The organism is Micromonospora sp. NBC_01412 (assembly GCF_045040215.1).
GTDB classification, from domain to species: domain Bacteria; phylum Actinomycetota; class Actinomycetes; order Mycobacteriales; family Micromonosporaceae; genus Micromonospora; species Micromonospora rubida.
In genome coordinates this window covers 1,608,831-1,666,164 of sequence record NZ_CP109528.1, presented here as the reverse complement: position 1 = coordinate 1,666,164, position 57,334 = coordinate 1,608,831, and the positions used below count along the sequence as shown (strand labels likewise).

The 57,334-nt window shown below is 70.6% G+C and carries 50 protein-coding genes, 2 tRNA genes and 3 rRNA genes (2 of these 55 only partly in view); 39 read left to right on the top strand and 16 right to left on the bottom strand.

The window, feature by feature from the left end; genetic code table 11:
• Positions 1-2,496: the 3' portion of a hypothetical protein gene (locus tag OG617_RS07325; RefSeq protein WP_405099843.1), read on the top strand. Its footprint begins 2,067 nt before the window's first position; only the last 2,496 of its 4,563 coding nucleotides appear in the window; its start codon lies beyond the left edge, outside the window; it ends in the stop codon at positions 2,494-2,496.
• A 12-nt stretch (positions 2,497-2,508) separates the two neighbouring features.
• The gene (locus OG617_RS07320; protein ID WP_405099841.1) at positions 2,509-3,975 is read left to right on the top strand and encodes an ATP-binding protein; all 1,467 of its coding nucleotides are present in this window, start codon (positions 2,509-2,511) and stop codon (positions 3,973-3,975) included.
• Between the two features lie 51 nt (positions 3,976-4,026).
• Here the strand turns inward: OG617_RS07320 and OG617_RS07315 are convergent, their stop codons facing one another.
• The 3 genes from OG617_RS07315 to OG617_RS07305 form a co-directional block, all read right to left on the bottom strand.
• Positions 4,027-5,043: a caspase domain-containing protein gene (locus OG617_RS07315; protein ID WP_405099839.1), complete on the bottom strand. Its 1,017-nt coding sequence runs from the start codon at positions 5,041-5,043 to the stop codon at positions 4,027-4,029.
• On the bottom strand, positions 5,027-5,428 hold the full coding sequence (locus OG617_RS07310; RefSeq protein WP_405099837.1) for an effector-associated constant component EACC1: 402 nt from the start codon (positions 5,426-5,428) through the stop codon (positions 5,027-5,029). Before OG617_RS07310 ends, OG617_RS07315 begins: the two co-directional genes overlap by 17 nt.
• A gap of 279 nt (positions 5,429-5,707) precedes the next feature.
• The gene (locus OG617_RS07305) at positions 5,708-6,031 is read right to left on the bottom strand and encodes a hypothetical protein (protein WP_405099835.1); all 324 of its coding nucleotides are present in this window, start codon (positions 6,029-6,031) and stop codon (positions 5,708-5,710) included.
• 471 nt (positions 6,032-6,502) lie between these two features.
• Between OG617_RS07305 and OG617_RS07300 the strand changes: the two genes are divergently transcribed.
• From OG617_RS07300 to OG617_RS07285, 4 genes are all read left to right on the top strand, one after another.
• Positions 6,503-6,640, top strand: coding sequence for a hypothetical protein (locus OG617_RS07300; protein ID WP_405104137.1), 138 nt, complete (start codon positions 6,503-6,505; stop codon positions 6,638-6,640).
• The gene (locus tag OG617_RS07295; RefSeq protein WP_405103525.1) at positions 6,637-6,714 is read left to right on the top strand and encodes a hypothetical protein; all 78 of its coding nucleotides are present in this window, start codon (positions 6,637-6,639) and stop codon (positions 6,712-6,714) included. Before OG617_RS07300 ends, OG617_RS07295 begins: the two co-directional genes overlap by 4 nt.
• 199 nt (positions 6,715-6,913) lie before the next feature.
• Positions 6,914-7,399, top strand: coding sequence for a contact-dependent growth inhibition system immunity protein (locus tag OG617_RS07290; RefSeq protein ID WP_405099833.1), 486 nt, complete (start codon positions 6,914-6,916; stop codon positions 7,397-7,399).
• Between the two features lie 2 nt (positions 7,400-7,401).
• Entirely contained in the window at positions 7,402-7,617 is a 216-nt protein-coding gene (locus tag OG617_RS07285) for a transposase (protein ID WP_405099831.1), read from the top strand.
• Positions 7,618-8,879: 1,262 nt separating this feature from the next.
• Here the strand turns inward: OG617_RS07285 and OG617_RS07280 are convergent.
• Positions 8,880-9,413 carry an SUKH-4 family immunity protein gene (locus OG617_RS07280; RefSeq protein WP_405099829.1) on the bottom strand — a complete coding sequence of 178 codons (534 nt, stop codon included), beginning with the start codon at positions 9,411-9,413 and terminating at the stop codon, positions 8,880-8,882.
• A gap of 874 nt (positions 9,414-10,287) precedes the next feature.
• Here OG617_RS07280 and OG617_RS07275 point away from each other — a divergent pair.
• Complete coding sequence (locus OG617_RS07275; protein WP_405099827.1) at positions 10,288-11,013, top strand: GntR family transcriptional regulator; 726 nt, start codon at positions 10,288-10,290, stop codon at positions 11,011-11,013.
• A 26-nt stretch (positions 11,014-11,039) separates the two neighbouring features.
• On the opposite strand, the gene OG617_RS07270 is transcribed toward OG617_RS07275, so the two are convergent.
• Entirely contained in the window at positions 11,040-11,225 is a 186-nt protein-coding gene (locus OG617_RS07270; RefSeq protein ID WP_405099825.1) for a hypothetical protein, read from the bottom strand.
• 322 nt (positions 11,226-11,547) lie between these two features.
• Here OG617_RS07270 and OG617_RS07265 point away from each other — a divergent pair, with 322 nt between their 5' ends.
• Complete coding sequence (locus tag OG617_RS07265) at positions 11,548-11,769, top strand: hypothetical protein (RefSeq protein ID WP_405099823.1); 222 nt, start codon at positions 11,548-11,550, stop codon at positions 11,767-11,769.
• Between the two features lie 53 nt (positions 11,770-11,822).
• On the opposite strand, the gene OG617_RS07260 is transcribed toward OG617_RS07265, so the two are convergent.
• Positions 11,823-11,896, bottom strand: a tRNA-Gly gene (locus OG617_RS07260).
• A 414-nt stretch (positions 11,897-12,310) separates the two neighbouring features.
• Here OG617_RS07260 and OG617_RS07255 point away from each other — a divergent pair.
• The 6 genes from OG617_RS07255 (at position 12,311) to OG617_RS07230 (ending at position 17,776) form a co-directional block, all read left to right on the top strand.
• Positions 12,311-12,384, top strand: a tRNA-Pro gene (locus OG617_RS07255).
• 142 nt (positions 12,385-12,526) lie between these two features.
• On the top strand, positions 12,527-13,879 hold the full coding sequence (gene tig, locus OG617_RS07250; RefSeq protein ID WP_405099821.1) for a trigger factor: 1,353 nt from the start codon (positions 12,527-12,529) through the stop codon (positions 13,877-13,879).
• Between the two features lie 170 nt (positions 13,880-14,049).
• Positions 14,050-14,691 (top strand): ATP-dependent Clp protease proteolytic subunit, encoded by a 642-nt coding sequence (locus tag OG617_RS07245; protein WP_161684732.1) that lies wholly within the window; start codon positions 14,050-14,052, stop codon positions 14,689-14,691.
• Between the two features lie 14 nt (positions 14,692-14,705).
• A complete protein-coding gene (locus OG617_RS07240) occupies positions 14,706-15,368 on the top strand; it encodes an ATP-dependent Clp protease proteolytic subunit (RefSeq protein WP_396685481.1) in 663 nt (220 codons plus the stop codon).
• 208 nt (positions 15,369-15,576) lie between these two features.
• Positions 15,577-16,881, top strand: coding sequence for an ATP-dependent Clp protease ATP-binding subunit ClpX (gene clpX, locus OG617_RS07235; RefSeq protein WP_161684728.1), 1,305 nt, complete (start codon positions 15,577-15,579; stop codon positions 16,879-16,881).
• Between the two features lie 97 nt (positions 16,882-16,978).
• Complete coding sequence (locus OG617_RS07230) at positions 16,979-17,776, top strand: carbon-nitrogen hydrolase family protein (RefSeq protein ID WP_405099817.1); 798 nt, start codon at positions 16,979-16,981, stop codon at positions 17,774-17,776.
• Positions 17,777-17,811: 35 nt separating this feature from the next.
• Here the strand turns inward: OG617_RS07230 and OG617_RS07225 are convergent, their stop codons facing one another.
• Positions 17,812-18,039 (bottom strand): hypothetical protein, encoded by a 228-nt coding sequence (locus OG617_RS07225; protein ID WP_396685486.1) that lies wholly within the window; start codon positions 18,037-18,039, stop codon positions 17,812-17,814.
• Between the two features lie 643 nt (positions 18,040-18,682).
• Here OG617_RS07225 and OG617_RS07220 point away from each other — a divergent pair.
• From OG617_RS07220 to rrf, 3 genes are all read left to right on the top strand, one after another.
• Positions 18,683-20,199 (top strand): 16S ribosomal RNA (locus OG617_RS07220).
• Between the two features lie 377 nt (positions 20,200-20,576).
• Positions 20,577-23,684: ribosomal RNA gene (locus OG617_RS07215) — 23S ribosomal RNA — on the top strand.
• Positions 23,685-23,767: 83 nt separating this feature from the next.
• Positions 23,768-23,884 (top strand): 5S ribosomal RNA (rrf, locus tag OG617_RS07210).
• The 16S, 23S and 5S rRNA genes sit together here, the layout of an rRNA operon.
• 135 nt (positions 23,885-24,019) lie before the next feature.
• Here the strand turns inward: rrf and OG617_RS07205 are convergent.
• A complete protein-coding gene (locus tag OG617_RS07205) occupies positions 24,020-24,703 on the bottom strand; it encodes a hypothetical protein (RefSeq protein WP_405099814.1) in 684 nt (227 codons plus the stop codon).
• Between the two features lie 69 nt (positions 24,704-24,772).
• On the opposite strand from OG617_RS07205, the gene OG617_RS07200 reads away from it, so the two are divergent.
• The 3 genes from OG617_RS07200 to OG617_RS07190 all read left to right on the top strand — a co-directional run bounded on the left by OG617_RS07200 (position 24,773) and on the right by OG617_RS07190 (position 29,153).
• Positions 24,773-27,391, top strand: a complete 2,619-nt coding sequence (locus OG617_RS07200) for a valine--tRNA ligase (protein WP_405099812.1) — start codon at positions 24,773-24,775, stop codon at positions 27,389-27,391.
• Between the two features lie 95 nt (positions 27,392-27,486).
• Entirely contained in the window at positions 27,487-28,758 is a 1,272-nt protein-coding gene (locus OG617_RS07195) for a bifunctional folylpolyglutamate synthase/dihydrofolate synthase (protein WP_405103523.1), read from the top strand.
• Positions 28,755-29,153: a DUF4233 domain-containing protein gene (locus tag OG617_RS07190; RefSeq protein WP_405099810.1), complete on the top strand. Its 399-nt coding sequence runs from the start codon at positions 28,755-28,757 to the stop codon at positions 29,151-29,153. The genes OG617_RS07195 and OG617_RS07190 overlap by 4 nt, the downstream gene beginning before the upstream one ends.
• An 86-nt stretch (positions 29,154-29,239) precedes the next feature.
• On the opposite strand, the gene OG617_RS07185 is transcribed toward OG617_RS07190, so the two are convergent.
• Positions 29,240-30,622 (bottom strand): VOC family protein, encoded by a 1,383-nt coding sequence (locus OG617_RS07185; protein ID WP_405099808.1) that lies wholly within the window; start codon positions 30,620-30,622, stop codon positions 29,240-29,242.
• A 144-nt stretch (positions 30,623-30,766) separates the two neighbouring features.
• On the opposite strand from OG617_RS07185, the gene ndk reads away from it, so the two are divergent.
• Positions 30,767-31,192: a nucleoside-diphosphate kinase gene (gene ndk, locus OG617_RS07180; RefSeq protein ID WP_161691806.1), complete on the top strand. Its 426-nt coding sequence runs from the start codon at positions 30,767-30,769 to the stop codon at positions 31,190-31,192.
• Between the two features lie 44 nt (positions 31,193-31,236).
• On the opposite strand, the gene sigJ is transcribed toward ndk, so the two are convergent.
• Positions 31,237-32,169: an RNA polymerase sigma factor SigJ gene (gene sigJ / locus OG617_RS07175; protein WP_405099806.1), complete on the bottom strand. Its 933-nt coding sequence runs from the start codon at positions 32,167-32,169 to the stop codon at positions 31,237-31,239.
• Positions 32,118-32,558 carry a carboxymuconolactone decarboxylase family protein gene (locus OG617_RS07170; protein ID WP_405099804.1) on the bottom strand — a complete coding sequence of 147 codons (441 nt, stop codon included), beginning with the start codon at positions 32,556-32,558 and terminating at the stop codon, positions 32,118-32,120. Before OG617_RS07170 ends, sigJ begins: the two co-directional genes overlap by 52 nt.
• A 338-nt stretch (positions 32,559-32,896) precedes the next feature.
• Here OG617_RS07170 and OG617_RS07165 point away from each other — a divergent pair, with 338 nt between their 5' ends.
• Positions 32,897-33,598, top strand: coding sequence for a lysophospholipid acyltransferase family protein (locus OG617_RS07165; protein WP_396684511.1), 702 nt, complete (start codon positions 32,897-32,899; stop codon positions 33,596-33,598).
• Between the two features lie 60 nt (positions 33,599-33,658).
• On the opposite strand, the gene OG617_RS07160 is transcribed toward OG617_RS07165, so the two are convergent.
• Positions 33,659-35,533, bottom strand: a complete 1,875-nt coding sequence (locus tag OG617_RS07160) for a hypothetical protein (protein WP_405099802.1) — start codon at positions 35,531-35,533, stop codon at positions 33,659-33,661.
• A 540-nt stretch (positions 35,534-36,073) separates the two neighbouring features.
• Between OG617_RS07160 and OG617_RS07155 the strand changes: the two genes are divergently transcribed.
• From OG617_RS07155 to OG617_RS07120, 8 genes are all read left to right on the top strand, one after another.
• Complete coding sequence (locus tag OG617_RS07155) at positions 36,074-38,065, top strand: TIGR03960 family B12-binding radical SAM protein (protein WP_405099800.1); 1,992 nt, start codon at positions 36,074-36,076, stop codon at positions 38,063-38,065.
• Between the two features lie 171 nt (positions 38,066-38,236).
• On the top strand, positions 38,237-38,950 hold the full coding sequence (locus tag OG617_RS07150) for a TIGR03936 family radical SAM-associated protein (protein WP_405103521.1): 714 nt from the start codon (positions 38,237-38,239) through the stop codon (positions 38,948-38,950).
• Positions 38,951-39,088: 138 nt separating this feature from the next.
• Positions 39,089-42,211 carry an Rne/Rng family ribonuclease gene (locus OG617_RS07145; RefSeq protein ID WP_405099798.1) on the top strand — a complete coding sequence of 1,041 codons (3,123 nt, stop codon included), beginning with the start codon at positions 39,089-39,091 and terminating at the stop codon, positions 42,209-42,211.
• A gap of 118 nt (positions 42,212-42,329) precedes the next feature.
• On the top strand, positions 42,330-42,821 hold the full coding sequence (locus OG617_RS07140; protein ID WP_405099796.1) for a hypothetical protein: 492 nt from the start codon (positions 42,330-42,332) through the stop codon (positions 42,819-42,821).
• A gap of 247 nt (positions 42,822-43,068) precedes the next feature.
• Positions 43,069-43,383 (top strand): 50S ribosomal protein L21, encoded by a 315-nt coding sequence (gene rplU / locus OG617_RS07135; protein ID WP_161691814.1) that lies wholly within the window; start codon positions 43,069-43,071, stop codon positions 43,381-43,383.
• Between the two features lie 11 nt (positions 43,384-43,394).
• Positions 43,395-43,652: a 50S ribosomal protein L27 gene (rpmA, locus tag OG617_RS07130; RefSeq protein WP_387025096.1), complete on the top strand. Its 258-nt coding sequence runs from the start codon at positions 43,395-43,397 to the stop codon at positions 43,650-43,652.
• 94 nt (positions 43,653-43,746) lie between these two features.
• Positions 43,747-45,222, top strand: a complete 1,476-nt coding sequence (gene obgE, locus OG617_RS07125; RefSeq protein WP_405099794.1) for a GTPase ObgE — start codon at positions 43,747-43,749, stop codon at positions 45,220-45,222.
• 102 nt (positions 45,223-45,324) lie between these two features.
• Positions 45,325-45,774 (top strand): GNAT family N-acetyltransferase, encoded by a 450-nt coding sequence (locus tag OG617_RS07120; RefSeq protein ID WP_405099792.1) that lies wholly within the window; start codon positions 45,325-45,327, stop codon positions 45,772-45,774.
• A gap of 131 nt (positions 45,775-45,905) precedes the next feature.
• On the opposite strand, the gene OG617_RS07115 is transcribed toward OG617_RS07120, so the two are convergent.
• The gene (locus OG617_RS07115) at positions 45,906-46,385 is read right to left on the bottom strand and encodes a DUF4383 domain-containing protein (RefSeq protein ID WP_405099790.1); all 480 of its coding nucleotides are present in this window, start codon (positions 46,383-46,385) and stop codon (positions 45,906-45,908) included.
• A 193-nt stretch (positions 46,386-46,578) separates the two neighbouring features.
• Between OG617_RS07115 and OG617_RS07110 the strand changes: the two genes are divergently transcribed.
• From OG617_RS07110 to OG617_RS07100, 3 genes are read left to right on the top strand one after another with little or no spacing between them, the layout of a single operon-like run.
• On the top strand, positions 46,579-47,397 hold the full coding sequence (locus OG617_RS07110; protein WP_405099788.1) for a hypothetical protein: 819 nt from the start codon (positions 46,579-46,581) through the stop codon (positions 47,395-47,397).
• Between the two features lie 31 nt (positions 47,398-47,428).
• Positions 47,429-47,893, top strand: coding sequence for a phage holin family protein (locus tag OG617_RS07105; protein WP_405099786.1), 465 nt, complete (start codon positions 47,429-47,431; stop codon positions 47,891-47,893).
• The gene (locus tag OG617_RS07100) at positions 47,890-48,540 is read left to right on the top strand and encodes a DUF3618 domain-containing protein (protein WP_405099784.1); all 651 of its coding nucleotides are present in this window, start codon (positions 47,890-47,892) and stop codon (positions 48,538-48,540) included. The genes OG617_RS07105 and OG617_RS07100 overlap by 4 nt, the downstream gene beginning before the upstream one ends.
• Before the next feature lie 87 nt (positions 48,541-48,627).
• Here the strand turns inward: OG617_RS07100 and OG617_RS07095 are convergent, their stop codons facing one another.
• Positions 48,628-49,746, bottom strand: coding sequence for a glycosyltransferase (locus OG617_RS07095; protein WP_405099782.1), 1,119 nt, complete (start codon positions 49,744-49,746; stop codon positions 48,628-48,630).
• Between the two features lie 267 nt (positions 49,747-50,013).
• On the opposite strand from OG617_RS07095, the gene OG617_RS07090 reads away from it, so the two are divergent.
• Positions 50,014-50,418: a hypothetical protein gene (locus tag OG617_RS07090; RefSeq protein WP_405099780.1), complete on the top strand. Its 405-nt coding sequence runs from the start codon at positions 50,014-50,016 to the stop codon at positions 50,416-50,418.
• Positions 50,419-50,608: 190 nt separating this feature from the next.
• Here OG617_RS07090 and OG617_RS07085 read toward each other — a convergent pair whose 3' ends face one another.
• Complete coding sequence (locus OG617_RS07085) at positions 50,609-50,827, bottom strand: DUF397 domain-containing protein (protein WP_161691819.1); 219 nt, start codon at positions 50,825-50,827, stop codon at positions 50,609-50,611.
• Positions 50,828-50,894: 67 nt separating this feature from the next.
• Between OG617_RS07085 and pepN the strand changes: the two genes are divergently transcribed.
• The 5 genes from pepN (at position 50,895) to OG617_RS07060 (ending at position 56,200) form a co-directional block, all read left to right on the top strand.
• Positions 50,895-53,411 carry an aminopeptidase N gene (pepN, locus tag OG617_RS07080; protein WP_405099778.1) on the top strand — a complete coding sequence of 839 codons (2,517 nt, stop codon included), beginning with the start codon at positions 50,895-50,897 and terminating at the stop codon, positions 53,409-53,411.
• A gap of 140 nt (positions 53,412-53,551) precedes the next feature.
• Complete coding sequence (nadD, locus tag OG617_RS07075; RefSeq protein ID WP_405099776.1) at positions 53,552-54,148, top strand: nicotinate-nucleotide adenylyltransferase; 597 nt, start codon at positions 53,552-53,554, stop codon at positions 54,146-54,148.
• A 110-nt stretch (positions 54,149-54,258) separates the two neighbouring features.
• Complete coding sequence (rsfS, locus tag OG617_RS07070; protein ID WP_387025074.1) at positions 54,259-54,669, top strand: ribosome silencing factor; 411 nt, start codon at positions 54,259-54,261, stop codon at positions 54,667-54,669.
• Entirely contained in the window at positions 54,666-55,295 is a 630-nt protein-coding gene (locus tag OG617_RS07065; protein WP_396684544.1) for a histidine phosphatase family protein, read from the top strand. Before rsfS ends, OG617_RS07065 begins: the two co-directional genes overlap by 4 nt.
• A gap of 47 nt (positions 55,296-55,342) precedes the next feature.
• Positions 55,343-56,200, top strand: a complete 858-nt coding sequence (locus OG617_RS07060; RefSeq protein ID WP_405099773.1) for a DegV family protein — start codon at positions 55,343-55,345, stop codon at positions 56,198-56,200.
• A 42-nt stretch (positions 56,201-56,242) separates the two neighbouring features.
• Here OG617_RS07060 and OG617_RS07055 read toward each other — a convergent pair whose 3' ends face one another.
• Positions 56,243-57,334 carry the 3' end of a BTAD domain-containing putative transcriptional regulator gene (locus tag OG617_RS07055; RefSeq protein WP_405099771.1) on the bottom strand. It continues 1,788 nt past the right edge of the window, so the window shows 1,092 of its 2,880 coding nt (coding positions 1,789-2,880); its start codon lies off the right edge, out of view; its stop codon occupies positions 56,243-56,245.

Sequence of the window (57,334 nt, the reverse complement as noted above, 5' to 3'; positions counted from 1 at the left end):
GGCGCCAACGGGCGCGACGACGACGAGGACAAGCTGCACGGCTGGCTGTGCAGCGGCCTCACGGCGCTGGCCGACCTGGTGCTGGACCGGCAGGCCAGCGAGGCCGCCCGGGACCTGTACTGCGAGGCGCTGGCCGCCTCCGAGCGGCTGCGAAACCCCGCCCGGGGCGGCGACGCCCGGTTGGCCATCGTCCGGTTCTTCCTCTCCCTCGACGGGCGGCCGGCGCTGAGCTGGCGCGACTCCACCCCCGACGGCGCACCCATCGACGAGGTCGTCGCGCCGATCCTGCGCGAGAAGCTCGACCAGTACGGCAACGCCATCTTCCCGCTGGTGGCGCAGCTCGTCGCCCAGACGGACGTGGCGGCCGAGCGGGTCACCGCGGTCATCCACGACGACCCGGAGCTGCGCGCCGCTGCGGCCAGGTACCTCGCCGACCGCGGCTACCTCGACGGCGACCTGCTCGACGACTGGCCCGACGAGCACCCGTCGGGCCGGCCGACCTTCGAGGTGATGCGCGAGGCGTGGCAGCGGTACGGCGCGGCCTGGGGGCGGGAGCAGCGACGGAAGGTCGCCGCCCTGGCGCCCCTGCACGAGCTGACGATCGCCGAGGACGTCATCAAGACCGCGCTGGTCAGGCTCTCCGAGGTGCGTCCAGAGGTCGACTCGGACAGCGAGAGCCTCAGCCGGATCGAAGACGCCCTGCGCGAGCTGCTCCAGTTCATCTACGCCGAGTCCTTCGAGGAGCGCGACGCCTCGCTGCGCCGGGTGACGGACACCATGAAGGGGGTACGCAGCGAGGTGGCGAAGGCGCCCACCAGCTTCGCGGTCGAGGGCGTCGACCCCGTCGCCGTCCGCATCGCCTCGCTGGTGGAGCAGGCGCAGGAGCACCTGCTGGCCGAGCGCCGCCCCAAGCCGGACCTGGCGCTCGCGCTGGCCGAGAGCAACCGCGACCAGCACGGGCTGGTCACGGTGCAGATCGAGATCCGCAACAAGGAGGGCATGGCCCCGCTGGAGTCCGGGGAGCTGCGGATCCGCAGCGAGCCGGACCTGTTCATCCCCCAGGACGAGGTGCTGCGGCTGACCAGCGCGGTGAGCGGCGGGCAGCACCGGGTGCTGGTGGTGAAGCTGCGGGTCAGCGACAGCGGGGTCCGGGCCGGCGCCTTCTCGCTGCCGGTGACCCTGCTGTACCGGTCCCGCTCCGACGACGAGTACGACCAGGTGGAGGCGAGCCTGGCCGTCCAGCTCGCCGACCCGTCGAAGTTCGAGGAGATCCACAACCCGTTCTTCCAGGGCTCGACGGGCGCCCCGGTGCAGGACCCGGAGATGTTCTTCGGCCGGGAGGAGCTGCTCGACAACATCGAACGCCGGCTCCGGCTCGCCCCGGTGCCGGGCACCGGCGTGGCGATCTTCGGCCAGAAGCGGGCCGGCAAGTCCTCCATCCGGTTCCGGCTGATCGACCGGCTCAGCGAGCGGCGGGCGTCCAACAACCTGATCGTGGTCGACCTCGGCAACATCGGCAGCTTCAACCCCGAGAGCGGCCCCGCCGGCCGGGGCCCGCACGCCCTGCTCGGCCAGCTGCTCTGGGAGATCCTCAACCGGACGGGCCGCAAACTGCTCGAGGACCCGGCCGGCGCCGGCCGGCCCCGCCTGGCAGCAGACGTCACCCGGGAACAGTTCGCCGCCAGCCCGCAGCCGGTGGTGGACTTCATCTCCATCATCGAGGACTACTTCGCCACGCTCGACCGGCCACCACACGTCGTCGTCCTGATCGACGAGTTCCAGTACTTCGACGAGTGGATCCGCAACCGCCTGCTGCCGCAGTCGTTCATGCAGGCGCTGAAGGCGATCATCGAACGGCGCGTCTTCCACCTCGTCGTGGTGGGCCAGGACGCGCTGGAACGGGTGATCCGCGAGCACGCCAACGTCTTCGTGGTGTTCGCCCGGGAACGGGTCACCTACCTCGACGACATCAACGCCCGGAAGCTGATCGAGCTACCCATCCTCATCGGGGGCCGGGACGGGCACAGCCGGTACCGGCAGCACGCCGTGGACCGGATCGTCGAGCTGACCGGGGGCAGCGCCTTCTACATCCAGAAGTTCTGCTTCTCCCTGGTCGAGCAGATGAACCTCAACCGGGCCCCGCTGGTCACCGAGGCCGACGTGGAACTCGTCCGGGAACAACTGCTGGACTCGCTCGGCGAGGAGGACTTCGACAACCTGGAGACCGCCGGCTACACCGAACCGGACGCCCCCACCGCCGAGCACTTCCGCCCCGTCCTGCTGGCCGTGGCGGTCGCCTCCCGTCAGGGCCTGGCCACCATCGAACGGGTGCAGGCCGTCTACCGGGGCACCGCCAACCTCACCGAGCTGCTGAACGACCTGGTGATCCGGGACGTCGTCCGGAAGGAAGGGGGCGCGTACCGGATCGTCGTCCGCCTCTACCAGGACTGGCTGCTGATGCACCACGTCGGGGCGTCCATCGAGCTCGGGCGCTAGGGCCCGGTTGCCATGACGGTCAATCCGTACCTCGGCGTCGGGCAGGCGGCCACCGCCGGGCGGTTCGTCGGCCGGCAGGACCTGCTGCGCCTGTTGGAGAACTGCTGGCGGGGCCCGCGCCCGGCCAACCTGAGCCTCCAGGGCAACCACCGGATGGGCAAGACCAGCGTGGTACGCCGCGCCCAGGAACTGTTCGCGGCCGACCGCCCCGACCTGCTCGTGGTCTACCTCAGCGTCGCGTCGTACGAGAGCGGCGCCGACGTGTTCCGGGCCGTCGTCGGCCGGGTGCGCCAGGAGGCCGAGCGACTCAACCAGCCGGGGGACGGCGCGCCCCCCGACTGGCTCGCCGGCCTCACCGACATCGAGCTGTCGGTGCACAGCAGCATCGAGTGGCTGGACCTGAAGGAGTGCTTCGAGGCGTTCTTCACCGCCCTGTACCGCGTCGGCGTCGGCGTCGGCGTCATCCTCGACGAGTTCGACCAGGCGGAGGCATTCCGGCGCGTCGAGTTCCAGCTCCTGCGGGACCTGGTCAGCGAGAAGAACTACTCCGTCGGGCTGGTGACCCTGTCCCGCCGGTCGATCAAGTCGATCGAGCTGGCCGCCGTGGCCCACTCGACGCTGGACGGAGTGATGGGGATGAGACGGCCGGTCGGCCCATTCCGGGACGCCGAGGTCGCCGCCATGCTGGCCCGGGCCGACGACGCCGGCGTCGACCTCACCGCCCTGCGGCCGGAGATCGTCCGGCGGGCCGGGAACCACCCGTACCTGATCGAGTTGTTCTGCCACGAACTCGTGGAGACGCACCTGACCGACCGGCTGGACGCGGAACTGGCCTGGGAGCAGGTGGAAGCGCAGTTCCGCGACCAGTTCACCCGTTCGATCACGAACCTCAACGCGGACACCGGCGGGCGCGGGGGAGACCTGCTGTACCAGGTGCTCACCCGGACCTACCTGACGATCGACTCACAGGACATCGCGCTGCTGCGCCGGCTGGGCCTCGTCCGCCCCGACGGGGTCACGGTGGCGCTGCTGTCCCCGGAATTCGCCCAGCAGGTACGCCGCATGGTGCTGACCGGTTCGCTGCACGGCTGGTGGATCGACCGGGACCTGGCGCTGCGCGTCCACGTCCGGGAGCGGCTGACCCGCTCGTGGGGTGAGGGCTGGGGCGCGGAGCTGAGCCGGCGGGCCGGTGGCGCGGCGGTCGCCGCTGGGCGCTGGCACGGCGGGCCGGAGGGCGTCCCACTCGTCCCGGCCGACCGGCTCGACCCGCTCGACCGCCTGGACACCGCCGAAGTCATCGAACTCGTGCTGCTGAACTGGAACCTGTTCGAGTCCCACCTCGGCGGTGACCCGACCGTCTGGAAGGAACGCGCGGAAGCGGTTACGCAGGCCCGGCAGGCCGCCGATCACGGCAACCCGCTGGACGCTGACCTGCGCCGCCGGGCCGAACGCAGCCTCGACGGGTTGCCGGAGGCCTGACCGGGCCGGTCTTCTGGCCGGCGAGGAAGACAGACGCGTGCCCTCGGCGTCCTACACGCCCTCGGCGAGCCGCCACAGCGCGGCGGCCTCCGAGTGCCGATTCGCGCGACGCAGTTGCCGGATGCGCTGGCGTAGCGCCTCGGGCTCCTGGTCGACCGCTGCATCGCGAAGCGTCGCCGCCGCACCCGGGAAGTTGCCCACGCGCTGCAGCAGTCGGGCGCGCTCGGTCGCCGGGACGGCGAACCGCCGGAGGACGGGCCCGCCCCGCCCCGCGTCGTCGCCGTCGCCGGAGGAGGCGGCGGCGGGCGCTGACCAGGCCCGGTTGCGGGCCAGGGCCAGGTCCCCGATCGAGTTGCGGCTGCGCTGCTGAGGGACCGGCCAGCGTTTCCCGGCCAGGACCGCGGCCAGGTGGCGGTAGAGCGTGTGTAGGTCGAGCAGTTCGGGACCGTCGGCGACACCTTCTTCCAGGGCGGTGATCAGCTCACCGGTGAAGGCGGTGTACCGCGCGCCGGGCGGCGCCTTCGCCGTCTCCGACTCGGCGCAGGCGGTCAGCACGTAGGCCCCGTTGACCTCGGTGAGCGCGGCCACGTCGATGCTCGCCGGTGCCGGCCCCATGTCACCGGCCAGTGCCAGCGCCGAGTAGCAGCAGTCCAGGAGGACCACCCGGCGGGCGGCGGCCGGGGTGGGGTCCGTGAGTCCCCGACGGATGTGGTCGAAGGACAGCGCCCGCCACCACTGGTCGAGATTCTCGGCGCCGGGCAGGGCGAGGATGAGCTCCCCGGTCAGGACGTTCGTCAGACCGTGACCGGCGTAGTAGACGAGCAGGGTGTCGGTGGCCTCCCGGGCGGCCGAGCGCAGCGCCTCCATCACGGCACCGAGCGGGTCCGGGCCGGTCAGGTCCGGCACGAGGATGTTCTCGGCGGGCAACCCCCACACCGCTGGGTCGGCGAACAGCCGGCGCAGCGCGTTGACGTTCTCGCTCACCGCTGGCAGGGGCGGCAGCGAGTCGTACGCCGGCACTCCCACCAGTACCGCTCGGGAGGCGGCCGGGTCAGCGAGCGTTGCCATCGGAGGTCACCCCGGCCGCGGCGGGATCCGCCGCCTCGAGCAGTTCGACCACGCCCTCGGCCGTGGAGTCGTCGTCGATGGCGATGGACCTGCCCGACCGCCCCAGCAGCACGACGATCGGATCCCCGGAGCCGCCCCGCTGTTGCTTCTGCGCCTTCCGGAACGCCACGATCGAGGTGATCAGGCTGGCCAGCGCGATGCTGTTGGAGAGAATGACGTTGATCGTCTCCAGCGAGCCGCCGCTCATTTCCCCGTCGATCGGTGTCCCGGCGGCCGGCGAGAGCCGCGCGTGCCGGGCGAGTTGCCGGTCGCGGGCGAGCCAACGGTAGAGCGTCGTCGCCTCGGTCCCCGCTGGATCGTTGTCGATTCTGAGCCACAGTTTCATTGCGCCTCCCGGCTTCGACCACGTGTGATCCAGGCTAGCCGAGGCAGACCAACGGGGGCGGTTCCGAAGGCCGTGGGAGATCCGGGCCGAGTGACTGATCTCCGACTCTTGTCACGTCGGTGCCCGTTTCTGACCGACAACCATGTGGGTCGAGTATGGATCGGGCGACAGGATCAAAAACCGTGAGAACCGAGCGCGGCTGTCATCGCGGACCAGTTGGGTGGCCCGCGATGACAGCCGCGATGGTGGTCAATCGGCCGCTGAGGGGCGGCGGCGTCGTCAGAAGTTGACGCTGACTCCGGCAGCCTTGCATGCGGCCGTGATGTCCGCGCCGGCCTTCTCGAAGGCGGGGTTGTCGGCGGCGTCTGCCGGGTCCGCTGCCGCTGCGGCCTTGGATGCCTCCACCCCGAACTGCTTCAGCGCGGTGGCCACCTTGCCCTCGCTCCCGGTGGCGGCCAACGTGGTCAGCTTCTCGTCCAGATCGGTCAGGATCTTCTTGAACACGGCCGGCGACGGTTCACCGGACTGCATGGCGGCGACGAACTGCGACTTCATGTCGTCCCCGGCCTTCTTCGCCGACTCGCAGAGCTTCTTGTCGCTCACGCCGCCCGTGGTGCCCGCCGCGGCCGTAGAGGACGGCGCCGAGGAGGCGGAGGCGGCCGCCGAGGAGGGAGCCGTGGAGGCCGACGGCGTTGACCCGGCCGTGGTCTTGGTGTCCTCCCCACCGCACGCGGTGAGAGCCATCAGGGAGCCGCAGATCAACAGAGTGGAGGTAACCCGAAAACGCTTCACAGGCGCGCACGCTAGCCGATGCACTCATTGCGGACAACTCGAATCAACGGTCGGCGAAGAACGATCGGGGCCAGCTGGGCGCTGCACAGCGCGGGAGAAACACGACGATGCGACGGTGGTCAGCTTCGAACCGGCCCGTGTCGCGGCGGGGAGTAGCTGCCCCGCAGGCCGCCAGCGGCCTCGCACCAGTCACATCCGCTTGGCCGGGTCGTTGTCCCGCACGCCGTGGTGGCCCGCCCGAAGGAGGCCTTGTGACCGCCATCGCCAACGCGTTCGACGCAGGTGACCGGCGTCGACGTCAGGAAGCCCCTGGTCGGTTGGGCGAACCTGATCCACCGCCGGGGCGTCGGCACGATCAACTGCCACGTCGCCGACGGCACCGGGGGATACCCGGAGAACGCCCGTACGACCGGATCGTGACCCGGTGCACCCCAGCCCGGCTGCCCCGGCACTGGGTTGACCAACTCGCCGACGGTGGCCGGATCGTCGCCTGACTGCCGCTCGCCGCACTGCCGTTCATCACCGCGGTCGCCACGATCACCGCCGATGCCGGACAACCGCGAGACCCGATTGCAAGGTGCGAAGCGGCGCGGCAGCCCTCGGTGGCGGCTGACCACCCTCGCGATCGCCGCGGTGCCTCTCGCCGACCTCACAGGCATCCCCGGGGGTGCCGTGCGCACTACCCTGACCGTCATGGCGACCATCGAGCAGCTTGAGCGGGACGTCTGGCCGGACCCCGGCCCGGACGACACCTCCCTCATCCGACGCTGCACGGAGTTGCGACGCAAGCCGGTAGCGGAGTTCACCGTCGAAGACCTGCGCATCATGCTCGGTCAGCAGATCGGGGTGTCGGTCTTGCTGCCTCTCGCGGTGCAAGTCCTGCTCCGAGATCCCTTGGCCGAGGGCGACTACTACCCAGGCGACCTGCTCCGTAACGTGCTGCGGCTACCGGACTCCGAGTGGTCGAGTCTCCGAACCGAACGGAAGCGTCTGGCATCGGTTCTGGCTCAACTCGTTGCCGGCCCCCCGTTCTCCGACCCTGACCTCAAGCCACGTGACCTGAACCGAGAGCTTCGCGACGTCATGATGCGGTTCGTTGCCGATGAGAGCGGCAGTCGATCCATCAGGAGAGCGGAGGTTCGGGGGCAGAGGTCGAAGGGCTCCAGCCGGGGACGTTGACCTTGGCTGAGCTGCGGCTTGATGTGGTGCGGGAACGAGGACAGCCACAGTACGAGCACCTCGGCTACGAGAAACACGACCCGGCCGGCGTCGGCTCGGGCAACATCCGTAACGGCACCCGGGCGAAGACGGTGCTGACCGACGCGTCGGGGCCGGTGCGGATCGACGCGCCACGGGACCGGGTGGGCACGTGCTCGCCGGCCCAGCCACGATTCTGATGGCCATTGCGTTGACACTCCTGCCAAACTCCGTCGCGCTGTTTCCTCCTACGCTGACGGAGCACGGGACGCGTCGCGACCCATCTGGGCCGCGGTGCTCGTGACGGGGCTGGTCGCCTTCAGCTGGCGGTTGTGGGAGCCGGTGTCCCGTCGGCGTGGTGATGCGAGGGTGGCCTGGCCCCGGACAGCCAATCCGGCACAGCGTCGTGGAGCGGGCGACGGGAATCGAACCCGCATCGTCAGTTTGGAAGATCGTGTTCGGCTGTCGTGATCTGTCCGGAGTGCCTGGTCAGCGACGCTGTCGTGCTGCCCGATCTTGACCGCTGCTGACCGCCTGGGACACCGGCTACTGGCACGTGGCTGGCACGGCTGCGCGGTGGGCGCGCGGCTGTCCGGCGGTGTGCGGCCTACCGCTCCCGGCCTCTCGGGCCGGGGGCGGCTTGCCGTGTCGCCGGCTCTCCGCGCGCCTGGACCGTGTCTTAGGTCTGCTGTAGACAGGCTGCGAGAGGCATTGCAAAGGACTATCTTCCGCGTGGGAATATCGCTACATGGCCGATGCTGGAGGTCTTCCCCAACCCCGCATCCGGCCGGCAGTTCCCGACTCGCCCCCCGACGCCGGCAGTCCGAAGCCGCCCCTTCATCAGGGGCCGCCCTCGGTCCAGGAGAGCCACGCGGTTACGCAGATAGCCCTGGGGGTAGTCACAGTCCTAGCGGTCATCGCCTGGGTGACGGTAGGAGCTTTCGTTACCGCCCAACTCATAAGCTTGCCTGGCCTCGCCTTTGGCTACCTGAACCTCATGGCTTGGTACTACATGCCCTGGGCGCTGTCGTGGGCTTTGGGGCTCTCCGCAGTAGTCGTTCTGCTTCGCCTCAAAGTCCGAGGCGGCAGGGCCCATGTGATGATCTCTATCGCAACCGTGTTCGTGGTGCTGACGCTGCTGACACTCTGCGGCTCGCGGGAGATGGCAGCGTTGCTGCTGCGGTAGCCGTACAACCGAACCTGCCTAACGACCCCGCCGCGCGGGCCGATGCCGGCCAGAGGCCGCCGGCCGAGTGCTGCGGGCGGGCCGCGCTTGCGCGGCCCCTTGATCCATAAGAGAGTGATTCGGCAGTGGTGGAGTTGAAGCGGATGTCCCGTCACGGGACATGTTTGACACTCGCGTCCCACCTGGTGTCTGACATGATCCTCAAGACGCGTCGCGGAGGCCCTTACGCTTCGCGACGGGGGCGCGCATCGCGACAACAGAGGATGTCTGCGTCGATCAGTAAAGCCACCGGTCGAGCACAGCGGGCCAGAATTGGGTTCGATGATCGCCGTCCCCGAACGCGGGCGGGTCAAGGGCCCTGATCCGCTCCAACAGGTCGGTGAGCTCCGCGAGTGCTTCCTCTTCGGCCTGTCCGTCTTCGTCCCAGCGGCCGATGACGCTTGAGCTGGTCAGCCAGCTACCAACCATGTGCAGCGAACACAGCCAGTGGTTAACCGTTGAGTTGACGAACCAGGTGCTGCCGTCCGACGACCATGCCTGCACCTCACCGGTCCCCGGCGCGGCACCGTACACCCAGTCCAGGTCGTCGGAGTTCGCCAACCGGTACGTTGTCGGCTCTGCATGGAATGACACCGCACTCACGAGGTCATCGATCAGCGGTACGCCACAGGAGACCAGCGCGACCTTCTGCGGCTCGGGAAGCCGCCACGTCTCCACGTCCAGCTCGGTGGCACGCACCACCCGCCCAGTACCAGCCCAGGCCGTGACCGCCTCAAACGCGGGAGGCAACGGAAGATCATTAACGGGCACGCCACTGAGGGTAGTCCGGGCAAGGTTCCAAGCACCTGGTGTTCCTGTAGTGGCTAGGCGTTCGACCATCGGAATGTGGGCCACCCCGCTCAGGTGCCACCGGCTGCAACCAGGATGACCTAACAACCATGGCCGGCTGTCATGCATTTGCTGGGATCAATCAAGCATGTGGTGGGACTAGACATGGAGTTGAAGCGGAACTCAGGGCCGCTGCCTCGTGACCAGCGGGAAGGACGCTCTACGCCTGCTCATGCGCTGTCTCGCGCTGCCATGGTCTACCACTGGTTCACGACGTTCATGGTGCCTTGTGCCCCATCTGCGAACCAGACTCACCATCGAGGGGTGCCTATAGATGCCGGAGTAGCCGCCCGAGCCGCTGGCTCGTCGGTGAACATAGGCTCGATGCTCTGACCCGCCGCTGCCGGTGGTGTGACAGGAGTTCATTGGTCGGTCCGGCCGCCGGGGTCCGCAGACGCAGATCCTGGTACACGCGAGCAAGCTGCTGCCCAGAGGTTAGGGCCGGTGACCACGTACCTGTCCGGTGCGGCGCATGACCAGCTCCGGGCAGCGCAGGGGCAGCTTGACCAGCACACGCCGTCGAGCGCGGACGGGCGCTGCGCCGGCTGCGGTGAGGAAGGGACGTGCTCTTCCTGGCGGGAAGCGTTGCGGTTGTTCGGCCGGTACGGCTGCCTACCACGCCGCTGGCCAGGGGCGTCGCGACCGGAACACATCGGCGCCTCGTCTTCCTGGTCGGGATGGTTGGCCGCAGCGGTGGAGTGTGTGACGCCGGACGGCTGACCTGACTTGTTCTGTCATGCACACAACTCATAAGCTGCTGTTATTCATGCAGCGTTCATAGGTGGGGTGGCCCGCGATGGCGTACGAGATTCCGACGCCGAAGTACCTGCGCGTGTTGAACACGCTGCGGAAGCGCATCGAGGACGGCGACTACGTCCCCGGTGCGGCACTGCCGTCGGAGAACCAGCTCTGCACGGAGTTCGGGGTGTCCCGTCCGACGGTGCTCAAGGCGTTGGGCATCCTCAAGCAGGACGGCTGGATCGAGTCGCAGCAGGGCAAGGGCAGCTTCGTGCGCGGCCGGCCCGTCTCCGGCCGCACCTCGCCCGACTACGCCCGCGACGCCGTTGAGCTGGACGAGACCGGGGAGACGGAGATCCTGCACGTCGGCCCGGTGCTCGCCTCACCACGCATCGCGGCGGAGTTGAAGATTCCGGAGGGCGCGCCGGTCTACGAGCGGCGCCGCCGGACCGTCTCGGAGGCGGGGCCGGTGGACCTGGTGGCCACATTCGTGCCGGTGGACATCGCGGTCGGTACCGACATCACCAAGCCGGCTCCGATCCCGGGTGGCCTGCTCGACCTCATCGCCCGCCACAAGGGCCTACGTGCCGACTACGCCACCGAGCGAATGACCGCCCGCCGGGTGAGCGAGGTCGAGGCCGAGGCCCTGAAGGTGCCGGCCGACGAGTCGGTGATGAGCGTCGTCATCACCGTCCACCAGGCATCCGGTGACCCGATCATGACGTCGGTGCTGGTCATGCCGGGCAGCCGCCACGAAATCGAAGACACCTACGCCCTGTCCTGATCCGCTGCGTCAGCCCGGCGGGCGGCTCAGCGGCACATCTCACCGGCAGTCCGCGTGACTCGCCCGTCTCCCCGATCGACGCACAGTTCGCTGGTCGTGCAGTCGATCCAGTAGGTCTGCCCGCGTTCGATCAACACTGGCTGGTCCAAGTGGAACCATCGGCCAACGGTGTCCACCAGCATCAGACGCTCGGCTGTCACCCGCTCAGCCATCACACCTCCTCCGTGCCGGCCCTGGACACCCGGGGCCGGCTTTCCACATTGTGCAATCGGTTCACCTTAAATCTTGCTTGTGCTTACAATCTGATGCGGCTTGTAAGATTAACCGGCTGTCAGGAAGGAAGTCGCCTGGTGAGGCTAGGAGGCTGCCAAGTGGTTCCGATGACGTTGAAGGTGCCGGTCCCGTCCGGGTACGTCTTCCCCGCCGGGGCGCTCTGCCTCGGCGTCTCGCCGGAGATTGACTTTGGGCGGGCGGGGTGAGGCGGACAACCAGGCGCGGGACAAGGAGACCGGGGACCGGGAGATCGCGGCTGGCATGGACCGCCGCATCGCCAAGCAGGCCAAGCGCGCGACGGCACCGGCCGCGACGAAGGCCAAGGCCAAGCCCGCCAAGGCGAAGGACAAGGCCAGCGACAAGCCGGCGAAGCAGAAGCCCGCCAAGGACAAGAAGGCCGACCGGCCGGCACGCGAACCCGCCTCGGACGGCACGGTCGGCGCTACTGGCACGCCAATGACATGCAAGATCAGTAGGGGCTGAAACGAGAGCGGCCCAGGTGCGACGAAAGTGCCGCTGACCTGGGCCGGAAGGTGTGGAGCGGGCGACGGGAATCGAACCCGCACCGTCAGTTTGGAAGACTGAAGCTCTACCATTGAGCTACGCCCGCGTGCGACCTGCTGTACAGGCCGCGCCGACAGCCTACCCGGTGCCCGGCCCCGCCGCGCATCAGTGTCTCCCCCACCCGCCCCGCCCCGCCCCTTCCCGTACCAAGATCCCCGCAGATTCGTGGAACGTGTGGCTTCCCAGCGCGGCGTGGCCACGCTTTCCCTGAATTTGCCCCGGTCGGGTCCTGCCCGACGGGGCAGGACCCGAGGGCGCGTCGGTGGCGTCCCGCTCAGCGCCGGCGTCGGCGCATCTCAGAGGCGGCCCGCGTGCCGCCGGCCCGTCGGGGCGCCGCCGCCTGGCGCGTGGTGGGGCGTGTGTCGAATGGGGTTCCGTGTCCCGTCGGGGTGGTTCCGGGGTGTCGGGCGATGCCCCGGCACTCCCGACAGGCGGTCAAGGCATACACTTCTCGTCGCCACGGGGTGTGGCGCAGCTTGGTAGCGCACTCGCTTTGGGAGCGAGGGGCCGTGGGTTCAAATCCCGCCACCCCGACTGTCGTCCGCGGCCGGGGCGTCCCGGGTGCCGCCTTTTCCGTGCGGCCCCCGGGCGCTGCCGGAGGGCCGCGTCGGCTCACCTACACTCGATGGGCCGAATTACGCCCAGACTCAACTGAGATCCGTCAAGGAGTACGCCTGTGAAGAGCACCGTCGAGACTCTGAGCCCGACGCGCGTGCGGCTCGCCATCGAGGTGCCGTTCGTCGAGCTCGAGCCGAGCCTCAAGAAGGCGTACCGGGAGATCGGTTCGCAGGTACAGGTGCCCGGCTTCCGCCGGGGCAAGGTGCCGACCGCCGTGATCGACCAGCGGGTGGGCCGGGGCACCGTCCTCAACGAGGCGGTGCAGGAGGCCATCCCGCAGAACATCCTCGCCGCGGTCCGCGAGCATGACCTGAAGACCCTCGGCCGGCCCGATGTCGAGATCACCGAGTTCAACGACGGTGACTCGCTGAACTTCACCGCCGAGGTCGACGTCCGGCCCGAGATCACCCTGCCCGACCTGGACAGCATCGAGGTCACCGTCGACGAGCTCCAGATCGACGACAGTGAGATCGACGAGCAGGTGAAGAACCTGCGTGAGCGGTTCGCCACCCTGAAGACCGTCGAGCGGGCCGCCGCCGAGGGCGACTACGTCCAGATCGACCTGAACGCCACGGTCGACGGTGAGGACGTCCCCGGCGGGCAGGCGACCAACATCTCCCACGAGGTCGGCAGCAAGCAGCTCCTGCCGGGGATGGACGAGGCTCTCGTCGGCCTCGCCGCCGGCGAGAGCACCACCTTCACCACCCAGCTCGTCGGCGGCGACTTCGCCGGCCGGGACGCCGAGGTGGCGGTGACCGTGCGCACGGTCAAGGAGAAGGAGCTGCCCGAGCTCGACGACGACTTCGCGCAGCTGGCGAGCGAGTTCGACACGATCGACGAGCTGCGCGACGACCTGCGCGAGAAGGTCACCCGGGGCAAGCGCGTCGAGCAGATCTACGCCGCCCGGGACAAGGCCCTCGAGCAGCTCGTCGAGGCCGCCGAGGTGCCGGCGCCGGAGGGCGTGGTCCGCGAGGAGGTCGAGAGCCGCAAGCAGGCCATGGTCGACCAGCTGGAGCGGATCGGCGCCTCGCTGGAGGAGTACCTCGCCGCCGAGGACAAGACCGAGGAGCAGATCGACGCCGAGCTGAACGAGGCGGCGACCGACGGGGTCAAGATCCAGCTGCTGCTGGACATCCTGGCCGACGCCGAGGACGTCCAGGTCTCCGACGACGAGTTCGGCCACGAGATCGTCCACCGCGCCCAGCGCGCCGGGATGGCCCCGCAGCAGTACTACGACCAGCTCGTCCGCTCCGGCGCGGCGGCCGCCGTCTTCGGCGACGTGCGGCGGGGCAAGGCGCTCGCCTCGGTGATGGAGCACATCAAGATCAAGGACTCGGCGGGCAACGAGGTCAGCCTCGACGCGATCCGCGCCGAAGGCGACGAGGCCCACGACCACGACCACGAGCACTGATCGTCGGCTGAGGCCGCCGTCCACCGGTCCCGGTGGACGGCGGCCGAAACCCTTTTCCGGGTACGTCTGGGAGGGGCTGCGCTGAGAGCGAAAAGCGCCCCGACCGGGACTGTGTCACCCGGGTGAGCGGTTAGTGTCGGTGAAGACGGTACGGAGAGCGAAGGGCTGCCATGACCGACATGCACATCCCAGCGAAGCCGCTCCGGGCGATCGAGGCCCGCGGTGGCGACAACATTGGCAACCTCGACGACTCGGTCTACAACCGGTTGCTCAAGGAGCGCATCATCTTCCTCGGCAGCGAGGTGACCGACCAGGTCGCCAACCGCATCTGCGCGCAGCTGCTGCTGCTCGCCGCGGAGGACCCGGACCGCGACATCAACCTCTGGATCAACTCGCCGGGTGGCTCGGTCTACTCCGGCATGGCGATCTACGACACCATGCAGTTCATCGACAACGACGTGTCGACCGTGGCTATGGGCATGGCGGCCTCCATGGGCCAGCTCCTGCTCTGCGCGGGCACCAAGGGCAAGCGGTACGCCCTGCCCCACGCGCGGATCATGATGCACCAGCCGTCCGGCGGCATGGGCGGCACCGCCTCCGACATCGCCATCCAGGCGGAGCAGATGCTCTACACGAAGCGGATGTTCCAGGAGCGGGTCGCGCACCACACCGGCCAGACCCAGGCGCAGATCGAGGCGGACTCGGACCGCGACCGCTGGTTCACCGCCCAGGAGGCCAGGGACTACGGCTTCATCGACAAGGTGATCACCGGAGCCACCCAGGTTCCGGAAGGCGCCGGGACCCTGAGCTGAGCGAGGAGCTGACGATGACCGACCTGAGCCTGCCGCCCCAGTTCGCGGCCGTGCACAACCGCTACGTCCTGCCGTCGTTCGTCGAGCGCACGTCGTACGGGGTGAAGGAGTCCAACCCGTACAACAAGCTCTTCGAGGACCGGATCATCTTCCTCGGCGTCCAGGTGGACGACGCGTCCGCCAACGACGTGATGGCGCAGCTGCTGACGCTCGAGGGCACCGACCCGGACCGCGACATCACCATGTACATCAACTCGCCGGGCGGTTCCTTCACCGCCATGACGGCGATCTACGACACGATGCAGTACATCCGGCCGGACGTCTCGACGGTCTGTCTCGGTCAGGCCGCCAGCGCGGCCGCCGTGTTGCTGGCCGCCGGCACGCCGGGCAAGCGGATGGCGCTGCCGAACTCGCGGATCATCATCCACCAGCCGGCAACCGAGGGCGGTTACGGGCAGGGCTCGGACATCGAGATCCAGGCCCGGGAGATCCTGCGGATGCGGACCCAGCTGGAGGACATGCTCTCCCAGCACTGCAACCGGCCGCTCGAGAAGGTCCGCAAGGACATCGACCGGGACAAGATCATGACGGCCGAGGAGTCCCGCGAGTACGGGCTGGTCGACACGATCCTCACCAGCCGCAAGAAGGGCCTGCTGGCCGCCAACGCGGCCCGCTGACCGAGCATCGGGTCGGAGGCCGGCCGGGCGGGTTCCCGGTCGGCCTCTGACACGCCCGAATTGGGGGTCGGAGAAACCCCCGCCAGCGGGTAACGTCGGGTCCGTACCGCTGCGTCGGGTCGGTCCGGCGGGCGAACAGAGCCGGACGGAGCGCAACGTCCGCAAGTCATGGCCGGTGCACCGGCCGATGAGTGCAGGGAGAACGTAGGTGGCACGAATCGGTGACGGCGGCGACCTACTCAAATGCTCCTTCTGCGGCAAGTCGCAGAAGCAGGTCAAGAAGCTCATCGCGGGCCCTGGGGTCTACATCTGCGACGAGTGCATCGATCTCTGCAACGAGATCATCGAGGAGGAGTTGGCCGAGTCCGGCGAGGTGAAGTGGGAAGAGCTTCCCAAGCCGATGGAGATCTGCCAGTTCCTCGACAACTACGTGGTCGGCCAGGACCAGGCCAAGAAGGCGCTCGCGGTCGCGGTCTACAACCACTACAAGCGGATCCAGGCCGAGGCGGCCGGCGCGCCGGGTTCAGGTAGCGACGCCGTCGAGCTGGCCAAGTCGAACATCCTGCTGCTCGGGCCGACCGGCTGTGGCAAGACGCACCTGGCGCAGACCCTCGCACGGATGCTGAACGTCCCCTTCGCCATCGCCGACGCCACCGCGCTGACCGAGGCCGGCTACGTCGGCGAGGACGTGGAGAACATCCTCCTCAAGCTGATCCAGGCTGCGGACTACGACATCAAGCGCGCCGAGACCGGCATCATCTACATCGACGAGGTCGACAAGATCGCCCGCAAGTCGGAGAACCCGTCGATCACCCGGGACGTCTCCGGCGAGGGCGTCCAGCAGGCCCTGCTGAAGATGCTGGAGGGCACGGTGGCCAATGTGCCGCCGCAGGGCGGCCGGAAGCACCCGCACCAGGAGTTCATCCAGATCGACACCACCAACGTGCTGTTCATCTGCGGTGGCGCCTTCGCCGGTCTCGACCAGATCATCGAGTCTCGCACCGGCCACGGCGGCACCGGCTTCGGCTCCCGGCTCCGGTCGATCTCCGACCGTTCGGCCGACGATATCTTCAGCCAGGTGATGCCGGAGGACATGCTGAAGTTCGGGCTGATCCCCGAGTTCGTCGGCCGGCTTCCGGTGATCACCAACGTCCGCAGCCTCGACCGGTCGGCCCTCGTGCGGATCCTCACCGAGCCGCGCAACGCCCTGGTCAAGCAGTACCAACGCCTCTTCGAGCTCGACGGCGTCGAGCTGGAGTTCGACGACCCGGCCCTGGAGGCGATCGCCGACCAGGCGATGCTGCGCGGCACCGGGGCCCGTGGCCTGCGCGCCATCATCGAGGAGGTTCTGCTCTCCGCGATGTACGAGGTGCCGAGCAACCCCGACGCCGCCCGGGTGCTGATCACCCGCGAGGTGGTCCTGGAGAACGTCAACCCGACGATCGTGCCGCGGGAGTTCACCGGCCGCCGGGCCCGTCGCGACCGTGGGGACCGCGAGGAGAAGTCCGCCTGACCTGCCTTCCCCCTGATCAGGGGAGCGGTGTTCCCGCGGCGGCCCCGGAGAAGTCCGAGGCTGTCGCGGGCGCTTCTTCGGCCGTACGCTGAGGGCCATGCGCGTCGCCGTCTGCCAGCTCAACGCCCGCGACGACCGGGCGGCCAACCTCGCGGCCGCGGAGGCCCTGCTGGTCCGCGCCGCAGCGGCCGGTGCGGACCTGGCCGTCCTCCCGGAGTACGTCGACTACCTGGGCCCCGCAGCCGGCCTGCCCGCGCCGGAGCCCGTAGACGGCACGGTGGGCCGGTTCTTCGCCGATGTGGCCCGCCGGCTCGGCATCTGGCTGGTCGCGGGATCCTTCCACGAGGCCGGCCCGGATCCGGAACACACCTTCAACACGTCGTTGGTCTTCGACCGGTCCGGCACGCTGGTCACCAGCTACCGCAAGATCCATCTGTACGACGTGGAGATCCCCGGGCGGGTCTCCTACCTGGAGTCGGCGACGGTCGCACCAGGGGAGAAGCCCGTGGTGGTCGACGTCGAGGGCGTCCGGGTCGGCCTGTCGATCTGCTACGACCTGCGGTTCCCCGAGCTCTACCGGCAACTGGTCACGGACGGGGACGCGCAACTGCTGGTGCTGCCGGCGGCGTTCATGCTGCACACCGGGCGGGACCACTGGGAGGTCCTGCTGCGGGCCCGGGCCATCGAGAACCAGTGTTTCGTGGCGGCGGCCGGTCAGACCGGCGACCACGAGCCGGCGCGTACCTGCTTCGGCCGCAGCATGGTGGTCGACCCGTGGGGGACGGTCCTCGGCCAGGTGCCGGACGGCCCCGGTCTGACCGTCGTCGACCTCGACCTGGAGCGGCTCCGGGCGATCCGCGCCGAGCTGCCGAGCCTGGCAAACCGCCGCCTCTGAGCGCCGTTGGCGGGACGTCGGCGGGTGGGCGGTCATCAGCCCTGGAGCAGGACGCCGATCACGGTGAGGCCGGCGATGGCGCCGGCGGTCACCAGGAGGGCGGTGGTCATCCGGGATGTTCCGCGACGGGCCAGCCGGCCGACCGACACCAGGATGACGACCAGTACGACGGCGCCGATGACCAGCTGCCAGAAGGGCATCAGCAGGCCGAGCAGGGCTTCCTCGGCGAGGGTGGCCGCCGGTAGGGCGGGAGCGTCATCCATGCCAGACACTTTGGCACGCCGGCGCATGGTGTGCGGGTGAGCCGTGCGGACGGTTCCCGGGACACGATCTTGGCAGCATCGACGGACGCTGATTTGCCTTCTGTTGGCCGTACGCGTAACTTTCTCTCTGCAAGCGGGAGGCCGGACAAACCGGCTGAGAGCGGGCACCAGGCTTGAGGCGGAGACGCCGAGCGAGGCTGGGAACCTGGGTGGTGCGGAGCAACGCCGGTGAGACGGAGTTGCGATCGCGAAGCCGACCAGGTAGAGTGCTGAAGCCGGCAGGAGCCGGGCGGATGGCCGCGGAAGTGGCGATCGGCCGGTCTGCGGCTTCCCACGACAGAAACGACCGCCAATTCTGGCGAGCGTCAACGTGGGGTCGATCAAATCGGCAAAGAAAACTTCGGCAACGAGGTTGACTGCGAAGAGGCGATCGGGTAAGTTGGAGAGGTTGCCCCAGAAGGGGGTCCCACTAAGTGGGATTCACTGGATGGTGTGTGGTTGTTCTTTGAGAACTCAACAGGGTGCTTGATAAGCCAGTGCCAATTATGATTTATACCCCGTACTGGTCGGACTTTAGGGTTTCGGCTGGTTGGGATTCCTTTGGCAACACTTTTTGTTGTCGGGACAGTTTTTCAACAAGTTTTTGTTGGAGAGTTTGATCCTGGCTCAGGACGAACGCTGGCGGCGTGCTTAACACATGCAAGTCGAGCGGAAAGGCCCTTCGGGGTACTCGAGCGGCGAACGGGTGAGTAACACGTGAGCAACCTGCCCTAGGCTTTGGGATAACCCTCGGAAACGGGGGCTAATACCGAATATGACTGCTGGCCGCATGGCTGGTGGTGTAAAGTTTTTCGGCCTGGGATGGGCTCGCGGCCTATCAGCTTGTTGGTGGGGTAATGGCCTACCAAGGCGACGACGGGTAGCCGGCCTGAGAGGGCGACCGGCCACACTGGGACTGAGACACGGCCCAGACTCCTACGGGAGGCAGCAGTGGGGAATATTGCACAATGGGCGGAAGCCTGATGCAGCGACGCCGCGTGAGGGATGACGGCCTTCGGGTTGTAAACCTCTTTCAGCAGGGACGAAGCGAAAGTGACGGTACCTGCAGAAGAAGCACCGGCCAACTACGTGCCAGCAGCCGCGGTAAGACGTAGGGTGCGAGCGTTGTCCGGAATTATTGGGCGTAAAGAGCTCGTAGGCGGCTTGTCGCGTCGACTGTGAAAACCCGCAGCTCAACTGCGGGCCTGCAGTCGATACGGGCAGGCTAGAGTTCGGTAGGGGAGACTGGAATTCCTGGTGTAGCGGTGAAATGCGCAGATATCAGGAGGAACACCGATGGCGAAGGCAGGTCTCTGGGCCGATACTGACGCTGAGGAGCGAAAGCGTGGGGAGCGAACAGGATTAGATACCCTGGTAGTCCACGCTGTAAACGTTGGGCGCTAGGTGTGGGGGACCTCTCCGGTTTCCTGTGCCGCAGCTAACGCATTAAGCGCCCCGCCTGGGGAGTACGGCCGCAAGGCTAAAACTCAAAGGAATTGACGGGGGCCCGCACAAGCGGCGGAGCATGCGGATTAATTCGATGCAACGCGAAGAACCTTACCTGGGTTTGACATGGCCGCAAAACTCGCAGAGATGTGAGGTCCTTCGGGGGCGGTCACAGGTGGTGCATGGCTGTCGTCAGCTCGTGTCGTGAGATGTTGGGTTAAGTCCCGCAACGAGCGCAACCCTCGTTCGATGTTGCCAGCGCGTTATGGCGGGGACTCATCGAAGACTGCCGGGGTCAACTCGGAGGAAGGTGGGGATGACGTCAAGTCATCATGCCCCTTATGTCCAGGGCTTCACGCATGCTACAATGGCCGGTACAATGGGCTGCGATACCGTAAGGTGGAGCGAATCCCAAAAAGCCGGTCTCAGTTCGGATCGGGGTCTGCAACTCGACCCCGTGAAGTCGGAGTCGCTAGTAATCGCAGATCAGCAACGCTGCGGTGAATACGTTCCCGGGCCTTGTACACACCGCCCGTCACGTCACGAAAGTCGGCAACACCCGAAGCCGGTGGCCCAACCCCTTGTGGGAGGGAGCCGTCGAAGGTGGGGCTGGCGATTGGGACGAAGTCGTAACAAGGTAGCCGTACCGGAAGGTGCGGCTGGATCACCTCCTTTCTAAGGAGCACCATCCGTCGAAAGGCGGTATGGAGCCCGCGACCTGCGTATGTCGGGTTGGGGTGCTCAGATGGCGGAGACACTGGTGAGTTTTGCCCTGGCAACGGCCGGGGGACCTAGTACAGCTGCCCTTTTGGGGTGGTGGGAATGGTTCCTTCTGGTGCGGCTGGGGGAGGGCGGAGAGCACCCTGTTGGGTCCTGAAGGAACAACCATTGGTTGTTTTCTTCGGAGCCATTGCCTCGCCTGTGGGTGGGGGTTGGTTGCCAGGCATGGCCTGGTCTCGCATACCGTCGGCGGTTGTCGGGTTTGGTGTGGGGCTGTGGGTTGTGGGTTGGTCGTTTGTTGAGAATTGCACAGTGGACGCGAGCATCTTTGTGGTCAAGTTGTCAAGGGCGAACGGTGGATGCCTTGGCACCAGGAGCCGATGAAGGACGTGGGAGGCCGCGATAGGCCTGGGGGAGCTGTCAACCAAGCTGTGATCCCAGGGTGTCCGAATGGGGAAACCTGGCATCAGTCATGTGATGTCACCCGCACCTGAATACATAGGGTGTGTGGAGGGAACGCGGGGAAGTGAAACATCTCAGTACCCGTAGGAAGAGAAAACAAGAGTGATTCCGTGAGTAGTGGCGAGCGAAAGCGGATCTAGGCTAAACCGGCTGCGTGTGATACCTGTCAGGGGTTGCGTGGTTGGGGTTGTGGGACCTTGCTGAATGAGCTGACACTTGTTCGAGAAGTTATAAAACCAGTTGCTAGCCGAACAGTCTGGAATGGCTGACCGTAGGCGGTGAGAGTCCGGTAGGTGAAAGTGGCTGGTCTTCTGTGGGTGTTCCCGAGTAGCGGCGGACCCCTGTAATCTGCCGTGAATCTGCCAGGACCACCTGGTAAGCCTAAATACTTCCTGGTGACCGATAGCGGACAAGTACCGTGAGGGAATGGTGAAAAGTACCCCGGGAGGGGAGTGAAATAGTACCTGAAACCGTTCGCCTACAATCCGTCGGAGCCTTGCGGGGTGACGGCGTGCCTTTTGAAGAATGAGCCTGCGAGTTAGTGGCATGTGGCGAGGTTAACCCGTGTGGGGGAGCCGTAGCGAAAGCGAGTCTGAATAGGGCGATTCAGTCGCGTGTCCTAGACCCGAAGCGGAGTGATCTAGCCATGGGCAGGCTGAAGCGCGGGTAAGACCGCGTGGAGGGCCGAACCCACCAACGTTGAAAAGTTGGGGGATGACCTGTGGTTAGGGGTGAAAGGCCAATCAAACTCCGTGATAGCTGGTTCTCCCCGAAATGCATTTAGGTGCAGCGTCGCGTGTTTCTTGCCGGAGGTAGAGCACTGGATGGTCTAGGGGGCCCACAAGCTTACCGAAATCAGCCAAACTCCGAATGCCGGTAAGTGAGAGCGCGGCAGTGAGACTGCGGGGGATAAGCTTCGTAGTCGAGAGGGAAACAGCCCAGATCACCAGCTAAGGCCCCTAAGCGTGTGCTAAGTGGAAAAGGATGTGGGGTCGCATAGACAACCAGGAGGTTGGCTTAGAAGCAGCCACCCTTTAAAGAGTGCGTAATAGCTCACTGGTCAAGTGGTTCCGCGCCGACAATGTAGCGGGGCTCAAGCACACCGCCGAAGCTGTGGCATTCATATTTTATCCTCGCTTGGACTTGATTCCTTGTGCAGGTGTGTGGATGGGTAGGGGAGCGTCGTGCCGGGGGTGAAGCAGCGGGGTGACCCAGTTGTGGACGCGGCACGAGTGAGAATGCAGGCATGAGTAGCGAAAGAAGGGTGAGAAACCCTTCCGCCGGATGACCAAGGGTTCCAGGGCCAGGCTAATCCGCCCTGGGTGAGTCGGGACCTAAGGCGAGGCCGAGAGGCGTAGTCGATGGACAACGGGTTGATATTCCCGTACCCGCGAAAGAACGCCCATGATGAACCTTGTTGTGCTAACCATGTGATCTTGGGGCGGTCTTCGGACTTAACTGGGTGAGTGTGGGAACCTGGCGGGTAGTAGTCAAGCGATGGGGTGACGCAGGAAGGTAGCTGAGCCCGGCCGGTGGTTGTGCCGGGGTAAGCGTGTAGGCCGTACCGTAGGCAAATCCGCGGTGCATTAAGGCTGAGACGTGATGCCGAGCCGATTCAGGTGAAGTCAGTGATCCTATGCTGCCGAGAAAAGCCTCTAGCGAGTTCTTAGCGGCCCGTACCCCAAACCGACACAGGTGGTCAGGTAGAGAATACCGAGGCGATCGGGCGAACTGTGGTTAAGGAACTCGGCAAATTGCCCCCGTAACTTAGGGAGAAGGGGGGCCGGAGACGTGAAGCCCCTTGCGGGTGGAGCGTTGTATGGCCGCAGAGAGCAGGGGGAAGCGACTGTTTACTAAAAACACAGGTCCATGCGAAGAAGTAATTCGATGTATATGGACTGACGCCTGCCCGGTGCTGGAACGTTAAGGGGACCTGTTAGCTCTTCGGGGCGAAGCGGAGAACTTAAGCGCCAGTAAACGGCGGTGGTAACTATAACCATCCTAAGGTAGCGAAATTCCTTGTCGGGTAAGTTCCGACCTGCACGAATGGCGTAACGACTTCCCCACTGTCTCAACCACAGGCCCGGCGAAATTGCATTACGAGTAAAGATGCTCGTTACGCGCGGCAGGACGGAAAGACCCCGGGACCTTTACTATAGCTTGACATTGGTATCCGAATTAGCTTGTGTAGGATAGGTGGGAGCCGGTGAAGTCCATACGCCAGTATGGGTGGAGGCAATCTTGAAATACCACTCTGGTTGATTTGGGTTTCTAACTTCGGGCCGTTATCCGGTTCAGGGACAGTGTCTGGTGGGTAGTTTAACTGGGGCGGTTGCCTCCTAAAAGGTAACGGAGGCGCCCAAAGGTTCCCTCAGCCTGGTTGGCAATCAGGTGTTGAGTGCAAGTACACAAGGGAGCTTGACTGTGAGACTGACAGGTCGAGCAGGGACGAAAGTCGGGACTAGTGATCCGGCACTTGCGAGTGGAAGCGGTGTCGCTCAACGGATAAAAGGTACCCCGGGGATAACAGGCTGATCTTCCCCAAGAGTCCATATCGACGGGATGGTTTGGCACCTCGATGTCGGCTCGTCGCATCCTGGGGCTGTAGCAGGTCCCAAGGGTTGGGCTGTTCGCCCATTAAAGCGGTACGCGAGCTGGGTTTAGAACGTCGTGAGACAGTTCGGTCCCTATCCGCCGTGCGCGTAGGATACTTGAGAAGGGCTGTCCCTAGTACGAGAGGACCGGGACGGACGAACCTCTGGTGTGCCAGTTGTCCCGCCAGGGGCACGGCTGGTTAGCTACGTTCGGAAGGGATAACCGCTGAAAGCATCTAAGCGGGAAGCCTGCTTCAAGATGAGGTATCCCACCCACTTTTGTGGGGTAAGGCCCCCAGCTAGACTACTGGGTTGATAGGCCGGAAATGTAAGCTCGGTAACGGGTTGAGTTGACCGGTACTAATAGGCCGAGGACTTGACTACTAAGCTGCTACGCGTCCACTGTGCAACTCTCGACAAATGAACAACAGACCAGTTGCTGGTGTTGTTTGATATGTCGATAGAGTTACGGCGGTCATGGCGGAGGGGAAACGCCCGGTTACATTCCGAACCCGGAAGCTAAGCCCTCCAGCGCCGATGGTACTGCACTCGGGAGGGTGTGGGAGAGTAGGACACCGCCGGACATCTTTCGGTCAGGGCCACCCCTTCGGGGGTGGCCCTGACGCGTTTCCGTGACCATTTCCGTACCCACGACCCGGGCCGTTCCGGCATGACTGATCCGGCGTGAACGGCCGGAACGCGGTCCCCGGGGACGCGGCTCAGGAACGGGACTGGACATCCTCGCGGATCCGCCGCATCAGATCACCGGCGGCGTCGACCGGGCGCCCCGGCAGCATCGCCATCGCGACGCTGCCGTGGTCCGCCCAGCCGCAGACGGCGAAGTCACCGCCGTCGCCGCTGGTGGTGCCGCACTTCATCACCCCGCCGAACCGGCCAGCCGGCACCTTACGCAGCCCGGTGACCTTCCCGGTCTCGTCGGCCATCAGGCCGAAGAGGGTGTCCAGGTCGCGTTCGGGCTGCCACAGCAGGGTGGTGCCGCCGAAGAGCAGCACGGAGCGCTTGTCGTCCGCCGGATCGCGGTACACGACGCCGAGGCTGCGATCCAGGTCGATGTCGGCGGACAGTCCGTCGCGCAGGTAGTCGGCGGTGCTGCGGGCCCGGTCGCTGTCGTCGCGCTGCAGGCCGGCGACGGTGGCCGGAGCGGCCAGCCGGGCGTCCTTCTGCTGTGCCACCCGCCAGCCGGCGACGCCCAGCGCCCCGACGCCGGCGAGGCCGGCCGCCAGGAGCACGGTGAGGGCGATCCGCCCGCGCCGGGACCGGGGACCGCGCCGCCGGGCCGAGCCCTGCGGGCCCCGGTTGCTGAGCCGGATCGGTTCCCCGGTGAGGTCGATCGGCTCGGGCTCGTCAGCGAGCGGACGCTCAGTGAGATGTGCGTCGGACATAGCCGACACCGTACGCGAAGGGCAGGTGGCGCACGTCGGGTCCGCGGAAGCGCTCCGTAGACTTTCAGGGTGACCGACAGCCTGGACGCCCGACGCCCCGACGCCCCGACCCTGCCCGCCCAGTACCAGCCGGGCGACGTTGAGCAGCGACGGTACGAGCAGTGGGTAGCCGCCGGGCACTTCCGGGCGTCGGCCCAGAGCGACAAGCCGCCCTTCGCGATCGTCATCCCGCCGCCCAACGTGACCGGCTCGCTGCACATGGGCCACGCGTTCGAGCACACGCTGATGGACGCCCTTACCCGGCGCAAGCGGATGCAGGGCTTCGAGTCGCTCTGGCTGCCGGGTATGGACCACGCCGGCATCGCCACCCAGAACCTCGTCGAGCGGCAGCTCGCCGGAGAGGGCCTGTCCCGGCACGACCTGGGCCGGGAGAAGTTCGTCGAGCGGGTTTGGCAGTGGAAGGCCGAGTCCGGCGGCGCGATCCTGGGCCAGATGCGCCGCCTCGGCGACGCGGTCGACTGGGACCGCGAGCGTTTCACCATGGACGCGGGGCTGTCCCGGGCCGTGCAGACCATGTTCAAGAAGCTCTTCGACGACGGGCTGATCTACCGGGCCAACCGGATCATCAACTGGTGCCCGCGCTGCCTGACCGCCCTGTCCGACATCGAGGTGGAGCACACCGACGACGACGGCGAGCTGATCTCGATCCGGTACGGCGACGAGGTCGTGGTGGCCACCACCCGCGCCGAGACGATGCTCGGCGACACCGCCGTGGCGGTGCACCCCGACGACGAGCGGTACCGGCACCTGATCGGCACCGAGGTCGCCCTGCCGCTGACCGACCGGCGCATCCCGATCGTCGCCGACGAGCACGTCGACCCGAGCTTCGGCACCGGCATGGTGAAGGTGACCCCGGCGCACGACCCGAACGACTTCGAGATCGGTCAGCGGCACGACCTGCCCGCCCTGACGATCATGGACGAGCGCGGCATCATCACGGCGCCGGGCCCATTCGAGGGCCTGGACCGGTACGAGGCCCGGCCGGCGATCGTCGCCGCGCTGCGCGAGCAGGGCCTGATCGTGGCCGAGAAGCGGCCGTACGTGCACGCCGTGGGCCACTGCTCACGGTGCAAGACCACGGTCGAGCCGCGGCTGTCGTTGCAGTGGTTCGTCAACACCGCCCCGCTGGCGAAGGCGGCCGGGGACGCCGTGCGCGACGGCCGGGTGAAGGTCGAGCCGGCCGAGCTGGCCAAGCGCTACTTCGCCTGGGTCGACAACATGCACGACTGGTGCATCTCCCGCCAGCTCTGGTGGGGCCACCGCATTCCGGTCTGGTACGGCCCGGACGGCGAGATCGTCTGCGTCGGCCCGGACGAGGAGCCGCCGGCCGGCGATGGCTGGCACCAGGACGAGGACGTCCTGGACACCTGGTTCTCCAGCGGCCTGTGGCCGTTCTCCACCCTCGGCTGGCCGGAGCAGACCCCGGACCTGGCGAAGTTCTACCCGACCAGCGTCCTGGTCACCGGGTACGACATCCTGTTCTTCTGGGTCGCCCGGATGATGATGTTCGGCCTCTACGCCATGGACGGCCGGCCGCCGTTCGACGTGGTGGCCCTGCACGGCATGGTCCGCGACGAGCACGGCAAGAAGATGTCGAAGTCGTTCGGCAACGTGGTCGACCCGCTGGACTGGATCGACCGGTTCGGCGCGGACGCCACCCGGTTCACCCTCGCCCGGGGCGCCAACCCCGGCCAGGACGTCCCGGTCAGCGAGGACTGGTGCCAGGGCTCCCGCAACTTCTGCAACAAGCTGTGGAACGCCACCCGGTTCGCGCTGATGAACGGCGCCCACACCAACGGCCCGCTGCCGCCGGCCGAGCAGCTCTCCACCGTCGACCGGTGGATCCTGTCCCGGCTGGCGCACGTCACCGCCGAGGTCGACGAGCAGTTCGAGGCGTACGAGTTCGCGAAGGTCTGTGATCTGCTCTACCACTTCGCCTGGGACGACGTCTGCGACTGGTACGTGGAGCTGGGCAAGCCGGTGCTCGCCGAGGGCGGGGCGGCGGCCGACGCCACCCGGCGGGTGCTCGGGCACGTCCTGGACCAGCTCCTGCGGCTGCTGCACCCGGTGATCCCGTTCGTCACCGACGAACTGTGGATCGCGCTGACCGGCGGGGAGACGGTGGTGACGGCCGCGTGGCCGGCCGCCGACCGTACCGGGATCGACGACGCCGCGGAGGGCGAGGTCGGCACCGTCCAGCGGGTGGTGACGGAGATCCGGCGGTTCCGCTCGGACCAGGGCCTGCGGCCCACCCAGCGGGTGGTCGCCCGGCTCGACGGCCTGGCCGGCGCGGGCATCGCCTCCCACGAGCGGCTGATCCGCTCGCTGGTCCGGCTCGACCCGGCCGGCGACGACTTCCAGGCCAGCGCGACCCTGGCCATGCCCGGCGAGGTGAGCGTCGCGCTGGACACCCGGGGTTCGATCGACGTGGCCGCCGAGCGGGCCCGACTGACGAAGGACCGCGCCGCCGCCGGGAAGGAGGTCGCGCAGGCCCGCGCGAAGCTGGACAACCCGGCGTTCGTGGGGAAGGCCCCGGAGCCGGTGGTCGCCAAGATCCGCGACCGGCTCGCCACGGCCGAGGCCGACCTGATCCGCATCGATGCCGCTCTGGAGGCGCTGCCCTCGTGACCGACCGTAACGATCGCACCCACCGCACCGCTCGCGGCGTCGACGGCGAGTTTGCCGCCGTCGACGCCGAGCTGGCCGCGCGCGGGTTCACCCGCATGCACTTCGAGCTGGACCGGATCGAGACGCTGCTCGACCTGCTCGGCAGCCCGCAGCGGGCGTACCCGTCGATCCACCTGACCGGGACCAACGGGAAGACCTCGACCGCCCGGATGATCGACTCGCTGCTGCGGGCGTTCGGGCTGCACACCGGCCGGTACACCAGCCCGCACCTGGAGACCGTCCGGGAGCGGATCAGCCTGGACGGGGAGCCGGTCAGCGAGGAACGCTTCGTGGCCACGTACCGCGAGGTGGTGCCGCTGGCCGAGTTGGTCGACCAGCGCTCCGCCGAGCCGTTGACCTACTTCGACCTGACCACGGCGCTGGCGTTCGCCACCTTCGCGGACGCCCCGGTCGACGTCGCGGTGGTCGAGGTGGGGATCGGCGGGGCGGAGGACTCCACCAACGTGATCCAGGCCGGCGTCGCGGTGCTCACCCCGATCGGGCTCGACCACACCGAGTGGCTGGGCGACACCCTCCAGGACATCGCCCTGCACAAGGCCGGGATCATCCACAAGGGGGCCACGGTCGTCTGCGCGGCGCAGGAGGAGGAGGCCGCCCGGCCGATCCTGGAGCGGTGCGCCGAGGTCGGCGCGACGATCGCCCGCGAGGGGGCGGAGTTCGGCGTGCTGCGCCGTTCGGTGGCGGTCGGCGGCCAGGTGCTCAGCATCCAGGGCCTCGGCGGGGTGTACGAGGACATGTTCGTTCCGCTGCACGGCGCGCACCAGGCGCAGAACGCGGCGGTGGCGCTCGCCGCCGTGGAGGCGTTCCTCGGGGCGGGATCGAATCGGCAGCTCGACGTGGAGGCGGTCCGGGAGGGCTTCGCCGCCGTCAGCTCGCCCGGCCGGCTGGAGAAGGTGCGGAACGCGCCGACGATCCTGCTCGACGGGGCGCACAATCCGCACGGGATGGCGGCCACGGTGACCGCCCTCCAGGAGGAGTTCGCGTTCAGCAAGCTGGTCGGCGTGCTCGGCGTGCTCGGCGACAAGGACGCGCTGAGCCTGCTGGAGCTGCTGGAGCCGGTGCTCGACTCGCTGGTGGTCACCCGCAACAGCTCGCCGCGGGCGATGCCGGCCGACGAGCTGGCCGAGCTGGCCCTGGACGTCTTCGGGGCGGACCGGGTGGCGGTGGCCGAGGAGATGCCCGACGCGATCGAGGCGGCGGTGGCCGAGGCCGAGTCCGACGTCCCCGGCGAGCTGTCCGGGGTCGGCGTACTGATCACCGGGTCGGTGGTGACCGTGGCCGACGCCCGCAGGCTGTTCAAGCGATGACCGCCCCGGGTTCAGACCGCCGGGCGGAGGGCGCCGGCGACGGATCGGGTCAGCGGCGCTCCGGGCTGCGCAACCCCGAGGGGGCGGTGCGCGGCCTGGGCGCCGGGACGCTCGGCCTGGAGGCCCTGGTGCTGCTGCTCGCGATCCAGCCGATCCGGGTGGTCGGCGGGGAGCTCAGCGGCGCGGCCGTCGCGGTGATCGTGGCGTTGGCCGTGGCGGCGATCGTGCTCGCCGGGATGATGCGCCGGCAGTGGGCCTGGTACGCCGGCACGGTGCTCCAGGGGGCGCTGCTGCTCGCCGGGCTGCTGCACTGGTCACTGCTGGCGGTGGGGATCATCTTCACCCTGGTCTGGGGGTACGCCCTGCACGTGCGCCGGGTGATCCTCGGCCGCTGAGCCACTGCCTGCGGGACGGGCCCGCTGCCTTGCGGGACGGGCCAGCAGGCAGCGGCTCAGCCACGGTGCCAGGCGTTCCCCACCGCTCAGGCGTCGGCGCGGGTGCGCCACTGGGTGAGGGCGATGCCGTGGCCGTCCGGGTCGCGGAAGGCCGCCGCCCAGACCTCCAGCTTGGTACCCCGGTTCACCACCCTCGGGGCGTACGTGAAGCGGACGCCGGAGTCGCGCAGCCGCTCGTACGCGCCCTGGATTTCGTCGACCTCCAGGTTCACGTGGACCAGGCGGCGGCTCATCGGGGCCGCGCCGGTGACCTCGCGCAGCACCAGCCGGGTCGCCCCGGAGGCGAGCACGGCGTTGCCGGCGCCCCGGTCGACCTCCTCGAAACCGAGGGTGTCCCGGTAGAACTCCAACGACCGGTCCAGGTCGGTGACCAGCAGGGTGATGCCGACCCCGCTGATCGGGGCCGCCGCGTCGGCGGGCTCGGCCTCCGGGTCGTAACCGAAGATCGCCTCGTCCAGCTCGTGCTGGTCGGGGGCCGGCCGGGGGCGCGGGTCCGGGTCGTCCAGCGGCACGTCGATGGGGTCGGCCGGGGCTGCCGCGTCGATGGTCTCGACGGGGACGGTCGGGGCTCCCGCGTCGATGGTCTCGACGGGGACGGTCGGGTCGAAGCGTTCCTCGGCCGGTGGGCGGGGGGCCGGGGTGGCCCGCCGGGGCAGCGGGCCGGGGGTCGGCTCCACCACCGTCCCCTCCAGCACGACCGGGCCGCCCGGCCGCTGGTGCATCACGACCGGCTCCCGGCCCTCCGGCAGCGGGCCGAGGTCGTCGTCGCGCAGCGGGTCGGGCCCGGACGGGTCGCGCAGGTCGTCGCGGAAGCTGGACGGGTCGCGTAGGTCGTCATGGAAACCGGACGGGTCGCGGAAGTCGTCGTCCGGGATGCGGTCGGCCCACGGCGGCGCCTCCTGCTGGATCAGGACCTCGTCGACCGGGTCGGCGCCCGCGTACTCGGGCGGGAGGTCGGCCATGGCCGACGCGGCGGTCTCCGAGTGGGTGGGCACCTCGTCCCAGAGGACGCGGACATGTCGCTGGTCGTCCAGGGCCACCCGGATCGGCAGGGCCTGCCCGATCGAGGGCCACTTCGCCACCGGGACCCGCGGCTCGATGATCTTCTTCGACCGGGGCGGCAGGCCGGGCGCGTCGATGACGAGCTGCAACTCGCAGCGGCCGAACGCGTACGCGTTGGGCGGCTCGGAGGCGCTGTGCACGTGGCCGACGCCGACCACCCAGGTTCGGCCGCCGCCGCGCACGGTGGCCATCGCGATCGCCAGCACCAGCAGGGCCACCCCGAGCGCCACGATCGCCCAGCTGGTCATGCCCAGCCCGAACAGGACCACGAAGGTCGCCACGGTGCCCAGCACCGTCGCGATGAGCTTGCGTACCGGCGCGATGGGTCGGTTCCCGCCATTCGCCACTGTGGACCTCCCATGGGTCAAGGGCCAGGCTAGGCCGGATCGGCGACCCAGGGAATAGCGCGGCCGCCGCGCCGGTGCCGGCACCGGGTCGCTAGGCTGACCGTACCCAGCCGAGCCGTCTTCCGCGCACAGGAGGAACCCAGCGTGTCCAGCAGCAGCCCGGACGAGCGCACTCTCGTCCTGATCAAGCCCGACGCGGTCGGCCGTGGCCTGGTCGGTGAGATCCTCTCCCGCTTCGAGCGCAAGGGCCTGCGGATCGACGCCATGGCATCCCGGACGATGGACGGCGACTTCGCCGACCAGCACTACGCCGAGCACGTCGACAAGGCGTTCTACCCGCCGCTGAAGGGGTTCATGACCAGCGGTCCGCTGGTGGCCCTGGTGCTCTCCGGCGACCAGGTCATCGAGGTGGTACGCGGCATGATCGGCAGCACCGACGGCCGCAGGGCCGCCGCCGGCACCATCCGTGGCGACTTCTCCCTGTCCAACCGGGAGAACCTGGTGCACGCCTCCGACTCGACCGACAGCTCCAAGCGCGAGATCGCGCTCTGGTTCCCCGAGCTGGGCTGACGGCATTCCGACTCGGGGCGCGGCGGGGCAGGCCCGGAGTCGGGTCACCCCGCCAGCCGGGTGAGCTTCTCCGGGTTGGCGACCACGTACAGGCCGGTGATCCGGCCGCCGGCGGCGGCCACGGTCAGCGCGTACCGCCGGCCGCCGGGAAAGTGCACGACGTACCCGGGCCGGCCGTTGAACTCGACCGGGACCGTGCGCGGCGTCGGCCGCCGTGGCCCGAGGATCCCGGCGAAGAAGCGGGCAACCCGGTCCGCCCCGCGCACCGGGTTGCGGGCCGCCCTGGTCCGGCCGCCCCCGTCGGTCCACGAGGTGACGTCGGTCGCCACCAGGTCCGTCAGCCGGGCCAGGTCGCCGTCGCGGGCCGCGGCGAGGAACGCGTCCAGCAGCCGCCGCTGCTCGCCCGGGTCGGCCGCGAAGCGGCGGCGGTCGTCGGCGATCCGGGCCGCCGCCCGGTGGTGCAACTGCCGGCAGTCCGCCGCGGACCGGTCCAGGATCTCGCCGACCTGGGCGTACGGCAGATCGAAGGCGGTGCGCAGCACATAGACCGCGCGCTCCGGCGGCGTCAGCCGCTCCAGCAGGTGCAGCAGCGCCAGGGAGAGCGAGTCGCGCAGCTCCGCGTGCTCCGGCGGCCCGAACGGCGAGGGCGCGGTGGGCACCGGCTCCGGCAGCCAGGGCCCGACGTACGCCTCCCGGGCGGCCTGCCGGGCCCGCAGCCGGTCGATGGCGAGCCGGGTGACCACCCGAGACAGGTAGCGGCGCGGCTCGGCCACCGCCGCCCGGTCGACGCCCAACCACCGCAGGTACGCGTCCTGGAGCACGTCCTCGGCGTCGTGCAGGCTGCCGAGCATCCGGTACGCCAGGCCGAGCAGCATCGGCCGGTGCGCGTCGAGCGCACCGGCCGCCTGCGTCGCACCGGCCGTCGTCACCCGTCCGTCGGCGGCTGGCGCCGGGTGGCCGCCACGATCCGGTTCCATACGTTGATTGTGGCGATCGCGACCGTCAGGTCCGCCAGCTCCTTCTCCGACCAGACCTTCGCGGCGTCGTCCCAGACCTCGTCGGGCACCCCGTGCTCCCCGAGGCGGGTGAGCGCGTCGGTGAGCGCGAGCGCCGTCCGTTCCCGCTCGTCGAAGAAGGGCGTCTCCCGCCAGGCGGCCACGGCGAACAGCCGCCGGCTGGACTCGCCCGCCGCGAGGGCGTCCCGGCTGTGCATGTCCACGCAGAACCCGCAGCTGTTCAGCATCGACGCGCGCACCTTCACCAGATGCAGCACCGTGTGGTCGAGGTTCGCGCGGGTGTACCGCTCCAGCCCGGCCACCGCCCGGTACGCCTCCGGCGCCACTGCCTCCAGATCGATCCGACTCATCATGTCTCCTGTCCTCGTCGGTACACCCGGACGACGGGCGGAGGGGGCGCGGGTGTGACGGCGGCGGGTGTGACGCCGGTCATGCCGTCGCAGGCCGGGCGGTGAGTGGTCGGAGGCGGGCGCGGGTCGCCGGCTTCATCGGTGAGGCCGGCGAGGAGGAACCGGTGACGGTGGCCGTCCGCCGGGTGTGAGATGTGGGTGGGGCCCTTCCCGGGAGGCGCGCCCCTGCCCGGCGGCCCCTCCGCCACGCAGCGGATGGCCCGGCCACCCGTTCGGTTCGGCGTGACCGCGTCGGCTAACGTGACATCGCCCTGTCCAGCACGACCGCCGGAGGACCAGTGCCGCTGCTCTACACCATCGGCAGGCTCACCGTGGCGCCCGCGCTCCGGCTGGCCTTCCGACCGACCGTGGAGGGTTTGGAGCACATCCCGGAGACCGGTGGCGCCATCTTCGCCGGCAACCACCTCTCCGTCGCCGACGAGCTGTTCCTCGGCACGGTCGTGCCCCGCCACCTTGCGTTCTGGGCCAAGTCGGAGTACTTCAAGGGCACCGGCCCGAAGGGCGCGCTCTCGAAGTTCGTGCTCACCGGGCTGGGAGCCATCCCCGTCGAGCGGGCCGGCGGCCGGGCCGCGCTGTCCGCGTTCGACGCGGCCATCCCGGTGCTGAAGGCCGGTGACCTGGTCGCCGTGTACCCGGAGGGGACCCGCTCGCCCGACGGCCGGCTCTACCGGGGCCGCACCGGGGCCGCCCGGCTGGCGGTCGCAGCCGGCGTGCCGATCATCCCGGTCGGCATGATCGGCACCGACAGGGCCCAGCCGATCGGCACCAGGGTGCCCCGCCCGGGCCGGGCGGAAATCGTTGTGCGGTTCGGCAAGCCGCTGGACTTCACCGGCCGCGCGGACGACCGGACCTCGCTGCGGGAGATGACCGACGAGGTGATGAGCGAGATCCAGAAGCTCACCGGCCAGGAGTACGTGTCGCGCTACGCCCCGCCCCGCGCGCAACCGGCGGCCGAGGGCGAGCCGCCGGCCCCGGCCTGACCACCCCCGCCCGGCCTGACCGCCCCGCCCCGGCCGGCCCCCGCCCGGTCGCGTCGGGCCTCAGCCCGTCGTGCCCGGGTTCTGGTTGGCCGTGACGATCTGCTCGCGCATGGTGTCCAGCAGCTTGGCGCTGTCATCGACGGAGAGCTGGGTGAACACGCCGGTGGTGAGGCTGCCGTGGTCGACCGAGGTGCAGACCACCACGTCGGTGCCGTCGAGGGCGCCGACGGCGCAGCGCTCGAACCGGCCCCGGACGCCGGTCTCCACCACCTGCTTGTCCCCGAGCCGGTACGGCTCCGTCAGCCGGGTCATCTCGTCGTCCGCGTCGCTCTCCGGGGTCAGCCGGAACCCGGTGCCGCCGAACACCGCCACCGGCTTGCCCGCCGACGAGGCGTACACGCCGGCGAAGGTGTCCTCGGTCAGCAGGTGTGCCTTGCGTACATCGCTCTCCAGTTCCTTCGCGGCGGCCTGGCTGCGGGCGTCCTCGCGCAGCGACAGGTCGGAGATCTGCTGCGGCAGGGCGGCGTTCGCCGGATACTGCTCCCACATCGGCTTCACCCAGTAGGCAGGGCATCCGCAGCAGCAGGCGATGCTGAGCAGCAGCACCCACGGCCAGCGCCGACGGCGCCGGCGGGGGGCCCTCGGCGCGGGCGTCGGCGTCGGCGCTGGCCGCTGCTGCTGCGGCGCGACCGGCGGAGCGGGCGGCGGTACGTGGGGCGGCGGGGCGGGCGGTGACACCTGACGCGGTGGGGCCTGACGCGGCATCTGGCGGGTCGGCGCTGGTTGCCGGGCCACGGGCGGCGGCGGGCTGACGGGCCGGGCCACGGGCGACACCGGCCGGGCGCCCTGCGCTGGGGTGGCCGGATGGGCCACCGGCGGCGGGGTCGGGGGCCCGGCGACGGGTGCCGAGCCGGCCACCCGCCCCGGGTGCCGCCGGGTGGCCGGCGGCGTCGGGTACGACAGCGTCGGCGGCAGCGGGGGCAGTTCGGCGGAGTGCAGGTCCCAACTGCCGGTGTCCACGCCGGCCCACGGGTCCACCGGCACCTGGCTCTCCGGGGGCGGCAGCGGGCCGTGTTCGACCGGGGCGGGTGGCGGCGGGGTGGGCTCCGCCGACTCGCCCCAGATCCTCCTGCGTTGCGGCGGCGGTGGGACCGGCGCGGAGCCCGTCCACCGGGGCGCCGGCGGCGGGGCAGCGGCGGGGTCGAGGGTGGTCCGGTCCGGCCGAGCGTCGACCTTCGTCGGGTCGGGGGCGGGGATCGCCGGGGCCGGCCGGCCCCCGCCGCGAGCCGGCTCCGGGCCGGTTCGTCCCGGGGTGGCCTCGACCCGGGTGGGGTCGGGCCCGGCCCGTTCCGGCGTGGTCTCGGCCCGGGTGGGGTCGGGCCCGGCCCGTTCCGGGGTGGCCTCGGCCGCAGTGGGGTCCGGGCCGGGCTGTTCGAGAGTCGCCTCGGCCGCGGTCGGGTCCGGGTCGGTCGGCTGCGGGGCGGTGTCGGCGGCCGTGGGCGGGATGACCCGTTCGGGCCGCGTCCCGGGGGCCGGCGCGGGGTCGACCCGGGTGGGCTCCGGCGGGGCCGACGACTCGGCCGCCGGTCGGGTATCCCCGACCGGGGCGGTCGCGTCGGGAGCGTCGCCAGCCGGGGTGCCGGCGGAGCCGGCCGGGTCGGTGGCGTCCTCCGCCGGGGTGGCGTCCTCCGTCGCGGGGGCTGCGGACACCTCCGTCCCGGCGGGCGTGCCCTCCGGGTCCGCGGCCGATACGTCTGCGGCGGCGGGCGCGTCTGCGGCGGCGGGCGGCGCGGAGGCGCCGCGCGAGCCCGGCGCGGCGGACGGTGGTTCGGGGGATGGGGTCGACTCGCCGGCGACGGCCAGATCCTGGTCCCGGTCGGCGGCCGGGGTGCCCCCGTCGGCCGGTCGGTCTGCTCCCGGCTGCGGGTGCGGCATCGCGGCAATCTCCTTTCGCGCCGGTCCGAGGTTAGTACCGGCGTGCCACCGACGGCGATCCGCCCACGTCCCGGGTGGCGCGTGGACGGGCGCCAGCCGCCGGACCGGCTGAGGCCGGGCCGATCCGCGGAACCGGTCAGGGGGATTGTTTGTTCCTCACTCCGGGGCGGGCCACGGGGCCCGCTCCTCCCGCGGGCTCTCCTGGGCAGTGCCGACGGCAGCACCGTAGCGGCGGGGCAACTCCTGCACCGCCGCGTCGCGCGGCCGCCCCCGTCGATCACCATGCACGGGTCCCGGCGGGCCTGCTCGAGCTGGGTGTCCTGCGCCGAGGACGCCCGCCGCTCCGCGAGGTACCCGTTGAGGCCCCTCGCGGCCCCGGTTCAGCCGGTCCTCGGCCGCCTGCGACGACAGCTCGTAGGCGATGTATGCCCTGTCGTGACGCTGATCAGCGCGGGCCCGACCGTCCCTTCCCGGGGCCGGGCCGGGCGCGCGGCGGATGCGACGCGGCGGCCGGTGGGCGGACGCGTACCCTTGGGCATCATGAGCGTCCCGTCCACCACCCCGCGCCCCGCCGCGGCCAACTCCGTCTGGCCTCGGCTGGAGCCGCTGCTGCCTCAGGTGACCAAGCCCATCCAGTACGTCGGTGGCGAGCTGGGCGCGGTGGTCAAGGACTGGGACACGGCGACCGTCCGCTGGGCGCTGATGTACCCGGACGCCTACGAGGTCGGGCTGCCCAACCAGGGCGTGCAGATCCTGTACGAGGTCCTCAACGAGCTGCCCGACGTGCTCGCCGAGCGGACGTACGCGGTCTGGCCCGACCTGGAGAGTCTGATGCGCACGCACGGCGTGCCGCAGTTCACCGTCGACGCCCACCGCGCGGTGCGCGACTTCGACGTGTTCGGCATCTCGTTCTCCACCGAGCTGGGCTACACCAACCTGCTCACCGCGATCGACCTGGCCGGCATCCCGATGCTCGCGGCGGACCGCACCGACGCCGACCCGGTGATCGTGGCCGGCGGGCACGCCGCGTTCAACCCGGAGCCGATCGCCGACTTCGTCGACGCCGCCGTACTCGGCGACGGCGAGGAGGCGGTCCTGGAGATCACCACGATCGTCCGGGAGTGGAAGTCCGAGGGCTCCCCGGGCGGCCGGGACGAGCTGCTGCTGCGGCTGGCCCGCACCGAGAGCGTCTACGTGCCGCGCTTCTACGACGTGGACTACCTGCCCGACGGGCGGATCCAGCGGGTCGTGCCGAACCGGGCGGACGTGCCGTTCCGGGTACACAAGCGCACGACGATGGACCTGGACGCCTGGCCGTACCCGAAGAGGCCCCTGGTCCCGCTCGCCGAGACCGTGCACGAGCGGTACGCGGTGGAGATCTTCCGGGGTTGCACGCGGGGCTGCCGGTTCTGCCAGGCCGGCATGATCACCCGGCCGGTCCGGGAGCGGTCGATCACCACGGTGGGGCAGATGGTGCAGCAGGGGCTGGAGTTCTCCGGCTTCCACGAGGTGGGCCTGCTGTCGCTGTCGTCGGCCGACCACTCCGAGATCGGCGACATGTGCTCCGGCCTGGCCGAGCAGTACGCGGGCACCAACGTGTCGCTGTCGCTGCCGTCGACCCGGGTGGACGCGTTCAACATCGACCTGGCCCAGGAGCTGTCCCGCAACGGCCGGCGCACCGGTTTGACCTTCGCCCCCGAGGGCGGGTCGGAGCGGATCCGCAAGGTGATCAACAAGATGGTGTCGGAGGAGGACCTGATCCGCACCGTCGTCACCGCGTACACCAACGGCTGGCGGCAGGTGAAGCTGTACTTCATGTGCGGCCTGCCCACCGAGACCGACGATGACGTGCTCCAGATCGCCCGGATGGCCCACGAGGTCATCAAGGCGGGCCGGGCAGCCACCGGCTCGAAGGACATCCGCTGCACGGTTTCCATCGGCGGGTTCGTGCCGAAGCCGCACACCCCGTTCCAGTGGGCGAAGATGGAGCGGCCGGAGGTCATCGACGGCCGGCTGAGGATGCTCAAGCAGGAGATCAACTCGGACCGGTCGCTCGGTCGGGCGATCGGCTTCCGCTACCACGACGGCGAGCCGTCGCTGATCGAGGGACTACTCAGTCGCGGCGACCGCCGCGTCGGTGCGGTGATCCGCCGGGTCTGGGAGAACGGCGGCCGGTTCGACGGCTGGAGCGAGCACTTCTCGTACCAGCGCTGGGTGGACGCCGCCGCCGCGACACTGCCGGCCTTCGGCGTGGACCTGGACTGGTACACCACCCGGGAGCGCGACGAGCTGGAGGTCCTGCCCTGGGACCACCTGGACTCGGGCCTGGACAAGGACTGGCTCTGGAAGGACTGGCAGGACTCGACGTCCGAGTACGAGCAGGACGACTGCCGGTGGACCCCCTGCTTCGACTGCGGGGTCTGCCCGTCCATGGACACCGAGATCCAGATCGGCCCGACGGGCCAGAAGCTGCTCCCGCTCACCCCGATCAACGGCGCCGGCCTGAAGGTGCCCACCCCCACCCACCCCTGACCCACGGCCGGCCCCACCGCCCGCTGCGTTGATCAGGCAGGTGTCGTCACGGTCACGGCGCGTCGGCGACGGCACCTGCACGACCAACCGGTTCTGAGTCCGAGGAGCACGACGATCAGCAGGAAACCACAGCCGGAGGGCGGGCAGGCCCCGATCGTCCAGCGTGTCCGGATCCGGTACGCCAAGCGTGGACCGCTGCGGTTCACCTCGCACCGCGACTTCGCCCGTGCCTTCGAGCGGGCGTTGCGTCGGGCGGGTGTACCGATCGCCTTCTCGCAGGGCTTCACCCCGCATCCCAAGATCTCTTACGCCAGCGCTGCCCCGACCGGGGTGGCCAGCGAGGCGGAGTACCTCGAGATTGGGCTCCGCGAGCCGGTCGACCCGGAGCAACTGCGGGCCGCGCTGGACGCCGCCCTCTCGCCCGGCCTCGACATCCTGGACGCTGTCGTCGCCTCCGGCGGTAGTCTTGCCGACCGGATCGAGGCGTCGCACTGGCGGATCGAGTTGCCGGAGGTCGAGCCGGCCGTGCTGGATCGCGCGGTGGCAGCCTTCACCGCCGCGGAGGAGGTCCAAGTCGAGCGGATGACCAAGCAGGGCCGGCGTACCTTCGACGCTCGCGCGGCAGTCATAAGCATCGATTTGATTGCGTCTCCGCAGACGCCTTCCGGGGCCGCGGCCGTACCGTGTGCGATACTCGAACTGGTCGTCCGGCAGGTCACCCCGTCCGTACGACCCGATGACGTCCTTTCCGGCCTCCGCGCGGTCGCCGACCTGGAGCCGCCGGTCTCCCCAAGGGTGATCCGGCTGGCGCAGGGCACGTTGACCGCGCAGGGCGCGATCGTGGATCCGTTGGACGCGGATCGCGACGGGGCAGCCATCGTATGAGCGTTGACCGTCGGTCAACGCTCGGGCAGGCAGACTTCGGCGGTCGCGCACCTCGCGCGCCCGGCGGAAACACTTTGCGGCAACCCTGCGTGGCAGCGCTCAACCGCGCCCGGGGCAGCCAGAAACTGGAGAACCTCCATGCTCGAGAACGAGCCCGAGGGCGGCGAACGGACCGGTTCACAGCCGGCCGGCGAGACCGCTGACCGCACCACCAACGCCGGCGGCGCCGCCGAAGGCGCCGCCCCGGTCGGCGGGCCCACCGCCGCCCAGCAGTCACCCGGTGGGGAACCGGCCGCCGAGGCGCCGGTCACCCCGCCCCGCAAGCGGGCCACCCGGCGGCGGGCCGCCCCGCTGAACCAGCCGGAGCAGACCGACGCGCCGGTGGAGGCGTCCACCTCCGCCGGCTCGACCAGCGGCGAGGCCCCCCAGGCCGAGGTCTTCGCCCCGATCGCCGGTGAGCTGGAGGAGGCCCCGAAGACGCCGCGTCGCCGCCGCAAGGCGACCACCGCGAAGGCGACGGAGGAACCGGTCGTCGCGTCCGGCGCGGAGGAGGCGTCCGCCGAGGTCGTACCTCCGGTGAAGGTGACCCGGACCCGCCGCCGCAAGGCCGCCGCTCCTGTGGTGGAGGCCCCGGCGGAGGCCGGCACCGAGCCGACCACCACCCAGGCCGAGGCGTCGTCCGCGCCCGCCGCTGCCCAGACCACGCCCGCGCCCGCCGCCGTCCAGCCGGTCGACGGCGCGGCGGCCGAGGACGAGGAAACCGAAGAGGCCGCGGAGGCCGCCCGGGCCGCCGAGGCGCAGGCCGGTCGCCCGGCCGCCGCCGGCACCCGGTCCAGCGGCGCGGAGAACCGCGCCGGGGAGGTCCCGCCCGGCGTGGCCGTGCCCGCTGTGTCGCCGGCTGAGCCCGCCGAGCCGGCCGAGCCGAAGACCCGGCGGCGTCGGGCCGCGCTCTCCGCGCCGACCGTGCTCTTCATGGCCCCCCAGCCGGAGGAGGCGCCGGTCGCCCGGGTCGTGGTGCCCGTCGTGATCGAGGAGGAGCCGGCCGAGGAGCAGCCCGAGCCGACCCGGCGCCGTCGCCGGGGTCGCCGCGAGGCCGAGCCCGTCGAGGCGGTGGAGCCCGTTGAGGAGGCCGCCGTCGAGGAGGCCGCCGAGGGCGAGGAAGACGAAGACGAGGATGAGGACGAGGACGAGACCGCTGCGGCTCGCCGGCGGCGCCGGCGTGGTCGCCGGGGTCGGGGCCGCGGCAAGGGCGGCGCGGACGACGACGCCGACGAGGAGGCCGAGGAGGCCGCCCAGGCCGAGGAGGAGTCCGCCGAGGCCGAGGGTGACGAGGACGAGGGCGAGGAGAACGGGGACGGGCTGACCCGCCGCCGCCGTCGCCGTCGTCGTCGGGGCGCCGGGGACAGTGACGGCGGGGCCGACGACGGTGTGCCCACCGTCGTGAAGATCCGCGAGCCGCGCAAGGCCGTCGACGAGGTGCAGGGCGTCTCCGGGTCGACCCGGCTGGAGGCGAAGCGGCAGCGCCGCCGCGACGGCCGGGAGCAGCGGCGGACCCGCCCGCCGATCCTCAGTGAGTCGGAGTTCCTGGCCCGCCGGGAGGCGGTCGACCGGGTGATGGCGGTGCGCCAGCGTGGCGACCGCACCCAGATCGCCGTCCTGGAGGACGGCGTGCTGGTCGAGCACTACGTCACCCGCAACTCCTCCGGCACCATGGCCGGCAACGTCTACCTCGGCAAGGTGCAGAACGTCCTGCCGAGCATGGAGGCGGCCTTCGTCGACGTGGGCCGGGGTCGCAATGCCGTGCTGTACGCCGGCGAGGTGAACTGGGACACCACGGGCCTGGAGGGCCGGGCCCGCTCGATCGAGCACGCCCTCAAGTCCGGCGACTCGGTGCTGGTGCAGGTCACCAAGGACCCGATCGGGCACAAGGGCGCCCGGCTGACCAGCCACATCGCCCTGTCCGGCCGGCACCTGGTGTACGTGCCGAACGGCAACGCCTCCGGCATCAGCCGCAAGCTGCCCGACACCGAGCGCAAGCGGCTGCGCGACGTGCTGAAGAAGATGGTCCCCGACGGCGCGGGCGTGATCGTCCGGACCGCCGCCGAAGGGGCGAGTGAGGACGACCTGGCCCGCGACGTCGAGCGGCTCCAGGCCCAGTGGGAGGACATCCAGGCCAAGGCGACCGAGGGCGGTGCCCCGGTGCTGCTCTACGGGGAGCCGGACCTGGTCATTCGGGTCGTGCGGGACCTTTTCAACGAGGACTTCCGCGAACTGGTGATCGAGGGCGACGAGTCGTACGGGATGGTCGAGTCGTACCTCTCGCACGTCTCGCCGGACCTGGTCGACCGGGTGCGCCGGTACGTCGGCACCAGCGACGCGTTCGCCGAGTACCGGATCGACGAGCAGATCCTCAAGGGTCTCGACCGGAAGGTCTTCCTGCCCTCCGGCGGTCACCTGGTGATCGACCGGACCGAGGCGATGACCGTGGTCGACGTCAACACCGGCAAGTACACCGGTGCGGGCGGCAACCTGGAGGAGACGGTCACCCGCAACAACCTGGAGGCGGCGGAGGAGATCGTCCGCCAGCTCCGGCTGCGTGACATCGGCGGCATCGTGGTGATCGACTTCATCGACATGGTGTTGGAGTCGAACCGTGAGCTGGTGCTGCGCCGGCTCACGGAGTGCCTGGGCCGGGACCGCACCAAGCATCAGGTCACCGAGATCACCTCGCTGGGCCTGGTGCAGATGACCCGCAAGCGGATCGGCGCGGGGCTGCTGGAGGCGTTCAGCGAGACCTGCGACTGCTGCAAGGGCCGCGGCGTGGTGATCCACACCGAGCCGGTGCCGGAGAAGCCGCGCGCCGCGGGTGCGGGGGAGAAGGTCAAGGCGGTCGCCTCGGCCGTCGCCCCTCCCGCCTCTCCCGCCCCGGCCGAGCAGGTCGGTGGGGCATCGCCGCGGCGGCGGGCCCGTAAGAGCGCCGCGCCGGAGCGCGCGGTGGTCGAGGTGGCCGAGGCTCCCGAGGCGCCGGGCGGGAACGCGGTCGTCGAGTACCACGACACCATGGGCTACGACCTGTCCCGGTACGAGGCGGACACGGCTGCCGCGCCGGCCGTGGCGGACAGCCAGCAGGGCGAGTCCGCCCGGCTCGCCGGGGCCGACGACCCGGACGCCCTGGGCGACGAGGCCGACGGCGACACTGAGGGCGGCGGCGGCCGGCGCCGGTCCCGCCGGGGCAGCACCAGGCGGCGTACCCGCCCGTGACCGACTGACATCCCGCGTCCGACAGGGCCCCTTCCCCGGTGACAGCACCGGTGGGCGGGGCCCTGTCGGTCATCCCGGCCCCGGTTAGGATCGGCCACCCTCGGTCAGGAGAAGAAGAATGCGTCGTCTGCTCGCCCTCACCGCAGCCATGGCGGTCCTGTCCGTCGGCGTGGCCTGCTCCGCCGAGCGCTCCGGTTCTGAGCCGGGGCCGAGCGGTTCACCGCCCGCGGCGGCCGGGGCCACCCCGGGGGCGGCCGGCGGGTCCCTCGGGCCGGCCGGCGGGAACGGCCCGGAGGTCTGCGCCGCCGCCCAGCAGGCCAGCGGCGCGGCGGTCCGCACGTACGTGGCGGAACTGGGCCGGATGATCGGCGCGGTCGGGGCCAACGACAGCGCGACGGCGGAGGCTGCCCGCAAGCGGGCCGAGGCCGCGTTGGCCGGCTGGCGCACCGCGCTGCGGCAGCAGTCCGCCAGGGCCACCGACCCGCAGCTCAAGACGCTGCTGGCCGACCTGGCCAGCGAGGTCGGCACCCTGGGCACCGACGTGGACGCGATCGACGAGGAGGAGCTGGACGAGCTCCAGCAACGCCTCGACCAGCTCTGCGCCCGCTGACGGGGCGGGAACCCCTCCCGCACCTGGGAGAGGGCCGCGGAGCCCGGCTCGGCCCCGGTGGCCGGCGACGGCTCCACCGGGAACGGGGAGCCCGGTTTGGGTGTCGGCCTACCGATGGCGTAGGCTAACTTGCGGCGCACTTTGGTGTGCCGTGTTCCCGCGTGCCCGCGCCGCCGTGCCTCTGCTACCCGGCGAGCCGCCGAGGGAACGACCGCCAGCAGCCTCAACGACAGGGAGTCCGCCTCCGATGTACGCGATCGTCAAGACCGGCGGCAAGCAGTACAAGGTCGCCGAGGGCGACGTGATCGAGGTCGAGAAGCTCGCCGGTGCCCCCGGCGACGCGGTGAAGCTCACCGCGGTGCTCCTCGTCGACGGTGACGACCTGGTGACCGACGCGACGAAGCTTGCCGAGGTCGCAGTGTCCGGCGAGATTGCCGCACACACCAAGGGCCCGAAGATCAAGATCCACAAGTTCAAGAACAAGACCGGCTACCACAAGCGCCAGGGTCACCGCCAGCCGCTGACCCAGGTCAAGGTGACCGGCATCTCCAGCGGGAAGTAGGTCGTCCTCAGATGGCTCACAAAAAGGGTGCGTCCAGCTCGCGTAACGGTCGCGATTCCGCGGCCCAGCGACTCGGCGTGAAGCGCTTCGGTGGTCAGGTCGTCAGCTCGGGTGAGATCCTCATCCGCCAGCGTGGCACCAAGTTCCACCCCGGTGACCTGGTCGGCCGCGGCGGCGACGACACGCTCTTCGCGCTGGCCGCCGGCTCGGTCCTGTTCGGCACCAAGCGCGGTCGCAAGACCGTCAGCATCGTACCGGCGCAGCAGTAGTTCGAAGGCGTTGCGGGCCGCGGACCGGTAGGTCCCGGCCCGCTTCGCCTTTTCTCGTACGCGCGGGGCGCATCCCGCTGGAAGGATTGACGACGTGACGATGTTCGTGGACCGGGTCGTCCTGCACCTGCAGGCCGGTGACGGCGGGCACGGCTGTGTCTCGATCCACCGGGAGAAGTTCAAGCCCTTCGGCGGCCCGGACGGCGGCAACGGCGGGCACGGCGGCAGCGTGACCATGGTCGTCGACCCGCAGGTGCACACCCTGCTCGACTTTCACTACCATCCGCACGTCAAGGCCGATAACGGCAAGGGCGGCGCGGGCTCGAACCGGGACGGCGCGAACGGGCGCCAACTGGTGCTCAAGGTGCCCAACGGCACCGTCGTGCAGACCCCGGACGGCGAGGTGCTGGCCGACCTGGTCGGCGCCGGCGCCACGTTCGAGGTGGCCCGGGGCGGCCGGGGCGGTCGGGGCAATGCCTCCTTGGCCAACTCCCGGCGCAAGGCCCCCGGCTTCGCCGAGTTGGGTGAGCCCGGCGACCAGCTCGACGTGGTCCTGGAGCTCAAGAGCGTCGCCGACGTCGGTCTGGTCGGCTTCCCGTCGGCCGGCAAGTCGTCGCTGATCTCGGTCATCTCGGCGGCCAAGCCGAAGATCGCCGACTACCCGTTCACCACGCTGGTGCCCAACCTGGGCGTGGTCCAGGCCGACAACCACATCTTCACGGTCGCCGACGTGCCCGGCCTGATCCCGGGGGCGGCCACCGGCAAGGGCCTCGGGCTGCAGTTCCTCCGGCACATCGAGCGCTGCGCGGTGCTGGTGCACGTGATCGACACCGCCACCCTGGAGCCCGGCCGGGACCCGCTGGCCGACATCGACGCCCTCGAGGCCGAGCTCGCCGAGTACGGCGGGCTCGTGGACCGGCCCCGCCTCGTCGCCCTGAACAAGGTCGACGTGCCGGACGGCCGGGACCTCGCCGAGATCGTCCGCGCCGACCTGGAAGCCCGTGGCCTGCGGGTGTTCGAGGTGTCCGCGGCCACCCGCGAGGGCCTCAAGGAACTGATGTTCGCCATGGCGGAGCTGGTCGAGCAGGGCCGCACCGCCGCCCTGCCGGCCGAGCCGACCCGGATCGTCATCCGCCCGAAGGCGGTCGACGACACCGGTTTCACCGTCGAGGCGGAGTCGGACGGGTCGTTCACCGTCCGGGGCGCCCGTCCGGAGCGCTGGGTGCGGCAGACGACCTTCGACAACGACGAGGCGGTGGGATACCTGGCCGACCGGCTGGCCCGCCTCGGCGTCGAGGACAAGCTGGCCAGGGCCGGGGCGAAACCCGGCGACCTGGTGCGGATCGGCGAGCGCGAGTTCGACTGGCAGCCCACCCTCTACGCGGGCGTCGACTTCGTCCCGGGCAACCGGGGCACCGACGTACGGCTGGAGGAGAAGTCGTCCCGGGCCTCGGCCGCCGATCGGCTCGCCGCGCGCAAGGCCCGCCGGGTGCGGTCGGCCGACGGACTGGGGGCCGACGCGACGGACGACGAGCCGGACACCGACCTCGACGACGATCTCGACGAATAGCTCCGGCCGGCGGGCGGCCCGCCGACGAACCGCTCGCCGGGCTCCGCCGTCGGGTCGCCCGCCGGAAACCTGGAGGAAACCCGGGCGGCCTACGTTCTCGGGTTGCTGATCGAACCGCGGCCCGCCACCGACCCGGAGATCGCGGCCCTGGTCGTGGCGCAGCAGCGGGAGCTGCGGGAGGCCGACGGTGGGCTGGACGGGCAGGTGACCGTCACCCACGACGACATCCGCTACCTCGCGTTCGTGGACGCCGGCCGGGCCGTCGCCTGCGGCGGCATCCAGGGGCTCGACCCGTGCACCGGCGAGCTGAAGAGGATGTACGTCCGGCCCGCGTACCGAGGGCGGGGGATCGGCCGGCAACTGTTGGCCGCCCTGGAGGGGCTGGCCTTCCAACAGGGGTACGCCGAGATCCGGCTGGAGACCGGCAGTTACCTGCCGGCGGCCATCGGCCTCTACACCTCCTGCGGATACGCCCCGATCCCGGTGTTCGGCGAGTACGTGGCCAACCCGTACAGCCGCTGCTTCGCCAAGCGCCTCCCGGTCGCGGCCTGACGCCGCCACCTTCGGTGGTTTGCGGGGCCGACGCTTCGGCCGCCCCGGCCCCGCCACCGGTTCGGCCCGCCACCGGGCCGGGGACGCCGCGCCACCGTCGGGCGTGACGACAGGGGGCCAAGGGCGGAGGGTCAGGGGCGGTCGAACGGGTCGTCGAGCCGGCCGCCCGTGCCGGCCCGCTCGGACAGCAGCAGGCCCAGGGCGAGCATGCCGAAGCCGAGCGCCAGGTGCAGCCAGTTGTCCGCGCCGTTGAGCGGGATGAAGTTGACCGCGCTGTGCTCGGCGGAGAACTCGATGGCGAACCCGTAGAGCCAGAGCCCGAGGTAGATCGCGCCGCCGCCGGCCAGGAAGATCCGCGAGCCGCCGACGCTGCGCGCCAGGACCAGCCCTGCCAGGCCGAAGAGCAGGTGCAGGGCGTTGTGCAGGACCGACACCTGGAACAGGCCGAACAGCTTCGCGCCGGAGGTGTGCCCGGCGAAGGCCATGTCGTGGTACCCGGTGGTGATGCCGGGAACGAAGCCGAGCACGCCGAGCAGGAGGAACAGCGCGGCCACCGCGGCGGCGGCCTGCTGCACCCGGGGCTTCGGGGTCCCGTGCTGGTCACGTGCCATCGCTGTCACCTCCGTGGATCAGCAGCTCCCGACGATCCTCAATTCTGTGTGCGCGCCCACACATCCCGCAGAGAAATCGGGAATCAGGTATGGAGGGCCGGACCGAGGGTAGGTCAAAAGACGCCAGCGGTATGAATGCCAGCCAATCCCCACGCAGTGTTACCGCGACGACTTTTCGAGCGGAAGGGACATCGTGACCTACGATCTGTCACCCACGACCTCCACGTACGGGCCGGAGTCGAGCAACGGCAACGCCGTCCGGGAGCAGGCCCGCCAGGTGGGCTCCGAGGCCGCGCAAGCCGGCGGCGCGGTCGCCCAGACCGCCAGGGAGCAGGGCCGGGAGGTGGTCGGCGAGGCGAAGCGTCAGGCCCGCGACCTCTACGGCGAGGCACGCGACCAGCTCGCCGGCCAGACCGGTGAGCAGCAGCGCCGAGCCGCCGGCGGGCTGCGCTCGCTGGCCGGCGAGATGCGTTCGATGGCGCAGCACGGCGGCCAGGCCGGCCCGGTGACCGAGCTGGCCCACCAGGCCGCCGACCGGGTCAACGGCGTGGCCGGCTGGCTGGAGGAGCGGCAGCCCGGCGACATCGTCAACGAGGTCAAGGACTACGCCCGGCGCAACCCGGGCACCTTCCTGGTCGGCGCCGCCGTGCTCGGCGTGCTCGCCGGCCGGCTGACCCGGAGCCTGTCCGCCACGTCCGGCGGCACCGGCGGCGCCCGCGGGGCGCACGGCTCGACCGACGGCTACGACCCGGAGCGGACCGCGGTCATCCCGACCCCGCCGGCCCCCCGCGCCGTGCCGGACCAGATCCCGCCGGGCGGCTACCTCGACCCGACCCCGGGCACCTACGCCGGGTCCGACGCCGGCTACTCCGGCCAGGGCGCGGCCTACCCCGACCCGGGCACGACCACCGGGTACGCCGACCCCGCGGGCGGCACCGGCCAGCCGCTGCCCCCGGTGACCCAGACCGACCCGCTGCCGGGCGTGCCGTCCAGCGGCACCACCCGTCCGTGACCGCGCGATCCATCCGAAGGGAGGCGACGGAATGACCGTGCCGACGCAGGACCCCGGAGTGGGCTCCGGATACCGCCCCGCGGATGCGCCGCACACCGCGGACGAGGTCAGGGGCAGCTCCATCGGCGAGCTGATGCGCCAGGTGACCAGCGACCTCTCCACGCTCGTGCGCCAGGAGGTCGAGCTGGCCAAGGCCGAGATCCGCCAGGAGGGCAGGAAGGTGGGCATGGCCGCCGGCCTGTTCGGTGGCGCCGGCTTCGGCGGCTACATGGTGGCGCTGTTCCTGTCGATCGCCCTCTGGGGCGGACTGTCCAACGTCATGGACGCCGGCTGGGCGGCGCTGATCGTCGCCGTGATCTGGGGCGCGATCGCCGCCGTCCTCTACTCCATGGCCAAGAAGAACGCCCGGCGCGTACGCGGCCTCCGGCAGACCAACGACAGCGTGCAGCGGATCCCCGACGCACTCAAGCCCCAGCCGGAGGGAGTCACCCGATGAGCACTGATCCCGACCAGATCCGCCGGGAGATCGAGGCCACCCGCAACAGCCTCAGCACCGATGTGGACGCGCTGGCGTACAAGGTCAGCCCGGGCCGCATCGTCGACGACCGCAAGCAGCGGGCGCGCAACGCGCTGCAGAATGTGAGGGACAAGGTCATGGGCACCGCTTCCGACTACGGCCACAGCTCCAGCCACACCGCGCACTCGGTGGCCGACCGGGCCTCGTCGGCGGCCTCCACCGTCTCCGAAAAGGCGCACTCGGCGGCCTCGACCGTCGGCGACGCCGCGCAGCGGACGCCGCGGGTGCTACGGGAGAAGTCGGAGGGCAACCCGCTGGCCGCCGGCCTGATCGCCTTCGGCGTCGGCATGCTGGCCTCCTCGCTGATCCCGGCCACCCGCCGCGAGCAGCAGGTGGCGGCCCAGGTCAAGGAGCTGGCCGGCGAGCACGCCGGTGCGGTGAAGGAGAAGCTCGGCGAGGTCGCCACCGAGCTCAAGGAGGAGCTGCGCGAGCCGGCCCGGCAGGCCACCGAGTCCGTGCGGTCCACCGCCCAGGACGCCGTGCACGCCGTCAAGGACGACACGAAGTCGGCCGCGCACGACGTGCGGGACCAGGCCCAGCAGTCCCGCGAACAGACCAGGTACTGAGGCACCGTACGCCGCAGCTCGCGGTCACTCCCGGCGCAGGCCGGGGAGTGGCCGCGAGCTGTCGTGTACGGGTGCGCGGCCGGAGGGCTACGCCTCGGGTGTCGACTGGGCGTTCCGTCTCGCCCGCAGGGCGCCGGGGGAGTTGGCGGCGCGGGTGATGCGGGCACCGGCGTAGGGCACACCGCCCAGCACCCGGTGGGCGACGGCGAGCCACGAGCAGGCGCCGCGCTCAAGCAGCCACAGCGGGGCGGCCAGCGCCGCCGTGCGGGGGAAGACCCGCGCCCCGCCGGCCCGGCGGCGCCCCACCTCCGCGAGCGCCACCACGGCCGCCGCCGCGCCGAGCAGCAGGCCGGGGCGGCGGGCCGCCAGCGCGGCCAACACGGCGGGCAGCACCGCCAGCGAGGTCGCCAGCCGCGCCGGCTGGGCCAGGTCGTCGTACGCCTGGCGGACCCGCTGCCCGCGGAAGTGCGCGCCGTCCGGTGGGAGCCGGCGGACGTACAGCCCGGGCGGGGTCGCCTCGGTACCCCCGTACGCCCGCACGGTGCGGACCAGCTCCAGGTTCTCGAAGAGCACGTCCGGGTCGTACCCGCCCATGGCGATGAAGGTGCTCCGGCGCACGGCCAGGGTGCCCGGCCAGTCCGCGCCGAGGGCGCGGTTGAGCAGGGTCCGGCCGGTGTCCCACCAGGCGTGCCAGGGCACCGGGTCGAAGTGGTTCTGCGGGCGGACCAGGTCGACGCCGCCGAGCAGCCGGTGCGCGGCGCGCAGCCCCGCCTCGTCGTAGCGGACGTCGTCGTCGGCGATCACCACGTGCTCGTGCCGGGCCGCAGCCACCCCGGTCAGCACCCCGACGACCTTGCCGTTGCCGCCGCGCACCGCCGGGTCGGGGGTGAGGTGGCGCACCACGCCCCGCCACGCGGCGGCGTGCCGGGCGAAGACCTCGGGGGCGGAGCCGTCGACCACGGTCACGTCGACGAGGCGGCCCAGTTCGCGCAGGTAGCCGGTCAGCTCGGCCAGCCCGGCGTCGCCGGACCAGCGCAGCGGCAGGACGTACTCGACGGGGAGCCGGCGGCGGGCCGGGGCAGCGCCCGCTGCGGGCCCCGTATCCGCCCCGCCCGCGAGCGTCCCGGGCCGGCCCGCCGCGGGCCCCGCATCCGCCCCGCCGGGGACGGCGGCCGGCTGGCCGCCCGCGCTGACGTCGAAGGGCACCGGTGCCTCCCGTGGTGTCGATCGGCCGGGCCGCACCGGATGCCCGCATTTCGGCTGGCCAAACGCTCCCCAGGAGGCGGCGGACGGGTCGCGGCCTGCCGTGGGGGCGGCTGAGCGAACCCTCCAGCATCCCGCACGTCGTCGGTTCCGGGGAGGGGCCGGCGGATCCGCGCTCGGCTGGCCCCTCCCCGGGCGGCGGAAACCTGGTTCGCTGGGTCGCACGGGCCGACCGGCGGCCCGCCGGTCGGCGAGGACGGGGAGGACCGCATGCGGGAGAACGGGTCGCGGCGCTGGCGGGAGCGTCAGGCGGTCAAGGGGTTGGGCGCCGGCCCGGCGGGTGGCGGGATCGGTGGACCCGACCGCCCGCTGCTCGCCCCGCCCCGGCGAAAGGCGCCGCCGCGCTACTTCACGGTGCACCTCGGGTTCGCGGCCGACGGCACCGACCTGGCCCGCGAGCTGGCCGTCACGTACGCCGAGGGGCTGAGCCTGCTCCGCCCCGAGCTGGCACTCGGGGCCGCCGCGTTGTCCCCGGCCGACGCCTGGCACCGGGCCGAGCGGCTGTTCTGCGGTGCGGTCGGCCCGGACGGCGAGCGGTGTGTCGACGTGGCCGGCCATCCCGGCTTCCACCACGCGCCGGGCCCGGGCGGCCTGGGCTGGGGAGACGGCGGCTGAGTGAGGGGCCGGGCGAGGGGCCGAGCCATGATGGTCTGCTGTTCCCGAACAGGCTCCTCGGCGTGTCGTCTCACCGCACGACAGATGATCATGACTTCAGCGGGTGCGCCCCTCGTCGGCGGCGGGGTGGCGTCCCCGTTCGGGTGTGCCGCCCCGCCGCCGACGAGGGGTCGACGTCGCTTCGACCGGCTCAGTCCAGGTCGAACTCGCCGTCCTGGGCACCGGCGACGAAGGCGTCCCACTCGGCCTGGGTGAAGACGAGCACCGGGCCGTCCGGCTCGGCGGAGTTGCGCATGCCGATCAGATCATCGACGAAGGCCACCTCGACCGCGCTGTCCGAGGTGTCGCCCTCGGCCCGTTGCCAGATCGCCCGGGACAGGTCGAAGTCGCCCTTGGGGTGCTGACCCATTGTTGCTTCCTCCATCGCAGAACGTGATGGGAAACGAGTGTGGTTTCCCATCGGGCAGGATAAGCGGATGCCGAGCCTGAGCCATGTAGAGGCGACCGCGCGTGGCGCGTTGATTACCGTCGAGTCCTACCAGGTGGACCTCGACCTGACCGGGGGCGGCGAGCGGTTCCGCTCGCACACCACGATCCGCTTCCGGGCGAGCCCCGGGGCGGAGACGTTCGTCGAGGTCAGCCCCGCGAGGCTGCTGGCCGTGCACCTGAACGGCCAAGGCCTCGACCCCGAGGGCCTCACGGGCAACCGGCTTTCGCTGGCCGGGCTGGCCGAGGCCAACACGCTCGTCGTCGAGGCCGAGATGGCGTACTCGAACACCGGCGAGGGGCTGCACCGGTTCGTCGACCCTGCCGACGGCGAGACGTACCTGTACGCCATGTCCTTCCTGGACAACGCCCAGCGCGTCTTCGCGGCCTTCGACCAGCCCGACCTGAAGGCCCCGGTCACCCTCGCCGTCACCGCCCCTGCGGAGTGGACGGTCGCGACCAACGGCGAGCAGGTCGCAAACCCCCGGCCGGGGCACTGGGAGTTCGCCCCGACGGCCCCGCTGGCGCCGTACCTGGTCACGCTGATCGCCGGGCCGTGGCACGTGCGCCGGGCCGAGCACGACGGCGTCCCGCTGGGCATCTGGTGTCGGCGGTCGCTGGCGGAGCACCTGGACGCCGACGCCGAGGAGATCCTCACCGTCACCCGGCAGTGCCTGGACCGGTTCCACGAGCTGTTCGCCGAGCGCTACCCGTTCGGCAAGTACGACCAGGCGTTCGTGCCGGAGTTCAACCTCGGGGCGATGGAGAACCCGGGCCTGGTGACCCTCCGCGACGATCTGATCTTCCGCTCGGCGGTCACCGACACCCAGCGCGAGCAGCGGGCCACCACCATCGCCCACGAGATGGCGCACATGTGGTTCGGCGACCTGGTCACCATGCGCTGGTGGGACGACCTGTGGCTGAACGAGTCGTTCGCCGAGTACCTGGGCACCCGGGTCACCGCCGAGGCGACCCGGTTCGACCAGGCGTGGACCACCTTCGCGCTGCGCCGCAAGGGCTGGGGGTACGCGGCCGACCAGCGCCCCTCCACCCATCCCGTCGCGCCCGAGGAGGTCGCCGACTCGGCCCTGGCGCTGCTCAACTTCGACGGCATCTCGTACGCCAAGGGCGCCAGCGTGCTGCGTCAGCTCGTGGCGTGGGTGGGCGACGAGGCGTTCCTGGCCGGGCTGAACGCGCACTTCGCGGCGCACCGGTTCGGCAACGCCACCCTCGCCGACCTGCTCGGTGCACTCTCCGCCGCCAGCGGCCGGGACCTGTCCGGCTGGGCCGGGCGCTGGCTGCGCCAGGCCCAGGTGAACACTCTGCGGGCCGAGGTCACCGTCGACGCCGACGGCCGGTACGCGCAGGCGGCGATCGTGCAGACGGCCCCGGCCACCCACCCGGTGCTGCGCCCGCACCGGATCGGCGTCGCCCGGTACGACGCCGACGGCATGGTCACCCGGGACGAGGTCGACCTCGACCCGGACGCAGACGGGGGCCGGACGGTCCTCGCCGGGCTGGTCGGGCAGCCGGCCGCCCGGCTGCTGCTGCCCAACGCCGGGGACCTCACCTTCGCCAAGATCCGCCTCGACCCCGCCTCGGCGGACGCCGTGCCGATGGTGCTGCCGACCCTGGCCGACCCGCTGGCCCGGGCCCTGCTCTGGGGCGAGGCGCTGGACGCCGCCGCCGACGGGGAGCGGCCCGTCGCCGGGCTGGTGGGGCTGATCGACACCGTGCTCCCCGGCGAGGCCGAGGTGATCCTCATCGAGGACGTGCTGCGGGCGACCCGGCCGCTGGTCGACCGCTACCTCGACCCGCCGGCCCGGGAGGCGGCGCTGCTCCGGCTCGCCGGGGCCTGCGAGCGGATGCTCGCCGCCGCCGGGCCGGGCGGGTCCCGGCAGTTGGCCGCCGCGCGGGCCCTGATCGGCGCGACCACCGACATCGACCTGCTGACCTGCTGGCTGGCCGGCCGGGGCGTGCCCGACGGGCTGGCCGTGGATACCGAGCTGCGCTGGTCGGTGCTCGGCCGGCTGGTGGTGCTCGGCGCGGCCGGGGAGGTGGAAATCTCCGCCGAGGCGGCGGCCGACCTGAGCGCCGCCGGCGCCGAGCGGGCCGCCGGCTGCCGGGCCGCGCTGCCCGACCCGGCGGCCAAGGCGGCGGCGTGGGAGATCGTGGTGCGCAACACTGAGCTGTCCGTTCGGCTGGTCGAGGCCGCCGCGGAGGGCTTCTGGCAGCCCGAGCAGGTCGAGCTGACCGCGCCGTACGTGTCGCGGTACTTCGCCGACATGCCGGCGGCGTGGCCCCGGCGTACCCCCGGCGCAGCCGAGTCCGTCGCGCAGCTCGCCTTCCCGCGGTACGCCGTGGCGCAGCCCACCCGGGAACTGGCCGCGGCGTTGCTGGCCCGCGACGACCTTCCCGCCGGCCTGCGGCGGGTGGTCACCGACCTGGACGACGACCTGCGCCGAGCCCTGGTGGCCCGCACGGCCGTGGCCGCCGCCGCTGCCTGACCCAAGCACTCCCGCCCGACATGCTCCTACTGTCCCGATCCGCTCCCGCCGTCCCGATCCGTCCCGGCCCCGTTCCCGCTCGGCCCGTCCCGGTTCGAGGGCCCGGGCCGGGCTGATCGGGGCCGGCATACGATCTTTGGATGGAGGAAGACACCCGCCGGGTCGGGATCATGGGCGGCACCTTCGACCCGATCCACCACGGTCACCTGGTGGCGGCCAGCGAGGTGGCGGACCGGTTCGGGCTGGACGAGGTCGTCTTCGTGCCGACCGGGCAGCCGTGGCAGAAGGCGGACCAGCCGGTCACGCCGGCCGAGGACCGCTACCTGATGACGGTGATCGCCACCGCCTCCAACCCCCGGTTCCAGGTCAGCCGGGTGGACATCGACCGGGGCGGGCCCACGTACACCGTCGACACGCTGCGCGACCTGCACGCCCAGTACGGCCCGAAGGTGCAGCTCTACTTCATCACCGGGGCGGACGCGCTGGATCGCATCCTGTCCTGGAAGGACCTGGACGAGATCTTCGAACTGGCCCACTTCATCGGGGTCACCCGCCCCGGGTTCGAGCTGTCCGCCAAGCACCTCCCCGCCGACACGGTCAGTCTGGTGCAGGTGCCCGCGATGGCGATCTCGTCGACCGACTGCCGGGACCGGGTGGCCCGGGGGGAGCCGGTGTGGTACTTGGTGCCCGACGGTGTGGTGCAGTACATCGCGAAACGACGGCTCTATCTCGGGTGATCGCGCCGGATACGTGCCTTTTCGTCCGGGAAATCGACCAGAACTGACAAGTCGTCGCCTCGCCGGGTGTGAGACGCTTGGAGCGTCGCACGGTTGATCGAAGGAGAACGGTGACAGTTTCCGAACGCGCACACGAGTTGGCGATGGCCGCCGCCCAGGCTGCGGCCGACAAAAAGGCGCAGGACATCGTCATCATCGACGTGGGTGAGCAGCTCGCCATCACCGACGCGTTCCTGCTCGCCGCCGCCCCCAACGAGCGTCAGGTGCTGGCCATCGTCGACGCCATCGAGGAGCGGCTGCTCGAGCTGCCGGAGAAGGCCAAGCCGCTCCGGCGCGAGGGCGAGCGGGGCGGCCGGTGGGTCCTGCTCGACTACGTCGACGTCGTGGTGCACGTCCAGCACACGGAGGAGCGTGAGTTCTACGCCCTCGACCGGCTCTGGAAGGACTGCCCGCAGATCCCGTTCGTCGACCGGGACCTGGTCGAGGCCGAGGCCTCCGCCGGGCCCACCGCCGGCGAATGACCCGACTGATCGTCTGGCGGCACGGCAACACCGACTGGAACGCCACCGATCGGGTGCAGGGACAGACCGACGTACCGCTCAACGACCTCGGCCGGGAGCAGGCCGCCACCGCCGCACAGCTGCTCGCGGCGCTGCGTCCCGACGCGATCGTGGCCAGCGACCTGAGCCGCGCCGCAGACACCGCCGCCGCCTTGGCCGCGCTCACCGGGCTGCCGGTGCGCGCCGACGCCCGGCTGCGCGAGCGGCACTTCGGCCGGTGGCAGGGGCTCGCGCGCACCGAGGCGGCCGAGCGGTACCCGGACGAGTACTCCCGTTGGCGGGCCGGCGACCCGGACCCGGGGGCGGACATCGAGAGCCTCGACGACCTCGGCAAACGGATCGGCACCGCCCTCCAGGGCGCGGCCGACGTGGCGCCCGGCGGCACGATCGTGGTCGCCACCCACGGCGGCGGAGCCCGGCAGGGCTGCGGGTACCTGCTCGGCTGGGACCACACGGTGCTGCGGGCCATCGGCCCGTTGCAGAACTGCCACTGGACCGAGCTGCGGCACAGCGAACCGCGCGGCTGGCAGTTGCTGGCCCACAATGTCGGCCCGATCACCCTGCAGGCTCCCGCCGAGGCGGTCTGACCACACGGTCCCGGGCGGTCGGGGCCGACATCGGCTACCGTGCCGGCATGCCCGTCGCGGTCGTCACCGACTCCACCGCCTACCTTCCGCCTGAGCTGGCGCAGTCGCACCGGCTCACCGTCGTCCCGCTGACCGTGGTCCTCAACGGTGCGGAGGGGCTGGAGGGCATCGAGACCTTTCCCGAGGACGCCACCCGGGCGCTGGGTGGTCGCCGGGTCTCCGTCAGCACCTCCCGGCCGTCCCCGGAACAGTTCGCCGGGACGTACCGGGAGCTGCTCGACGCCGGCGCGGACGGCGTGGTGTCGGTGCACCTGTCGGCCGAACTCTCCGGAACGGTGGAGGCGGCCCGCCTGGCCGCCGCCGAGGTCGGCGACCGGGTCACGGTCGTCGACAGCCGTTCCACCGGCATGGGCCTCGGCTTCCCGGCGCTCGCCGCCGCCGAGGCCGCCGCCGGGGGCGCCGACCTGCCGGGGGTACGCCGGGCGGCGCTCGACGCCATCGACCGCACCAGCATCTTCTTCTACGTCGACACCCTGGAGTTCCTGCGCCGGGGCGGCCGGATCGGGGCCGCCGAGGCGCTGTTCGGCACCGCGCTGTCGGTGAAGCCGATCATGCACATGCCGGACGGGGCGATCGTGCTGATGGACAAGGTACGCACCGCGAGCAGGGGGGTGGCCCGCCTGATCGACCTGGCGGTCGAGGCGGCCGGCGACGCCGACGTGGACCTCGCCGTGCACCACCTCGCCGCCCCGCAGCGCGCCGAGCAGCTCCTCGCCGCGCTCACCGAACGGCTCGGCGACCGGCTGCGCTCCGCATACGTCACCGAGGCGGGCGCGGTGGTGGCCGCGCATGCGGGCCCGGGGCTGGCCTGCGTGGTCGTGCACCGGCGCCCCGACGCGGCCTGATCTTCGCCGGTAACGCCCGCACCGTGGCGCACCTGGCGGGGATCACCGTCCCGCCCCGCCCTCGTCCGGCCACGTCCCGGGCAGACGCCTGCTGGCCGGAGTCGGCGGCTGCGGGAGCTCGGGGACCGAGCGGAGTCTGGCGCGGACGAGGCCGATGTCGGAGTGCCCGAGGTCGGCCAGGATGCGCAGGGCGTCAGCCCATGCGGCGTTGGCTTGTTCCGGCTCCTCCGCCGCCAGAAGGGCGTCGCCCAGGCGGACGAAGGTCTCGGCCCGCAGGTACCGCTCGCCCGTGTGCTGGAACAACTGGAGAGCCTGCCGGTAGCACTCGATGGCCTTGCCGTGGTGTCCGAGGCGGTGGTGGGCGTAGCCGAGGCTGTCCCAGACGTTGGCTTGGCCGTGGTAGTCGCCGAGTCGGCCCATCAGCACCAGGGCCTGGTGGCAGTAGAGGAGGCTCTGGTGGTGGTTACCGAGCAGCGCGTGGCTCCAACCGAGATCGTTGAGCGATTCTGCGTACCCGTCCGGATGCCCGGCCCTGGCGTACAGCCCGAGCGCTCGCTGGAAATGGGGTAGCGACTCCTGGTGACGACCGCGCTGGCTGAGGATGAAACCGAGGCTGTCGTGGACGCGCGCCTCCGCCACCGGGTCCCCGAGTTCTTCGCAGAGGTTCAGGGCCGCCCGTAGGTGGGCGTCCGCCTCGTCGTGGCGACCCAGCCGGAAATAGGCCCGTCCGAGGCCCCGGTGGAGGTGTGCCTGTCCGTCCTTGTCGGCGACGCGTTGCGCCGCGCTCAACGCGGTGTGTTGGATGGCCGCCTGGTCGTGCCAGTAGCCCTGCCGGCTGAAGAAGGTGTTGAGGACCCAGGCCAGCCGCCAAGCGTGGGAGGCGTGCCGGGTCGCGGCGGCCAGATGGACGGTGGCGACCAGGGCGGAACGCTCGGCCATGAACCAGGCCAGCGCCTCGGCGTCGGTGGCGAAGGCGGTGGGCGTGACGCCGGGGTGGGGCGTGGCGAGCGTGAGCGTCTCCCGGTGGGGCTCCAGCATCCGGGCGGCGGCGTGTGCGGTGTGCAGGTAGTGGTCGAGGACCCGCTGTGCCGCGCTGTCACGGTCCGACTGGGCGTCGAGGCTGTCCGCCAGCTC

Bases quoted from the DNA above. Each gene is read 5' to 3' on its own strand.
- OG617_RS07320 (WP_405099841.1), top strand. From the start codon at position 2,509: ATGACGGTCAATCCGTACCTCGGCGTCGGGCAGGCGGCCACCGCCGGG.
- OG617_RS07315 (WP_405099839.1), bottom strand. From the start codon at position 5,043: ATGGCAACGCTCGCTGACCCGGCCGCCTCCCGAGCGGTACTGGTGGGA.
- OG617_RS07310 (WP_405099837.1), bottom strand. From the start codon at position 5,428: ATGAAACTGTGGCTCAGAATCGACAACGATCCAGCGGGGACCGAGGCG.
- OG617_RS07290 (WP_405099833.1), top strand. From the start codon at position 6,914: ATGGCGACCATCGAGCAGCTTGAGCGGGACGTCTGGCCGGACCCCGGC.
- OG617_RS07275 (WP_405099827.1), top strand. From the start codon at position 10,288: ATGGCGTACGAGATTCCGACGCCGAAGTACCTGCGCGTGTTGAACACG.
- OG617_RS07270 (WP_405099825.1), bottom strand. From the start codon at position 11,225: ATGGCTGAGCGGGTGACAGCCGAGCGTCTGATGCTGGTGGACACCGTT.
- OG617_RS07265 (WP_405099823.1), top strand. From the start codon at position 11,548: ATGGACCGCCGCATCGCCAAGCAGGCCAAGCGCGCGACGGCACCGGCC.
- OG617_RS07245 (WP_161684732.1), top strand. From the start codon at position 14,050: ATGACCGACATGCACATCCCAGCGAAGCCGCTCCGGGCGATCGAGGCC.
- OG617_RS07240 (WP_396685481.1), top strand. From the start codon at position 14,706: ATGACCGACCTGAGCCTGCCGCCCCAGTTCGCGGCCGTGCACAACCGC.
- OG617_RS07230 (WP_405099817.1), top strand. From the start codon at position 16,979: ATGCGCGTCGCCGTCTGCCAGCTCAACGCCCGCGACGACCGGGCGGCC.
- OG617_RS07225 (WP_396685486.1), bottom strand. From the start codon at position 18,039: ATGGATGACGCTCCCGCCCTACCGGCGGCCACCCTCGCCGAGGAAGCC.
- OG617_RS07205 (WP_405099814.1), bottom strand. From the start codon at position 24,703: ATGTCCGACGCACATCTCACTGAGCGTCCGCTCGCTGACGAGCCCGAG.
- OG617_RS07195 (WP_405103523.1), top strand. From the start codon at position 27,487: ATGCACTTCGAGCTGGACCGGATCGAGACGCTGCTCGACCTGCTCGGC.
- OG617_RS07190 (WP_405099810.1), top strand. From the start codon at position 28,755: ATGACCGCCCCGGGTTCAGACCGCCGGGCGGAGGGCGCCGGCGACGGA.
- sigJ (WP_405099806.1), bottom strand. From the start codon at position 32,169: ATGGAACCGGATCGTGGCGGCCACCCGGCGCCAGCCGCCGACGGACGG.
- OG617_RS07170 (WP_405099804.1), bottom strand. From the start codon at position 32,558: ATGAGTCGGATCGATCTGGAGGCAGTGGCGCCGGAGGCGTACCGGGCG.
- OG617_RS07160 (WP_405099802.1), bottom strand. From the start codon at position 35,533: ATGCCGCACCCGCAGCCGGGAGCAGACCGACCGGCCGACGGGGGCACC.
- OG617_RS07155 (WP_405099800.1), top strand. From the start codon at position 36,074: ATGAGCGTCCCGTCCACCACCCCGCGCCCCGCCGCGGCCAACTCCGTC.
- OG617_RS07145 (WP_405099798.1), top strand. From the start codon at position 39,089: ATGCTCGAGAACGAGCCCGAGGGCGGCGAACGGACCGGTTCACAGCCG.
- OG617_RS07140 (WP_405099796.1), top strand. From the start codon at position 42,330: ATGCGTCGTCTGCTCGCCCTCACCGCAGCCATGGCGGTCCTGTCCGTC.
- rplU (WP_161691814.1), top strand. From the start codon at position 43,069: ATGTACGCGATCGTCAAGACCGGCGGCAAGCAGTACAAGGTCGCCGAG.
- rpmA (WP_387025096.1), top strand. From the start codon at position 43,395: ATGGCTCACAAAAAGGGTGCGTCCAGCTCGCGTAACGGTCGCGATTCC.
- OG617_RS07115 (WP_405099790.1), bottom strand. From the start codon at position 46,385: ATGGCACGTGACCAGCACGGGACCCCGAAGCCCCGGGTGCAGCAGGCC.
- OG617_RS07105 (WP_405099786.1), top strand. From the start codon at position 47,429: ATGACCGTGCCGACGCAGGACCCCGGAGTGGGCTCCGGATACCGCCCC.
- OG617_RS07100 (WP_405099784.1), top strand. From the start codon at position 47,890: ATGAGCACTGATCCCGACCAGATCCGCCGGGAGATCGAGGCCACCCGC.
- OG617_RS07090 (WP_405099780.1), top strand. From the start codon at position 50,014: ATGCGGGAGAACGGGTCGCGGCGCTGGCGGGAGCGTCAGGCGGTCAAG.
- OG617_RS07085 (WP_161691819.1), bottom strand. From the start codon at position 50,827: ATGGGTCAGCACCCCAAGGGCGACTTCGACCTGTCCCGGGCGATCTGG.
- pepN (WP_405099778.1), top strand. From the start codon at position 50,895: ATGCCGAGCCTGAGCCATGTAGAGGCGACCGCGCGTGGCGCGTTGATT.
- nadD (WP_405099776.1), top strand. From the start codon at position 53,552: ATGGAGGAAGACACCCGCCGGGTCGGGATCATGGGCGGCACCTTCGAC.
- OG617_RS07065 (WP_396684544.1), top strand. From the start codon at position 54,666: ATGACCCGACTGATCGTCTGGCGGCACGGCAACACCGACTGGAACGCC.
- OG617_RS07060 (WP_405099773.1), top strand. From the start codon at position 55,343: ATGCCCGTCGCGGTCGTCACCGACTCCACCGCCTACCTTCCGCCTGAG.